We start from the raw sequence: 57,671 nt of genomic DNA, 5'->3' as shown, positions 1-57,671 counted from the left end.
GGGCATTGTTATATACATGTACCTCATGAGAGAATGACTTCTCCAGCGGTACATCATCCATCACCTCGTAGTGGCCGCACGCAGCAATATCCGCATCATGGGACGTAATGAGCGAATACAGGGATTCATACATATCCGGTTCAATCCAGTCATCACTGTCCACAAACCCGATGTATCTGCCCCTGGCAACCTCAATTCCGTAGTTCCGGGCATCGGACAATCCGCCGTTCTGCTTGTGGATGACGACGACGCGCGGGTCCAGCTCCTTGTAATACTCACAGATTTCACCGCATTTGTCAGGTGATCCGTCATTTACCAGGATCACTTCGAAGTTGCTGAAGCTCTGTGCCAGTATCGAATCCACACACTTGTTCAGGTACAATTCCACGTTGTAGATAGGCACAATAATACTTATCTCTGGCTTCACTTGAGCAGTCACTTCCTTTCCGGGTAAACGAGTCTACGCGTCACTTGATTTGTGAATATCTTACTATCCGGGTCAAAAGGTTGTATATACTACTTTAGTGTACTTATCAGCCGGAGGGCTGGCGGAAAGGCGGCGGGATAAGCCTGATTTGACACTATTGGGAGGTGTCTTCATTCACGGATTCAGGTACATATCCATGACAAAAAGGCCGCAGACACCTTGTCGGTGCTGCGGCTTTCCTGTTGCTTCGGGAACGGCTGGAGCGGCATTCTGTTAATTGAACGTGATCGTAAGGGAGCTTGTAGATTGGCCGCCCGGCGGCAGGGAGATGACTCCTGCCTTGTCCTTCATTTCCCCGGTGAAGCCCTCGCTGTCAGCCACACCGTGCCAAGGCTCAATGCACAGGAACGGGGCATTCTTCGGCTGCCAGATTCCGAGATCGGGGAAGTTATGATAAGCCACGGCTACGCTTTTGTCAGACAGCTTGCTCTTCAGCGCAACAGACTGCGAGCTTACATTCTTGAAGACGAGGGCGTCATGCTCGAACAGCTCATGCTGGAGCGGCAGGGTGTTTCCGTCTCCCAGCATAGGGTCGCTTTTACCAGGAATCAGCTGCCCGGTCTTGTTCAGGAACAAGCGCTCCAGACGCTCCGGCTGTTCAAATTCAAGATAATAGTCCGCGAAGCTGCCCTCTCCATCCATCGGACAATTAAATGCGGGATGGGTGCCGAGCTGGAAGGAAATCTCCTGCTGGTCGGTATTCTCTACACGGTAGCTGATCTCCAGTGTGTTGCCGCTGAGGACATAGGTGAGGAACAGGTTGAAATGGTACGGGTAGCTGGCTAACGTGCTCTCATTCTGTGACAGACGGAAGACCGCCCGTGAATCGTCCGCTTCCACCAGCGTGAATTCACTGCGTCTGGCGAAGCCGTGATTGGCCAGCTTATAGGCCTGACCGTTAACCTTGATCTCGCCCCCGTTAGCTGCACCGATAATCGGGAAGAGCACCGGCGAACGGCCTGTCCAGTAAGCGGCATCCCCGCTCCACATATATTCAGTCCCGGTATCCGTTCTTCTGAAGCTGACCAGCTCTGCCCCGAGTGAACTGATTACAGCTTCAGCTGTACTGCTGCGCACAATTGTATTCATATTCCTAGCTCCTCTCAAATGGTGTTCCCAGTAGCTCATATTCTATCAGACTTCCCCGAAGGTGTTGCAACATAACGTGAACCAAACCATAAAAAATTATTACAGTATGTAAAATGACAAAAATAAGGAATGGGTTAACATAGATAGTAAGGAAGTAACGGAGTAGATACACCTAATAGGAGCAAACGAAACGGAGGGGGCAAGCCCATGCAGCTGCAGCAAATATTCGTGAACGGTGAGAGACTGAAAAATACGATCGAGGCCTTCGCCGACTTCGGGCGGACAGACAACAATGGGGTCACCCGGCTGTCACTGTCGGAGCAGGATGTAAGGGTACGCGGCTATTTCACCACCTGTGCAGAAGAGCTGGGCATGGCCGTGAAGGTGGATGATATGGGCAATATGTATGCCACTCTGGAGGGTAGCGGGGAAGGTCCGCCCATAGTGATTGGCTCGCATCTGGATACGGTCAAAAAAGGTGGCCGTTTCGATGGTGTGCTTGGTGTCATCGCCGGGCTGGAGGTAGCTAGAACCCTGGTGGACCACGGCATTAAGCCCCGCTTGCCCGTAATGGTGATGAACTTCACCAATGAGGAGGGCGCGCGCTTCGAGCCGTCGATGATGGCCTCCGGGGTCTTGGCAGGCAAGTTCGGGAAGGCGGAGATGCTGGAGAAGAGGGACCCGGAGGGGATTACTTTTGGTGAAGCGCTGGAGGCCAGCGGTTATGCCGGAGATGCCGCCAACCGGATCAAGGAAGCGACGGCTTATCTGGAGCTGCATATCGAGCAGGGTCCTGTACTGGAGAGAGAGAATCTCAAGATTGGCCTGGTGGACGGTGTGGTTGGAATGGCCTGCTATGAGATTGAAGTAACAGGCGAATCGGATCATGCCGGTACCACGCCGATGGATATGCGGAGGGATGCGCTTGTTGCCGCGACAGATCTAATGACGGAGCTGCGCCGGAAGCTGGCAGTGCTGGACCCTGAACTGGTCTATACGATGGGCAGAATGAACGTATTGCCTAATATTCACACCGTTATTCCGAATAAGGTGATCTTCACCGTGGAGGCCAGACATAAGGATATGGATATCGTCCGTGAAGTGGAGGCGATTATTAACGGCCTGCCGGAGGAGCTGCTGGAATGCAGCGTGTCCAAGACGAAGCTGTGGGGCCGCGACACGGTATGGTTCGATCCGGGAATCTGTACGCTGGTGGAGCAAGCTGCGCAGAAGCTTGGTTATAGCAGCCGGAAGCTGGCCAGCGGAGCGGGGCATGATGCCCAGTTCGTGGCCGGGTTTCTGCCTTCGGCGATGATTTTTGTTCCCAGCGTGAAGGGGAAAAGCCATTGCGAGGAAGAGCTCACTGCTTATGAGGATTGTGAGCTGGGCGTGAATGTGGTGCTGGAGACGGTGCTGTCGGTGTTGGCTGGTGGCTGATGAAGGCCTTGCTGTATGGGCAATGGGGCGTTGGGCGATACATGGGGCGGTATTGGAGACATTCGGGGCTTGGAGACGCTTTGAGATACTTGAAGATACTTGGGGGAAGCTTGAAGGTGCTTGGAGAGACTTGAAGATACTTAGAGATATTTGAAGATGCTTAGAGATATTTGAAGATACTTAGAGATAGTTAAGATACTGGGGAGCATTTAACACACTTTGAGGCCTTTGAGACACTTTAAGACTAATCAGACACTTACCCAGTGTCTTTTTTTATTTATATTTAGTTAGGAAATGTTGATATCCCTCTGTTGTGGATAATATGTGGATAAAGTTGGGGATAAGTCTCTTGAGTAATCAGGGATAGGGGTCAGGCCCCCTGCTGACCCTCCAGTATCCGCTGCTTAAAGGATCAAAGGGAAAAATCCCTTTGAATCCGGCAAAAGTGGGCAGTATTGGAGTATCAGAGGGAGAAATCCCTTTGATTCAGCAGAAAGTAGGGAATAGTGGAAAATGAAAGGGATAATTCCCTCTGAACCAGTTGGAGGTGGGCGGCAGGTAGGCGGCAGGCGGGAATGAAGAGCATAAGTGCACCTCAATCCGATAAAAGTGGGTAGCAGGCGGGAAAGAGGAGCACTAGTGCACCTTAATCCGGCGGAAGTGGGCGGCAGGCGGGAATGAAGAGCATAAGTGCACCTGAATTCGGCGGAAGTGGGCGGCAAGCGGGAATGAGGAGCATAAGTGCACCTCAATCCGCCGAAGGTGGGCGTCAGGCGGGCGTCCATTCTGGGAAAAGTGTGTTCAATGCCGCGACAACGCATCAGTCTGATATAATATGGAAGCGCATCCACCGCGCGCGACATTTTAATAAATCCCGTTAAACCGGGATTTCAATGTGCAATCCGAAATCAATCCTGATTTCTTGGCTTATATATACAATTCCTGTGATGGACAGGCCGTAAGCAATATATCGATATCGCGGCAAGAATGGGAGATAGTCAGCATTGCTGTATAGCGTTAAGTTGGAGGAGCGGGAGGCAGCACCACAGCAAGACAGCAGAACAGCACCATAAGACAGCACCAACAAGACAGCAAGACAGCAAGACAGCAACTCCGCAAGACAGCACCAACAAGCGAGCAACTCAGCAAGCCAGCAGCACAGCACCACTAAGCCAGCAACTCATTAACACAGCAAGACAAGGAACTACTGGACCTCCGGCACCGCATGACGACTATTAATTAAGAACACATGGGGGAGATGTGAAGGATGAAGAGAACTTGGAGAAGGCGGATGATGCTCGGGACCAGCCTGCTGCTGGCGATAAGCGGACTGGCAGGCTGCTCGGGCGGCGCGGACGGGAACAAGAACGCGAAGGGAGCAGCGGCGGATAAGCCGACCCCGATCTCGATCTGGGCGTCGCTGAATACGAATGTGTCGATTACGCTGAAGAATATGAGTGAGATTACGGCAATCCAGGAGTGGGAGAAGAAAACCAATATTAAGACGGAGTTCCAGCACCCTGCCGTAGGCGCGGAGACGGAGCAGTTCAATGTCATGCTGGCGTCCAATAAGCTGCCGGATGTAATGTTCGTCTACGGGGATTACTCCAAGCTGTACAACGACGGCTCCATTATTAAGCTGAATGACCTGATTGACCAGTATGCGCCTAACCTGAAGAAGATTCTGGACGAGAACCCCGAGGTAGCCAAGCAATTGAAAGCGGATAACGGAGATATCTATGCGATTCCCCATCTGCGGCTCGGCAAGTACAAAACCTTCGGCGGCACGTTCATCCGTCAGGATTGGCTGGACGAGTTGAACCTGCAGCAGCCGGAGACGCTGGAGGAGTGGGAGACGGTGCTGAAGGCTTTTAAGGAGAAAAAAGGCGTAACCGCACCTCTCCTGTTCGGCGCACCGCCTAAGATGACAACCATGGGCCCGGCGGCCCCGACCTTCCTGGAAGCTTACGGCATTACCAATACTATCTTCCTGAAAGACGGCAAGGTGGCGTTCGGGCCGATAGAGCCGGAATTCAAGGAGTTCCTGACCACGTTCCACCGCTGGTATCAGGAAGGGCTGATTGATCCTGATTTCGCGACGAATGATCAGAAGACCTATGATGCCAAGATTCTGGGCGGTCAGGCCGGGGCCTTCTTCACCTTCATCGGCGGCGGTATCGGGCGTTATCTGCCTGCACTGCAGGAGAAGGAGCCGAAGGCCAATCTTACCGCCGCCCAGTACCCTGTGCTGAACAAAGGGGATGAACCGATGTTCACCGGACGGTCCTGGGAGTGGAGCGGTGCCGGAGCAACGATTACCAAGAGCAATAAGCACCCGGAAGAGACCGTGAAGGCGCTGGATTACTTCTTCAGTGAAGAAGGGCATATGCTGAAGAACTTCGGCGTAGAAGGGGTTACGTATACAATGAAGGACGGCTATCCGACCTATACGGATGAGATTCTGAAGAATCCGGAGGGGTTGTCGGTGGTTCAGGCGATGGCGAAGCATTTCATTGCCAATTATCCGTTTGTCGGCGAGGATGACGACCGCTATAACGAGCAGTATTACCAGTTCCAGCAGCAGAAGGATGCGGTGGCGCTCTTTTCCAAATACAGCGACAACACGCTCAAGGTGGGTATTCCTCCGGTCAGCCTGACCACTGAGGAGTCCAGTGAATACAGCAAAATCATGAGCGACATCACCACCTACCGCGATGAAATGTTCATCAAATTCGTGATCGGCGCGGAGCCGCTGGAGAACTTCAGCAAGTTCACGGCCCAGATTGACAAATTCAATGTGAAACGGGCGATTGAAATTCAGCAGGCGGCGATAGACCGCTACAACGCAAGATAATTCAGAAGTTGAGGACGCCCGCGGCGCGGCGGAACTTAAAGCTAGTGTCAGTATAGTGCCCCCGCGGAGCTTGTCCTGAAGAAGAAAGGAGGGAGATTATGCCGCAGAGGCTCTCCCTGGTCTGGCTGAACTACAAGAAGAACAAAGCGATCTACTGGATGGCCCTCCCCGTGGTTGTGTATTTCCTGGTATTCAAGTACCTGCCGATGTATGGTGCGGTGATTGCTTTTAAGGAATATACCGTCGGCAAAGGCATCTGGGGCAGCGATTGGGTGGGACTGCAGCATTTCCGAGATTTTTTCCAAAGCTATTATTTCTGGCGGATTCTCAAAAACACCCTGGTCCTAAGCTTCTACCAGCTGCTGTTCGGCTTCCCGGCCCCGATTCTGCTCGCGCTGCTGCTCAATGAGCTGAGACATGAGCTGTTCAAGCGTACGGTGCAGACCATCTCCTATATCCCCCACTTCATTTCGATTGTGGTCATTTGCGGAATGGTGGTAGATTTCTCGTCCCGTGACGGGCTGTTTAATTCTATTATTGTGTTCTTTGGCGGGGAGAGCAGCGCTCTGCTGAGTGAGCCGGGCAATTTCCGTACGATTTATACCGCTTCCTCCATCTGGCAGGAGCTTGGATTCTCGACAATTATCTACCTGGCCGCGCTTAGCGGAATTAATCCTGAGCTCTATGACGCCTCCAAGGTGGACGGGGCCAGCCGGATACGCCAGGTGTGGCATATTACCCTGCCGGGGATTATCCCGATGATCGTGATTCTCCTGATTCTGCGGGTGGGCGGACTGATGGAGATTGGCTTCGAGAAGGTCATTCTGCTCTATAATCCGAATATCTACGATACCGCCGATGTCATCTCAACCTTTGTCTACCGCAAAGGGATCAGTGAAAGTGCCGAGTTCAGCTATACGACAGCCGTCGGCCTGTTCCAGTCGGTAGTCAATTTCATTCTGCTCATTGGCGCCAACAGGCTGTCCAAGGCGGTATCTGACAATAAGCTGTTCTAGTACGGCTTCACCAGGAAGACAAAGTGAGGGATTCCCATGATAATCAAAAGAACGATAGGAGAAAGAATCTTTGACAGTATCAATGTGCTGATCATGATTCTGCTGATCATTATCACCTTGTATCCGCTGTGGCATGTGCTGAATGCGTCACTTAGCGACTCCAACCGGCTGATGGCCCATAGCGGGCTGCTGCTCCTGCCGGAGGGGTTCAATCTCGACAGCTATAAGCTGGTGCTGAGCAATCCGAGCATTCTGTCCGGCTACAGGAATACCATGCTGATCGTAGTGCTGGGCACGGCACTGAATCTGCTGTTCACTATCCTGGGGGCGTATACCCTGTCCCGCAAAAGCTTCATGCTGCGTAATCCGATCATGCTGGCCATAGTGTTCACTATGTTTTTCAACGGCGGGATTATTCCCACCTATCTGCTGATCAACAATACGCTGCACCTCGGCAATAATCTGCTGGCCCTGATTGTGCCGGGGCTGGTCAGCAGCTATAATCTGATCATTATGCGGACGGCCTTCCAGGAGATCTCCGAGAGCCTGCTGGAATCCGCCAGGATGGACGGGGCGGGAGAGGTACGCATCCTATGGCGGATTGTGATCCCCTTATCCATGCCGGTGATTGCGGTGATGATTCTTTTCTACGGAGTGGCGCATTGGAATTCCTGGTTCAGTGCCATTCTGTATCTCCGCGACCGTAATTTGTATCCGCTTCAACTGGTGCTGCGGGAGATTCTGATCCAGAACAGCACGGATTCAATGACGACTTCAGCGGCAATGGGCGACAAAGAGGCGATCGGAGAAAGTGTGAAATACGCAACGGTGATGGTGGCTACGCTGCCGATCCTCTTTATCTATCCGTTTTTGCAGAAATATTTCGTAAAAGGTGTTATGATCGGCGCGATTAAGGAATAACACACACACGAGGAGGAGGAGAACCATGAAAAAGAAAAGCATCCTGTTATCCTGGAGCCTCTCTTATCTGGTCATCCTGCTCATCCCGGTCGCTATCGGCGCCGCCGTCTTTGCGGAGTCGCGCCATCTGCTGAAGGAGGAGGTTAACCGCTCCAACAGGGTGCTGCTGTCCCAGGTACAGGAGACGATTGACAGCCAGACCCAGGATATCAGCAGCATCAGCAGCCAGCTAATGGCCGATTCCCAGCTTAGCAGCTTCATCAATCACGCGTCCGAGCAGGATGCCAGGTGGCGGCTGATGGGGCTGGAGCTGATTAAGAACCTCAAGTCGATCCGGATCGGGAATGGATTAATCCGTGAATTATATATCTATGTGAAATCTGCGGATGTGGCGCTGTCCTCCTCCTCGCTCGTCTCCAAGAATCTGTTATACGATATTTATTATGAGGGAACCGGGGTAAGCGAGGAGGAGTGGACCCGGCTGATGCAGGATTCAAGCGAGAGCGTGTTCCGCAAAATGAAGGTCTTCAGCGAGGACCGCCGGATTGAGGAGACGCTCGTCTACCTTCAGCCGTTCCCGGTCCGGGTATCGGAGGATAGCCCGGCTACCTTTGTCGTTACCCTGGACCCGGAGCGGTTCCAGCAGGCGATCAATAATGTGCGTCTGGAGCCGGAGAGCATCGTATTCATTCTGGACCGGAACGGGCGGACGCTGTTCTCTACGGGAACGGCCGAGACCCCTTATTCAATACACCGCTATTTGCAGGAAAACAAAGATACGGGAAGACGGACGGGAACGGCAGACTGGAACGGGGAATCGGTGACGGTCTCCCAGATCTCTTCGGGCGTACAGGATTGGCAGTATGTCTCCATCGTACCTACGCGTATCTATGCCAAGAAGCTGATGGTAATCCGCAGCATTACATTCACCGGAGTGGCGGCCGTTCTGCTGCTGGGCGGTGTGACTGCCTGGTGGTTCACCCGGCGCAATTACCGTCCGCTCGGCCGGATCATGAATATCATTTCCGACAAAGTCAAAGGGAAGCTGGAGCAGCCGGATGATGAATTCGGCATCCTGCAGACCGTGCTGACCCGGGCCTGGGAAGAGCAGGATCAGTTCGCGACGAGGCTCAAGGAGCAGCAGACGGTGGTGCGCAGCGGCTTCCTGGCGAGGCTGCTGAAGGGACGGGTCCAGCCGGGGGCGGGGGTTGCTGCGGAGCAGGAGATGGAGCGCCTGGGGATCAGGTTCGAGAGCGATTCCTTTGCCGTATTGCTGGTACACATTGAGAATTATGAGGGACTGTTCCGCACCCGCGGACCGGAGGACAAGGAGGGCAAGCTCCAGTTCGTCCATCTGATTCTTACCAATGTGCTGGAGGAGCTGATGGGCCCGGCCGGCCCTGTCTATTCCGCTGAAATGGATGGCCGGATCGCCCTTCTGGCCAATATCCGGGAGAATGACGCGGATGCTGTCCCGCAGTTGATTCAGGCCGCCGGAGAGGCGCAGCACTTCATTCAGTCCCGCTTCCTGATCTATTTCTCGGTTGGAGTCAGCAGCGTCCGCCAGTCCATGGCCGAGATCTCGGCCTGCTACCAGGAGTCGGAGGAGGCGCTGGAGTACCGGCTGATTCTGGGCATCGGCCAGATTATTGACCAGCATAGAATCCGGCAGCCCAAGGAGGAGCTCTATTATCCGCTCGATCTGGAGCGTCAGCTGGTGAATTATATCGCTACAGGCAACTACGCCCGCTCTACAGAGGTCATGAATGAGATTCTGATGACCAATTTCGCCGGGGAGCCCTTGTCGGTAGAGCTGGCCCGCTGCCTGATGTTCGAGCTGATCGGTACCATGCTGAAGGCAACCGAGCAGATCAAGACCGATGACATGAAGGAGCTGGCCCGGCGTAATGAGCTGATCCGCCAGTTGTTCGCCTGTGAGACCTTCGAGGAGATCGAGGCTGAGCTGCTGCAGATTCTGGAGACGGTCTGCCAGATGGTGCATGAACGCAAGCGTTCCCACAATACGGAGCTGAAGGAGCAGTTACTGGAGTTCATTCATGAGAATTACGCCGATGTGAATCTGGGGCTGACCCCTATCTCCGAACGGTTCCGCTTCCACCCTACGTATGTCTCCAAGTACTTCAAGGAGCAGACCGGAACCAATGTGATCGACTATATTAACCAGTACCGGATCACAGAAGCCAAGAGGCTTCTGCAGCAGGATGAATTGAACGTGCAGGAGGTATCGGAGCGTGTAGGCTTCCTGAACAGCAATTCCTTCATCCGTGTCTTCAAAAAATATGAAGGGATCACACCCGGCCAGTATAGACAGAACAACCGGCTGATCCCGCACGATAATCTATAAGAAGGAGCAGTGTCTGATATGTGGCAGCAAGCAATTGAGGACGCGCTTGGCGTGACCAAGCGCAATATTACAAGATTCGGGGACCGGTTCCCCCACGTGAGCGCCGGTGATGAGCATTATACGCTGAATGACAATACCGAGTGGACGGCGGGCTTCTGGTCCGGCATTCTGTGGCTGTGCTCCGAGTACAGTGAAGACCCGGTCTACCGCGAACAGGCGCTTAGAACCGTCCAGAGCTTCCGGCACCGGATGGACCATAAGATCATCTTCGATCATCATGATATCGGCTTCCTCTACTCCCTCTCTTCCAAGGCCCAGTGGATCATTGAGCGGGATGCCGGGGCGGCGCAGCTGACGCTCGAGGCGGCAGATATGCTGATGAAGCGCTGGCGCGAAGAGGCGGGGCTGATTCAGGCCTGGGGGAAGGAGGGGGATTCCGTCAACGGCGGGCGGATTATTATTGACTGTCTGCTCAATCTGCCGCTGCTGCTCTGGGCGCATGAGCAGACCGGCAATGACGCCTACCGGCGGGTAGCGGAGCTGCATGCCCGCAAATCCCGCCGTTTCCTGGTGCGGGGGGATGATTCCAGCTATCACACCTTCTATTTCGATCCGGCGACAGGCGATGCGATCCGCGGCGGGACGCACCAGGGGTATGGTGACGGCTCCACCTGGACCCGGGGGCAGGCCTGGGGGATCTACGGCTTCGCACTAATCAGCCGTTATCTTCAGAGCCCGGAGATGCTGGAGACGGCGAAGCGGCTGGGCCGTTATTTCGTAGCCCATCTGCCGGAGGATGGCGTAGCGTACTGGGATTTCGATGTCCCCGTGGGGCCGGACACGAAGCGCGACAGCTCCGCATCGGCCATTGCCGCCTGCGGACTGCTGGAGATTGCTGCGCAGCTGGATTCGGCAGACCCGGAGCGCCGTTTCTTCCAGGAAGCGGGGGAAGCGTCGGTGAAGGCACTGGCTGAGCAGTATTCGACCCTGGGCAGCGAGCACGCAGAGGGTCTGCTGAAGCATGGCGCGTATTCGGCCAGAGCCGGGGATTCCCCGGATGATTACACCATCTGGGGCGATTATTATTATCTGGAGGCGCTGATGCGGCTGGAACGGGGGATTCCGGGCTATTGGTATGAGCGGCCTGCTCTATAAATCCCAGCGGTATGGGATGACCGGGCGGCTGAACAGCGGTGTGCCGCAGCGGGCCTATCTCCCGATATGTTGCAGCTTATCGGGATTGCGGACAATATACAGCTTCTGGATCAGATGATCCCGGAGATGCAGAAGTCCTACGGTATGAATACCATCCTCCGAGCGAAGGAGTAAGCCGGGTTGCCCGTTAATCCGGCTGACCTCAATCGTCACCTCGCCGTTCATTGTAGCTGCCCCGCGGAAGGGGCCCAGCAGGAACCCGGCTACAAGCCCGGCGCTGACTACCGGCTTGGCGGCAGCGTGTACTTTGCCTCCCCCGTCGGAGATTAACTCAACTGCCGGATCAAGCAGTGACAGCAGCTCATTCAGGTTGCCCTGCTTCAGGGCGGCGAGGAACCCGTGTACCCATTCCTCTGTAACCGCCTCAGGCTGGACGGGCTGCTCGGGAACGAGGCCCAGCTTGGCGCTGGCCCGGCTGAAGAGCTTGCGGCAGTTCGGCCCGCTTTTGCCGACCAGCTCTGCAATCTCCTGATATTCAAAGCCCAGCGCCTCGCGCAGCACGAACACCGTCCGCTCCGCCGGAGTCAGCCGCTCGAGCAGGACAAGCATGGCGTAGGATAAGAGATCATCCTGAACAACGGATTCCATCGCATCCGGGGCTGTACCGGCAAGCGGCTCCGGCAGCCATTCGCCGAAATATTCCTCTCGCTGCTTACGCGCGGATTTATGCAGATCCCGGCAGCGGTTGGTGACCATTTTGCACAGATAGGCTTTGGGTTCGGTAAGACGCTCGGGCGGCACATCATAGATTCTCAGGAATACGTCCTGAACCACATCCTCGGCATCGGCAGCCGATCCGGTTAGCTGGTAGGCAAGCTTAAACAACAGATTCTTATACTGGTCATACCACTCCTGCATAACGCCACTTCCCATCCTAATATAGTCAATCTAATTCTGCTACTCTGCTATGATGTAGACAAAATAGACGGAGGATCTGTGACAGGATGGGGCAGCACTATGCTCGGGGGAGCATTGTCACAAAAAGAATAGCTGTCTCGTTATATGTCCGAAGGGCGAAGAAAGTCCGAAACCGGACCTTCCACTAAAACCAGCCCCAAGGAGGAATATAGTTATGGCACAACGTGTGAATTATATGCAGCAGTCCCCGGAGCTTTTCAAGAAATTTCTCGATTTCAGCATGGCTCTGAAGCACAGCTCCATTGAGGAGAAGATCGAAGATCTGGTATCTATCCGGGCTTCACAGATGAACGGCTGCGGCTTCTGCCTGGATATGCATGTGAAGCAGGCCAAGATGAACGGTGAGAGTGAGCTGCGTATCTATCACCTCTCTATCTGGCGGGAATCGAACCTGTTCTCCCCGCGTGAACGGGCGGCGCTTGCCTGGACGGAGGTGCTGACCAGACTGCCGGAGCACGGCGTACCTGATGAGCTGTATAACCGTGTCCGTGAACAGCTGTCCGAGCAGGAGATTTCCGATCTGTCCTTCTCGATCATGGCGATTAACGCCTGGAACCGGGTGAACGTAGGCTTTACCACCGTACCGGGTTCATCCGATGCGGCCTACGGCCTGACTAAGGCAGGGCTGTCGTAACATCCTGTTATCCAATAGTGCGATCCATGTGAACTACAAAGGAGCTATGCCACTGTATGATCTGTGGCATAGCTCCTTCGCTTATAAGCAGGGTCAGCCCTTCACCGCCGAGCTGGCCACCCCTTCAATAATGTATTTCTGGCCGAGCAGGAAGACGAGGATCATGGGAATAATCCCGGCTGTCGCGGCGGCCATCATGCCGTTGTAATCGACATTGTTCTCCAGGATGAAATTCTGCAGCCCGAGCGGAACGGTGAACAGATCATGGTCGATCAGGAAGACGAGCGCATTCTCATAATCGTTCCAGTGCCAGGAGAAGTCGATAATGGCGAGGGTCGCCAGCGACGGCTTAGCCATCGGCAGGATAATCCGCGAGAAGATGCGGAAGTGGCCTGCGCCGTCGATGAAGGCGGCCTCTGAGATTTCATGGGGCACCGAGAGGAAGAACTGCCGCATCATGAACACGCCGAAGATCGTGAACATTCCGGGCAGGATCAGCGCCCAGTGGGTATTGTAGATGCCCGCCCAGTCGAACATGATGAATTTGGGCACGAACAGCACCTGCGGGGGTACCATCATCATGGACAGATAGATCATGAACATGGTGTTGCGTCCCTTGAATTCAATCCGGGCGAAGCCATAGGCTGCGAGGGCGGACAAGGAGACAGCCCCTATGGTGCTCAGAATAGCCACCTTAAGGGAATTGAGATAGTAAGGCACGAAGCTGCCCGTACCGGACCAGACCTTAACATGATGACTCCAGTTGAAGTGCTCAGGAATCCACTGGATCGGATATTGGAATACCTCCGCCGGGGTTTTGAATGAGGTGCTGATCATCCAGATGAAGGGCACAATCATTACGATGCTGAAGAATAACATGATCAGAGTGGCGATGCTTTTGGTAACTGCGGCTTTATTCATTTTCTCAGCTCCTTAGTAGTGAACCCAGCGTTTCTGGCCCAGCCATTGAACCACGGTGAATATCAGAATGATCAGGAACAGGGCCCAGGAGACCGCTGAAGCATAGCCCATTTCGTAATAGCGGAAGGCATTCTGATAGATGAACAGGGATAATACGGTGGTACTGTTGCCGGGTCCGCCCTGTGTGATCGCCTGGATGATGCCGAACTGCTTGATCGACATGATCAGTCCGGTAATCAGCAGCAGGAAGGTGGTCGGACTGACCAGCGGCCAGAGGATACTGCGGACCGTCTGCCAGGTGCGGGCACCGTCGATTTTGGCGGCTTCCAGCAGCTCACCGGACACCTCCTGCAAGGCGGCGAGATAGATAATCATGTTATAGCCGAGCATGAACCAGATCCAGATGATGTCGATCGCATACATGGACGTCTCCATTGTGGACAGCCAGCCGGGAGGATTCTCAATGCCGATGGAGCGCAGAATGCCGTTAATCGGCCCGTTGTTCGGATGGAACAGCAGCATCCAGACAAAGGCTACCGCAACGCCGCTTGTGATATAAGGCATGAAGTATAAGGCGCGGAGCAGCTTTTTGAGATACACAGACCGGTTCAGCACCACAGCAACGATGAAGGCCAGCCCAATGGATACCGGAACGGAGACCAGGAAGAGCAGCGTGTTCTTGATGGCGATATAGAAGACCTCATCCCCCAGCATCCGCTTAATGTTGGCCAGCCCGATGAACTTGGTATGGGGACTCATAAACTTGTAGTCTGTAAACATGAGATAGAAAGAATAGACGGCTGGTATGATGAAAAATAGAATCACGCCAATCATATTTGGCCCGATAAACAGATAGCCCAGGTACTGCTGCCGTTTCATCCAGGATGCCTTCACATAACCCCACTCCTTTAGGTCTTTTGAGTACACTACAAGCATACCAAGCGGCTTCAGGAGGGTTAAGGAACAAAACCAACGACTTCATGCTACAGAAATATACATTTACGGAGCAGCGGCGGACAGGAGGATCGTAGTTATGTTCTATCCCTGTCCGCGCAAAAAACAGCCTTCCCGCTGGGAAGGCCGCTATTCTATACACTTCTATACACTGTACTATAGACTCATGGAGTCCGGCTTATGCCGCTGAGTATGCCTGTACTGGCTTGGCGTCTGCGTCGTGAGGCGTTTGAAGATCTTGATGAAATAGTTATCGTTCACGAAGCCGACCCGGTTGCCAATCTCATACACCGGCAGGTCGGAGGTGGTCAGCAGCAGGATCGCCTGATTCACCCGTACCTGATGCAGGTAGTGGATCAGGGTCTGGCCGGTTTTCTTTTTGAACAGGGTGCTGACATAATTCTCGGCCATCATGACATATTGTGACATGGACTTCACGGTAATATCTTCAGCGTAGTGATTGTGCAGATAATGGAGGATCTTCTGGATCTCCGGGTGGCTGGTGATCTCCTCATGGGCCGGCAGCTGCGGGGGAGTATCCGGGCCGGGCAGGCCTTGGCTTCGGGTGCGGTTCTCCAGGCTTTTCTCCAGCTCGCCGCTGATCTTGCGCAGGGTATCCCGGAGAGAGTTCACGCTCATGGACAGCTTCAGGATATAGCTCGAAGCCCCGTACTCCATGGCCAGCCGCACATTCTCGAAATCATTCATGCAGGTCAGCATGACGAAGCGGGAATCCACTCCCTCTTCACGCGTGCGCCGCAGCAGCTCGACCCCGTCCATCTCCGGCATGACAATATCCGAGATCACCAGATCGGGGACATCCTGCAGGATCATCTCCAGCGCCTCTGCCCCATTGCCCGCTTCTCCGCTGACAGTGAATCCAAGCTCCTCCCAGGCAATAATCTCGCGGACACTCTCCCGTACAAAAACCTCATCCTCAACCAGCAGTACCTTCCACATGTGTATTCCCTCCCTTATAAATGTGCTCTAAGCCGGATGTTCATTGCCGTAAGGTGTGGACAACAGAAGCGGTATGGTGAAGCGGACGGTGACCCCTTCCCCGGTGGATAACACCTCCAGAGTACCCTCTTCCCTGTACAGCAGCCTCAGCCGCTCCTGAATATTACTCAGCCCGATACCGGGACGCTTGCGCGGGGCCTTGTTCATTCTGGCCTGCTCCATACCTGCGCCGTTGTCCCGTATCTCTACGATCAGCCGATGCTCTTCGCGGTGCACGATCAGCTCAATCAGTCCCTTGCCGGGCAGTCTGCTGATCCCGTGAATAATGGCGTTCTCGACCAGCGGCTGAAGGCTGAGCTTGGGCACCAGCGCATAGAGGATATCCTCGTCATAGCGGGTGGTTAGCTCGAACTTGTGCGCGTACCGGACCTGCTGAATATGGACATAGGCCTCGACAAGCTCAATCTCATCTTTGAGATGGATCAGATCCTTATCGGTATTGAGACTGGCCTCCAGCAGCTTGCCGAGCGACAGGGTCATGTTCGTAATATCCTCGTTATGCTCACGGATGGCAATCCATTTGATCGTATTCAGTGTGTTCAGCAGGAAATGGGGATTCGTCTGGGCCAGCAGCATCTGGAAATGCACAGCCTCCTTCTGCCGCTCCTCCGCCTTCAGCTTCTGGATCAGCAGGTGGGTATCGTCCAGCATGGTATTGAAGGTCCGGGTCAGATCGAGGATCTCCCCGCTGAATTTATGCTCGGGCAGGCGGATTTTGAGGCTTTTCTGCACGGCAGCCTTCATCTTGTTCTGCAAATGGGACAACGGGCGCGTGATGGTCGTAGCAATGACGAAGGTCATCATCAGGAAGATGGCCGTCAGCACAAAGAACGTAATAAAGTACTGCTGCTTCAGCCCTTCGATCTCCACGAACAGCACCGACAGCGGAATCCGGTTCACGATATACCAGTCGAGCGACTCCACATAGATATAATTAATCAGGGAATTCGAGTCCTTGTCGATAAAATACTGCTGTCCGGGCTGCCCGGCGAAACCCGCCTTGACCTTCGCAGATAAAAGGCTGCCCGGAACCGACTGGGAGATATCTTCTCCCGAACGGGTAATCAGGAAATACTGCTGCTCCAGATCGGATTGCTTATGGATGGAGCGCAGCCAGTAGGTGTAATCAATACTGATGCGGGCCATTCCATACGGCTTGTTCCGGGTATCCTCCAGATAGGCGTATAAGGAGAGAAGATAGGCGCTGGTGGAGACATCGCGCAGCACGTAGTTGGTATCATTGGGCACCCAGTGATAAGAGCCGGTATTCATCTGGCCCCGGTCGAACCCGGGATTTCCCCGCAGATCCGAGTAGATCAGCGAATCCTTGGGCGGATAAGAGGTGTATGCGCTTTCAGTTAAGTCCAGAATCATGAAATACACCGAAGGATTGTACAGGAAAAAGCTGTTGTTCAGGTTCTTGAAAATATTCTCCATCAGCCGCTTATTCTCCAGCTCATTGCGCTGTTCGGGATGGAGCAGCACGGACTTCACCGTATCATCCTGCTTCAGGAACAGCAGTGTCTTGAAGGCAATGCTGATCTGATCCTCGAGCGTGCGGTACATCTGCTCCAGCTGGTAGTGGCTCTGCTGGCTTATTTTTTTCTGGACCAGGGTCTCAATGCGCTGATAATTATATATATTCAATGCGCTGAAGGGCAGCAGAATCAGACATACGAAGGCAGTGAACAGGCGGTATTTCAATTTCTGGGGAATCAGAATACGCAACAGCTTTGACATACGGAAGCACCTCCAAGCCTGACTGAACCTGCCCGGTCCGGGACGGTTGATATGGCTAGATTATAGCATAATCAAAATGCCGGATAGACGATATTTTAAATTGCATGGTTTTGTTACAGCAGGCATGGGGTGGATGCCGGAATTACATAGTTTTGTTCTATGGCGGAGGCTTGACAAAAGAAAAGACGGGCGGATGCTGATCCGTCCCGTCTTGCAAAGTGGCTTCCTGGAGTATGCAGTGGCATAGTACATCAGTTCAAACGAATGATATTGTACTTCAGAGCCAAGAGAAAAAGAATCCCGGCCAAAATAATGATTCCTGCCGTTACTATTCCTCCTATAAGGATTGTTCTGTCAAAGAGTTTAGAGTTCTTGAGCATTCTATCACTCCTTTGCAAAGATAGTAGAAAGAAGATATCGAAGCCTAGCAACCGAGCAGGACGGGCAATACCAGCTCCATTATAGACTAAAATATTGTATATTGGTAAATGGAATGTTATAAAGGGAATAGTATCCAGCAGACTGCAATTGCTCAAACGTTTCTTAGTCGTGTGATGCCGCTCCAGTTCCTCCAGGGATATGTCGTTATTAGAATCAGAAATGGCCTTACTAGGTGCTGCAGCGAAAGGAATGGGTGTGAATTATGAACAATTCTATCGTGAAATTTCAAAAAAATTATATTTTAATAATAGTATTTATAGATATAATTTGGTTATTTTCTTCCACCTTCAATTATGATATTACTATATTTAAAAAAAGTAACTTTATAGTTCCTATCGTACTGCACATCATTTTATTTTTTTGGCTAGGCTACAAAAGTAAAGGAAGAAAGCTAATTCTGTTTGTTATTTTAATTATTCTTTCTTTTCTTTTTCTGATTAAGCAGTCATTTGCCCCAGTGTTTAATCCATACAGTTATGAGCATCTAGATGTTCCTGGAAACTATGGTGAGGTTATAGTAGAACATCGAGCGAACCTAATAGACCAAGGCATTACAGAGTATCGTGTCTACCAAACGAAATTATTGGGTTTGTTCTTAACTGAGTTAACGACTAGGGAAGTTTTTATAGAAGAACCACACGACTTATATCTTTCCCAGAAAGATATTTTTAATTACTCTGCTCCAGAATGGACGAGAGAGACAGTTAGTTTTGAAACCTATAAAGGAAAACTTACTCTCAACCTCAAATAAAAAAACGGGAGTATCAGTAATTAAAATATACGAGAAAGAGAGGCTTGCCACGATTTCAATGGCAAGCCTCTCTTATCATGCACGCTACTTCTCTATTTCCATTTCTGTCTGTATCGCAGCCGCTACTTCTTCTGCTTCAGGTACTCATTATGCCGGGTGACCATGGCCTGGACCGTCTGATCCAGTGACTGGGAGTCAAGGAAGTACTTCTCGTACTCCTGGGAGCGCAGGTCCATTACTTCCTGAGGCAGGCTGCGGACATAGGTCGGCGTCTTGTTGTCGAACATGACGTACATCAGGGAATCCAGATCATAGGAATCACTTTTATCGCCAATGAGGCTTTTGAGCGCGTCGTCCTGGTTGGCATCCTTGGAGGCCGGCAGTCTTCCGCCTGCTGCCATCGGGGACATGCCGCCATCGGAATACCACTTCAGGAACTCCCACGCGGCGTCCTGCTTCTTGGACTTGGCGTTAATGGAGATATAATCGCCGAGGCCTCCGCGGGTTACATAATCACCGGCAGCTTCAGCGAGTCTCGGTACAGGAGCGAAGGCGATTTTGAAGTCACGCGGGAAATCGGTGAAGTTATTCGAGCTGCGCAGCAGCCATGCCCCGATATTGAGCATCGGCACCTCTCCGCTGAGGAAGACCTGCTCGACCGGCATTTTGGAAGTCAATTGCTCGCCCAGCGGCGGCGTAGTCTTATCTTCCTTCATCATCCCGTTCAGCGTCTCCAGCCATTGCCGGACGAGAGGATGGTCCAGATTGGAGCTGCCATCAGCCTTGGTGTAGCCCTCCTGGGACAGCACGGAGTCGATGGGGTCCACGAACGGCTCCATATTTTGAATGAATCCATAAGAGTTGCTGCCCTTCAGCTTCTTCGCATAGTCGCGCAGTTCATTCCAGGTCCATTCCTTCGGAACCGGCAGGTTCGCAGCGTCAAGCGCGTCCTTGTTCAAGGCGATGAAGAACGGGCTTTTGGTAGTGGGAACGCCGTAGAACTTGCCGTCAATCTTCCAGCTTGCAGTGTCCGCGCCCATCTTCTCTTCAATGTTGTAATCGGTGAACCGGCTGAGATCCAGGGCCAGACCTGATTCTACCCGTTTGGCAGCATGGGAGATGGTGTAGTTCACGAATAGATCCACATCCTGGCCGGTAATCATAGCGGTGTCCAGCTTGAGATTCCCGTCATCATCATTAACATAACGTACATACTCCACCTGAATATCCGGGTGATCCTTGTTCCAGTTATCCACGACCTGCTGCGGACCGGATTCCGGGGGAACACCGCCCCACATTTTGAGGGTGACCGGGCCTGCAGACTTCGTGCCGTTGCCTGCGGCAGGGCTCGCATTATTGGCTGAAGATGAATTGTTGCTGTTACCGCAGCCTGTCGCCAGGCCCATTATAAGAACGAGTGAAGTAATTCCGGCGATGAAACGGTTCTTTTTCAAAAGCGACAACCTCCCTGTGTATACTGTATAGGCTTGCAAATCAAGAATAGCAGATTGCCGGAAGTCTCAGAAGGAACAAAAAACATGAGAATATGGAACATAACTTTACATTTCACCGCCCGGACTCCGGGCAGGTTGCAGGGAAACGTTCTATCCCAGGAGGGGGCATTCCCTTGTGTAAAAACACAATCATGGCAGATAATGTTTTTCTTTTTACCCAAAAGGCAGCGGGAATTCGTATGTTATGATTCTTCACATAAGAGGATTATATCAGACGGGAGCGATTGAAGATGATTATTGGCGTACCTAAAGAAATCAAAAACAATGAAAACCGCGTAGCGATTACCCCTGCGGGTGTGGTAAGTCTGGCGGCAGAAGGACACAAGGTGCTGGTCGAGGCCGGAGCGGGTGTTGGCAGCGGATTCCTGGATGAAGAGTATGCCGCAGCCGGTGCGGAACTGGTTGCAGAAGCTACTGCGGTGTGGGCGGACGCCGAAATGGTGATGAAGGTCAAAGAGCCGCTATCAAGCGAATATGGTTACTTCCGTCCGGGGCTCATCCTTTTCACGTATCTGCATCTGGCACCAGAGCCGGCTCTTGCCGCAGCCCTTAAGGACAAAGGCGTATTCGCCATCGGCTATGAGACGGTTGTAGATGGACGGACCCTGCCGCTGCTCACCCCGATGAGCGAGGTTGCCGGGCGTATGGCCGTGCAGCTTGGTGCACAGTTCCTGCAGAAGAACTACGGCGGGCAGGGCATTCTGCTCTCTGGTGTTCCAGGTGTAAGCCGCGGCAAGGTGAGTATTATCGGCGGCGGGGTAGTGGGGACTAATGCAGCGAAGATGGCGATCGGCCTTGGCGCCGAGGTGACCATTATCGACTTGAGCGCAGACCGGCTGCGCCAGCTGGATGATATTTTCGGTTCACAGATCAGCACCCTGATCTCGAATCCGTATAACATTGCCAAAGCGGTAGCTGAAGCAGACCTGCTGGTAGGCGCGGTGCTGATCCCGGGCGCTAAAGCTCCAAAGCTGGTGACTGAAGAAATGGTCAAAACCATGAAGCCGGGCTCCGTCATTGTAGATGTGGCGATTGACCAGGGCGGTATCGTTGAGACGATTGACCGGGTGACCACACATGATCAGCCTGTATTCGAGAAGCACGGTGTTCTACACTATTCGGTCGCTAATATGCCGGGTGCGGTCGCCAAAACCTCGACCATTGCCTTAACGAACGTTACGGTTCCTTATGCACTGCAAATTGCCAATAAAGGCGTATTCCAGGCGATCGAAGACAATGCGGGCCTGAAGAGCGGTGTCAATGTAGCTAACGGCAAAATCACCTGCCAGGCCGTGGCAGAAGCTCTTGGGGAAGAATACTTCACAGTTGAGGCTGCTGTAGAGCAGGAGTTCACGCTGATCTAATCTGGCGGGAGGCGTCAGGTGAGTAGAGGGATATCGGAATAGACAGAGCAGGGGTAGAGAAGTATGTTAGGTTTCCTTCACTTTCCTTGCATCTGCCTATAGGCAACTGCTGGGCGCTGTAATATAATGTAATCACTTATTCTGCTATTCTTCGGGTTGAGGTGGGAACATTGACAGAATCAGAGCCGGCATTTGACCGTTTTTTTGACAGTATGGAATCCCTGGCCGATACCCTCAGCGAATCGCTTCAGTCTCAGGTTACCATTGAGGACAGCAACCATCACGTGATCGGCTACAGCTCCCATCAGGCTGAGAGTGATCCGGCACGGATCTCGACCATTATCGGCAAAAAAGTTCCGAATACGGTGATTATTGGTCTCCGCAAAAAGGGAGTCATGCACGATCTGGAGAATACCAGCCACCCTATCCGTATCCCCGCAGTGATGGAGGTCGGCCTTGGCCCCAGACTTGCCATGTGTATCAAGCACCAGCAGGAGATACTCGGTTATATCTGGGTGGTAGACCGGGGGAATCTGGCCGAGGGACAGGCGGAGCGGGTTGTGGAGAAGGCTGCCGGGATCGCGGGGCGGTATCTGCTGAAGCAGCGCGGCTGGAAGACGAAGCAGGAGAAGACGTTCGAGGATTTCTTCTGGAAGCTGCTGACCTCCCATTATGAGAGTGAGCTGCGTATCCGCCAGGAAGCGGAGGCCGGGGACATTCTGCTGCCGGAGAGCTACTATATTGCGGTGCTGGAGAGCGGCAAGCCGGTGGATGAGCATTTCCTGCTGAGCTTCCGCCGGATGATGGATGCCTATGCCGGGCAGCGGCTGCTCTTCCAGACCGCCGAGCAGAACCGGCTGATCATTCTATTCTCATTCCTATCTCCGGTAGACCAGGCAGAGCGGCTGTCCTCGTTTCTGCACAAGCTGCTCCGGGATTTGGGCCGCAGTGAAGACTGTAGGCTTACGGCAGGCTGCAGCCCGGGATACCGCGAATATACTTCAGCGGCTGACGCGTACCGTGAAGCGTTGCAGATTCTGGAGATTAAGCACCTGCTGCCATATCACGCTCGTGAGCTGCTGCTTTATGAAGAAATCGGGTTCTGGGCCTACCTTCCGGCCATTCTGGAGCAGAAGCGGAGCCGGACACGCCGCAGCCCGCTGCTCTCTCCCCTGAAGGAGCATGACCGCGAGCATAAGAGCGATTTCCTCAAGACTCTCGCCGTGTATCTGTCGCTGAACGGGAATCTGAAGGAATCCGCCGCCTTTCTGCATATTCATACCAATACCTTGATGTACCGCCTGAATCGGATCGCCGAGATCACAGGCAAGAGCCTCAAGGAGATTGATTACCGGACCTCCATCTACCTTGACCTGCTGACGGAGGAGACGGCACAGGTGAATCTCTGGTTCCAGGAGGCGGCTCCCGGTATCCGCGGCTGATTTTATTCCAAAGAGACTAATTCAAGAAAATTCACAATAATTTCTGAGCGTGCCTCTTCAGTTGGTAGACGGGCACATTGGCTCGACTTCTGTATATCGGTTGAGAATAGTTCAAGGAGCTGCAGCATCGCTGCGGCTTCTTTGTTCCGGGCTGAGTGGATCAGTCGTGTGATTTCGTAGTCTGAGATAGCTGGTTGATGATTTTCTTTTTCCATTTATTCACCGCCTGTTGGCTGATATTGAATTGCTTCGCGACCTCGGCCTCGCTGTACCCCTCCAGATAGAGCTTATACAAGATGGATTTCTCAAAAGCAGGCAGACTGTCCGTGAGCTGCTCAAGCATTATTTTGTTCTCGGAGTCCTGAATAAAATTCGCTTCAGCCTGTATATTGTCAAAAAGTGAACACTCCGTCCGGCTAACCTTTCTGGCCCGGTACTCTATTTTCCAGCCTATTCGATAGATTTCATTCCTATAACGTTCATAGAGAGTCTGTGACCCGTTCAATTCAGATTTCCCCTTTCTGGAGATAGAAATAGTGATATGTATATGGATGGAAATAATGGTTTATTTCATGAACAACAGGAACCTGTGTTCTTATTTATTGTATCATAGTTTAATCGTTTGAGGCCACAAGAGGCTATAAAAATATTTTTTATTGTTAGGTTGTATTCTATCTGTCTAAATTACCTTATAAGTGAAGGCATCTGAGCCTATCTGCTAACCAGAGGGAGCTGGATACAAATGAAGAATGTGCTATACGTACCATTGGATGATAGACCCGTCAATCTGGACGATGTGATTACTCAAGGGAAATCGGCAGGAATTCATGTCATCACCCCGGATGCAGCCGATCTTAGAAACCGCCTGGATTCGCACAAGACATCATCGGGAACCACCTTGTTAACGACATCTTGTCCGGCATACGGCGACAGTGCCAAGATCCGGCAATTTATTCTTGATCATGCAGCATCTGCAGACGGATTCATTCTCTCGGCGGATATGCTTGCCTACGGGGGATTGATCGGAAGCCGCCGTCTCCGGGGTGATGCAGGGGGAGCTTACCCGGCCTATGATTCTACGGTAACGGACTTGCTGGATGTAATCTGTCTGGTGAAGCAAGCTTATCCGGACAAGCCGGTGTATGTGCTGGATACGATTATGAGACTGGCGACAACCTCTTTTGCAGAAGGGCTGGATCTGGCTGCCTATACCGAATCACGGAATTTCATGCTTCAGCCACGAAGAGTCTTCTCGCAGTTTGCCGATATCCTCAGCGGGTATAACCTGTCTCCGGATGGTTCCTACGGCAGCACTGCTACGTTCGACAAGGAACAGTATTACAACACCAGACAGCATAAGTTCAAGACAAACCGTTACATTCTGGAGTATCTGGCGCAGGAGGGGGCTATTGATTTTCTTGCAGTAGGTGTGGATGATGCCAATACTCAAGGGGTGCAAATTAACGAGATTCATTACGTGGAAGAGTGCATCAACGGATGGCTTGGCGGTATAAACGGACAGAATCCGGACCGGGCAATCATTCTTCCGGATGCAGACGGACTGGGGCAGGCGTTAATGGCACGTATGGCGGATCAGTTCTATCGAAACGGGGCCAAGACCGGGTATGCTGTGCAATACTTCGGACCCCATGGCTCCACCCTTACAAGTCCCTATGAATATATGGATGTGCATCAGAACATTGTGCATCATGTGGAGATTGTCGGTGCGGAATTTGTGAGCAGTTCACCTGCGGTAGAAATTGTTGCGGTTACCGCCAAGGATCAGGCACCGGCTGCGGTTGACCGTATTGAAGCTAACCGCGCCAATGGAACTCCGACTGTAGTAATTGATTTTGTCGGCGCCGGTGCAGCGGACGCTATGGTCACTGAGGCCTTGCTGGGCAGCAGGCATACGGGCAGTCTATTGGGATACAGCGGCTGGAATACACCGGGTAATAAAATCGGCATCGCGCTGGGCATGAGTCAGGCGCGTTATGCATTTGTGACTACGGAGAACGATGCGGCGGCGCTTAGCCTCGCTGTCAATGCTCACGGATCGCTTTTATTTAAACGCTTCTTGAAGGATTACTATTACAAAAGGCTGGCGATTGCCGAGATTCGGGAATACGCAAGAGCCCATTCCTTATATGAGAACGTTGCGGCAATTGCCGATCAGAATATGTTGTTGTTCAATAGTCCGGAAGACTATGCTCATTTGCAGGCCATGCTGAGAGAACGGATGCAGATACACACAGCCACCCTGGCCGGAGCATGTGCCTTCCTGATCGGCAGTGATGAACCGGCGTGCAGTATCCGGCAGATTAGTGGAGACGGCTGGTCTTTCTCCGAATACGCCAGCGTGGTACTTCCATACAATGATCCCGATTATATTTGGGGCCGTGCGTTTGAGATTACTTTGAATCCTAACCTGACTTTGCAATAATAACCTGATCTTCATGGTTGGATTTTATATATTTGGAGGGGGGGGGGAGCGAAGCTTCCCCCTCTTTGGGTTTGTAAAAAGAAAAATAGATGAACCTTAATGAGGGAAGAATATATATGGTATAATAAGTAAAAAATAGGAAAGGAGTAGCTATGAGGGGAAGGATAATAACGTAAGGGTATGTGAGAGGGATACATTTAGGTGTAGTGTAGTGTACTTCCTATGGAATGGATTGGATAAAAAAATTTAACTTAAATATTAAATAATGTTAATTATATGTCATTCATGGATTCATTTGCTCTGATATAATTTCTGCTAGGTAGCCGAAGGGAGATTATTGTGTTAAAAAAAGAGCTTGGTATAGTGATGTTGTTGAGTGTCGTTTTACTTTCAGGATGTGGTGGATCAGGTACGCCCGCAACGGTTACGCAAGTGCCGGGTCAGTCTCCCAGTAAACAAGCAGCAACACAGCCGGAACAAAATACTGATGAATATTGTACTGTAGAACGTATAAATTTGGATAGTGAAACTGAAAAATATTTCTTTGGAACCTGGAAGGTTGAGAAGCTTTTAGGATTTGCAAATTCATATAATGATGCTTCTGAATATCCAACAGGGCAAAAATTTATTGGAGATGAAATTATCATCAAAAAAGACTTTTTTTCATCAAAAGGACTTAAAAACTATAGTAAGTATCAATATGAATTAAAAAATCCATTATATCAAATTACAGAGACATGTTATAACTCTGACGCTTTTTATAGATCATATAAAATAGATATCCCAGATTTAAAGATAAATGATGTATTAAAAGTAATGGATATAAGTGACCCTTCTACAAAACTTAGAATACCTGTAAGTGTAACTTTTTTTGTTGTTAATAACGATAGGCTTATCTTGTTATCAGAGGCAACTATTTTTGAGCTTAAAAAAATTACAAATTAAATGAATTATGGTTACGTAATAAGCCAAGAAAGGTCAGCCTCTTAGGCTGACCTTTCTTGTTTATGCTGTAAAACGAATAAACTACACTGTATATACTGGATATTTGTGAGTATATCCACTGCCCTTACAGAATAAAGTTGCTTCTTCATTTCTTCGTCTTTGTAAATTTCGATCATATGAAAATGCCTTGCTGACCAATCTTGAACAAGTATCAAGTTCATTTGTAGTACGTGGGCCAATAAAAGATGGATATATCTGCTCATATTTAAGCATAGCTTGTACATCAGCGGTTGCTAGCACCCCAGAACCTCCGTTAAAAGTGAGCGAAACAAGTGCATCAAACTGAGATTGTGAAAATGTATGACCGTTAGGAGGTGCTAATTTATTTACTGCTGCTACAGCCTTTGCAGTATCATTTGTAAAAAAATTATTTGCTTGAGTCTGAGAAATTGGTGAAGTGTAACCTAGATTCAAAGAGCTAGATAGAGCATTAGCTTGTGCTTGGGTTAGAAGAGAATCATTTGGATTACCTGTTGTATTTTTAGTATATGTTTTAGTCTTTGTTATCAGATGTCCCCATCCAACTGTTGGATACCCAACAGGATCTCCATAAAATTTCAAGGAAAATCCCTCATGCGATTTGATAAGGTTTGCTCCACCAGTGCCTAGATTTGCCATAATTATCACTCCTGAAATTATTTTTAGTAGAAGAACAATAGGGAGGAATCAAAGCCAGAGCACCATTCCCGAGTTTTCTGCAATGCCGTATTGCCTTCACATTATATAAAGAGAAATGATTCTCTTTATTTACAACCAATCTCCAAATTTTATTTCAAATCACTAATATTAAAGGTCTGTATAACCTCAATCATTTTGACATAGAGTTCCTGTTTCAAATCTTCCCGGTGATCGGCGGGGACTTGTCGCAAGGAGGCTTTGATCTTTGGTGTAAAAGATTCTAGGATATGTAATGTTGCCCCCTGATCATGGTGTTGCTGTGCTTGTACTAAAAGTTCGGCCAACATAAAATCACCGCTTTACGTTTTTTTGTATTTCATTTTTTAAAGCATTAATAGCCTCGCTTAAATCAGATATTTTCTTTTCAAAACGAATAAGCAGATACAAAGTAATTGCAATCGGGAAGCCTAAATTAGCAATGAAAGTAGCGATATCACCCTCCGTCATCATTCATCCCCCTTCCGTTATTAAGCTGCGCAATTTAGTTAGGGCTTTTAAGCGGTGTTTCGAAACGTTTTGTTGGGACACTCCCAATATTCCGGCTATTTCCTTGTCATTTAGTGCTTGTACATAAGCAAAAGATAGAATTTTTTGTTGCTGCACTGATAAGGATTCATAAGCTTGATAAAGGGAGTGATCCGTAATGTGATCTCTTAAAATTGGTGGTACAGATTCAGCATCATAAGTGGTAAGTAAGATGGACTCCAGGTTTTCATCGTTGTCTAAAGTCAGAGGAAACCGGCTGTCCTTCATTCGTCTTTTTTTGTCATAATTGATAGAGTTGTAGTATATGAGATTGGCCATATACGTGATAAAACGACGATTCAAGTCATCATCTGTCAATATAAGCCCCCCGTCCTTTTTAAAAAGAGAGTACTCCTACCCTATAAAGAGAAATGAAATGTATTTTTTACAACCATTTTCCAAAATAAAGAACGTATGTTCCTATATTTTAACATTGTTAATATTGCAGTCAATGAAACTAAATCTATGGTGCTGAGGACCGGGCAGCGGCACAGGAAGGAGAGCACCGGCAAAAGCCGGTTCTTTTGGCACAGTAAGCAAACTCCTCCGCACCAATTGCGGCCCGATACGTACAATAACCTATATTTCATGACAAGAAGATGAAAGGGGGAAGCAGAATGGGGTATGGATACACGCCTCCGGCAAATCCGGCATTTGAGATGAGGATGCGGGGGGAGATTATTGCGGCGGCCCGGGCGATGAATGCAGGGGGGACGGATTTCTCAACGTTCAAGAACTCCCGCTGCAATCCGAGATTTTGGACCCGTACAGCCAATGGGGGCTTCGAGCTGAACGCTAATGTAACACCTTCGGCAGCGATCAATGATATTTTTGTGAATGGACAGCTGTATGCCTTTGAATGCGCTATGGCGATGGTGATGATTCTATATAGAGCGACCATCAGTATGATCGGGGAGGCTGCCTTCAACCGTTATTTCACTGGTCTGTTCCTGTGGGACTGGAGCTATGACAGCAATCTGAAGATGATTACCACGTTCAACCTGGCCGAGCTGCAGCCGGGCGATGTTGTCTATTTCAAGAATCCCGACCATGATCCGAATAAACCGGAATGGCAGGGGGAGAATGCGATTATGTTATCGGCTGACCGTTACTATGGGCATGGACTGGGGATTAAGAGCGCCTCCGAGATGATTACTTCGCTGAATAGGCAACGGGTGCCGGGCAGCCGGACCTCGGCGTACCTGGCGGATGAGGGGCTTCACCCGGACTTCGCCTATATCGCTTCACTGGGCAACGCACGCTTCGGTCCTCCGGTATCCGGCAAGGATGAAGCAGGAGAAGCCATCTATTCCAGAATAGGCGTGAAATCCTATATTATCCGCTAACGCCGGGGAGGCTTAGCCTTTGGCCGAACGGAATTTAAGCGGGTGCAGGCCGACGTTTTTTTTGAACACAGTGCTGAAGTAATGGGGATTCTCATAGCCGACCCGCTCCGAGATCTCCATTACCTTCAGATCCGTATTCAGCAGCAGCTCCTTCGCCTTGCCTATGCGGATCTGCGTGATGTAGTCGGTGATGGTCCCGCCGGTCTCCTTCTTAAAAAGCAGGCTGATATAGTTTGGTGTCAGGTAGACCTCCTCGGCGATCCTTGAAACCGAAAGCTCAGAGGCGTAGCCCTCCTGGACAATGGAACGGATTCTGCTGATGATCCGGCTGTTTTTGGAGGTGTTTTTGCCTGCTACATACGCGCTTAAGTCATGCAGCAGGGACAGCATATACGCCTTGAGGTCAGTGATGTTCTTCTGCTGATACAGCTTATCCATGATGGTGATGCGGTCACTCAGGACCTGCCGGATATCCTCATCTATCTCATATAAGGCTCTGGCGGAGGTGAAAATCATCTCTGCACAGATACTCTGTACATATTCAATCTTCAGCTTGGGGCCGGCCAGCTTGGTGAACAACTGCTCCATCAGCACGATGACGGTGTCCGTATGTCCTGCCTTCAATTCATTCATCAGCCGGGCCTGGAATTTATAGAAAAAAGTGCTCTGCAGCGTCTCCGTGTCCGGCTGGATATCCTTAATGTAGAGGACGGAGGCATGGCCGGTATAGAATTTGTACACCAGCGCAGTCAGAGCATCCTTGTAGGAATCCTCCAGCTGGCCTGCAAGCAGACAAGCCCTGCCGATGCCGACCGAGGCATCCAGCCGAAGATACTTCTGGAGGTTGCCGATAATCTGTTCGCAGGTTGCTGAGATGGAATGGGCCGAAGGCGTCTGCGGCGTGCAGAGCACCAGAATGAACTCATTCTCGCTGGCCACGAAGCTGATGGAGCAGGGGTGGCCGGTCAGGCACTCGGTGATGACATTCTGGATGGAGAAATAGAGCAGCTGCTTATACTCCTCCGAGTATTTGTCAACCGCGCTCCGGTATTCATCAAGCTGGAGTACACAGACGGTCAGTGTCATCCCCCGCTTGAACGGCAGGGCGAAATAGTCGATTTTCTGCCAGATGTCCTCCTCCTTGCGGTACAGGCCGGCAATCAGATTCTGCAGGAATTTCTCCCGGAGCAGCGGCATATTGTCATGGAGCTGCTGCTTCAGCTGCCTCACATCCATCTGCTGCGCACGTTCCTCTGTTAGCCTGGCAACGGTCTGGCGGAAAACACTGCGGATCTCGGGCAGCTTGACAGGCTTCAGAATATATCCCTCGGCGCTCACCTTCAGCGCATCTCTGGCATAGGAGAAGTCCTGGGCGCCGCTGATAATAATGATTCGGGTAGGGCAGCCTGCTTCCCGCAGCTTCTCTGCCACCTCGAGCCCACCCATCAGCGGCATCATAATATCGGTGAACAGAATATCCGGCGTAAGCTTCAGACATAACTCATAAGCTTCCAGACCGTCCGAGGCTTCGCCGATAATCTCAATGCCGAATTCCTCCTGCCAATCGAACACGCGGATCAGGCTGCTGCGGATAAACGGCTCATCATCCGCTACGATCATCGTTAACATCTTCACTCACCTCATCCCATGTAGTAACCACCGGAAACCGGATGACCGCCAGCAGACCGCAGCCATCCTCGGTATTGGTGTAATAACGGATTCCGTAGGACTCTCCGAAAAACTGCCGGATTCTCATATGCACATTGCGGATACCGTAAGACTGGTTGCCCGGCTGGTGGGGATCTGTCAGCAGCAGGTTCAGCCGCGCGGGGTCAGCGCCTATTCCGTCATCAAACACGGAGATACTAAGGACGTCCTGCGCCCTCTCAACCCGGATGCGGATGGTGCCCGTACCCCGCCGCTGCTGTATCCCGTGAATCAGGGCGTTCTCCACGAGCGGCTGTAGACTCAGCTTAACCACTAAACATTCCTCTATCAGCGCCTGGTCTGTCTCTTCCAATTCATATTTAAGCCGGTCCTGGAACCGGAACTGCTGGATTTGCAGATAGCTCTCCACTTGCCGCAGCTCATCGCGGAGCGGAATAATGTTGCGTCCCTTGCTTAAGCTGTATCTGAAGAAATCCGACAGCGAGGTTACCATGCTGCTGATCTCGGGAATCTCGTGGTTGATGGCAATCCAGTTAATGGAGTCCAGCGTGTTGTATAGAAAATGCGGATTGATCTGGGCCTGGAGCATTTGAAGCTCGGCTTCTTTTTTGCGGAGTTCGGTGACGTAGAGCTTATCAATCAGCGCCTTAATCTGCTGTAGCAGCTTGTTATAGCGGTTGAACAAATAGGAGAATTCATCCTTGCGCCGGTAGCGGATGGGAATATTGAAATTCCCGTTCTCGGCATGTGACATCGACTGGATGAACTTGCGGATGGGCGCCGAGATATTCTCTGACAGCAAGAGGGCCATAAGGAATGAGACCAGCATACAAATACTTATAACGATATACATGACCCGGCGGAAGGAGATCAGCTCCCCGTTAAGCTCACGGACAGGCGAGAAGGATAGAATCGTCCAGCCGGTGTTCTCCAGGGTTTTGAACGAGACGAGCATATCCTCGCTGCCCATGGGATGGTGGAAGGAATGAAGAGTGGAGGGATTGCCTGAGCTGCCTGGAGTCGTGTTCAGCTTGCTGTAGTAATCTTGTGAGACGATGTTCTGGCCGATGAGCGCCGGTTCGGCGCTAATGGCAATCGTTCCGGTTCTGTCTACGATATAGACCTTGCTGCCGGGCGTTGGTTTGTAATGCTCCAGCAGCGTGCCGAATTCGGCAACGGGAATATCAATGGTTAACAGTCCGACATAGGGCAGCTGTGCATGGCGGATACCGAACAGTCGCCTCGCAAATTTGAGGGTGAACCTGGAATCCAGCGAGCTAAGGCCCACGACTGCGAAATCAGATTTGGCCGGAATGCTTAAATACCAGGGCTTCAGGGTGATAAGGTCGATATTGAATACACGCCTTGAGAAATTATATTGGGTATATTCCGGCCGGTTCAGCATATAGAGCATAGGAACGAAGCTGCTGCCGGATGTACCGTTCGAAGGGAAATTCTCAAGGATTTTGCTCAGGGCAGCCAGCTCGTTAATAATTCCGGTGCTGTCTGTGGGCCGGTTGGAGGAGATGAGGTCTGCGAATTCCGAATTCAGGTACAGCGCAATCATGGATTTATTAGCCGCTTCGAACCGCCGGGCCAGATTATCCTGCACCAGATTGAAGTTATTCTCAATGGATGTATTCATATTTCGGGTGATGATATCCGCAGATTTGTTATAGATCGTGACCGATATAATTGTGGTCGGTAGAAGGACGAGGAAGAGGAAATAGAGGATCAGGCGGCTGCGGATGCTGAAATGGTACAGGAAGAGAGTCTTCGACAATGAATCAAACCATGTCTTCATCGGAGTCCTCCTTCAGCTAAGCTGATGTTCGGGCCTTTCCATTTACCGGAGAATCCTGGATAATACCCATCAATAGCTGGTATTCATTGTAAAACGCAAGAAGTCTTGATGTCAACGCAGGAGGTGTAGCATGAAAAGATTCCTGTTCTATCTCATCGCTCTGTTAGGCTGCGGGCTTGCTATCTATACTATGGTCTATGACCGCCCGCTGCTGCCGGACTTCACCCCGGAACAGCCTGCCGGTGTGCCGGTGCAGACAACCCGGGTGAAGATCGCCCTCTATGACTGGACGGAGAACCTGGAGGTGAAGAATGCGATCAGTCAATTTAATCGAACCAATCCTGATCAGATTGAGATTGAAGTGATGGATATCGCTGCCGATGTCTACGATGACACCTTGAACATGCTCATGACCTCCGGCCGGGGACCGGATGTGTTCAGCGTAGACAATGCCTGGCTGGCTACCTATGTGAACAAGGGATATCTGGCTAACCTGGCTGCGGAGCTGGAGCCTGGCTATCTGGAGCGATTCCCTTCATGGGCCAGGGACTATGCGTCCGGTTCGTTGTTCAAGGGCGGAATCTATTTCCTGCCTTCCAGCATTGATACCGTGCGCCTGGTATACAACAAGCAACTGTTCCGTAGTGCCGGACTGGACCCGGAGCAGCCTCCGCTTACCTTCGGAGCGGTGAAGAAAGCCGCCCTGCAGATCAGCAAGGCCGGAGTAGGGGTGAACAAATATGGATTCGTGTTGCCCGCAGGGGATACCCAGGACAGTCTGCAGACCGGACTTGAAATGTCGAATACCTACAGCGGTTATTATTTCTATGATTACCGGACGGGCCGTTATGACCTGAGCGTGTATGCCCCCTGGCTTCAGATGGTGATAGAGATGAAGCAGCAGGGCAGTCTCTATCCGGGAGAGGCTCTGCTTAAGCGGAACAGCGCCCTCCGGCAGTTCGCCGATGGCAATATCGGCATGATGTATGTCACCAGCAAAGATTATGTGAAGCTGCAGGAGTATATGCCTAAGGATGACTGGGGAGTGGTTCTGCCGCCGGTTGCGGATCTGTCGAAGTATAAGGCAGGCGCCCTGATGATGGTCCCCCACTCTCCGCTTGGTGTGAACAGCGCGTCTGGCGGACGGGAGGCGGCGGTTAAGGTATGGAGATTCCTTCAATCGAAGGAGTTCCTGACGATTCTCTATCAGCAGGCGCTGGCCCTGCCGGTTGTAGATGGGATTCTCAACCTGCCCAGTACAGCCCCCGGACTGGGGCATTTCAAGGAATTCTACCCCACGGCGGCAGAATCCATCTATCCGCCTGCTCCGCAGATTATGGACCAGTATGATCCTAACACGGTATCTACGGAGCCGCGCGATTCGGGTGACCGTCCGAGAATGCAGCTGTATCTGCGGATCATCGAAGGGGAAATTGGACTTCGCCAGGGGCTGCGCAGCGAGACAGAGCGGCTGAATCAGATGCTCGACATTGCAGATACGGGGTATTCTTTTGAGCGTGATGAGTATATCTATCCGGACTTCGATCCCCGGGAGCCCTTGAAGGGAGAGAGCCAACAGAGCCGGTTGAGTAAGGAGTAAGAAGAGCAGGCTCGGTAAGGACAGGAATACAATAATAGCAGGGCTATATTCAGGGCTCTTTCCTGGTCACAGCGGCCGCGGGAGGGGTCCTTTGTGTTGTCTCCTATTTATATAGGATGAGTGCCGCAATGAAGCTGTAATGTCCATACCATAAGGGAATTAATGGAATACTACTATATTAATCGCCTCTTTGTGCTGCTAGTTTCCGTGCTGGCTTCTATTAAGAGAAGAGATAGATTCAGCAGTGAAAGGAAGTATGTAGCAGGAAAATTAAAAAAAGATATTCATAAAGGAGACGGGGAGATGACCTTTCTATCAACAGGACCACTGGAAAATAACCAGGTTGGAGGAGTTAGACCGACTACGCAGGTTACAGTCAGAATTGATAACCGCAGTTCTCTGGAAGCTTCCACATTATTGGTACAAGGCTATTACATGCTCGGAGGAGTAAGAACCGTGTATGTCAGTGAAACTATTAACGTAGCTGCGAACGAATCTATTTCTAACACTTACTATGCGGATCTGGACGCTTTTGAATTTCTGTTTGTTACATCAGCGACAACGGATGATCCGATCCGGATATCGGTATGGGGCAAGAGCAGCACCGGCCAACTGGTAACCGCCCACCGCCTGGTCTCGGGTGAATTAACGGGCGAATTAGGCATAACGGGGGCAACGGGTGCAACAGGAGCGACGGGAGCCAATGGGGCGACCGGAGCGACAGGGGCCGGAGTGACCGGGGCGACGGGTGCTACTGGAGTGGCGGGAGTGACGGGTGCGACAGGACCTGGAGCGGGAGTAACCGGGGCGACCGGAGCAGCGGGAGTGACGGGTGCGACCGGAGCATCGGGAGTGACGGGTGCGACTGGAGCAGCAGGAGTAACGGGTGCGACCGGAGTAGCGGGAGTGACGGGTGCGACTGGAGCAGCGGGAGTGACTGGGGCGACCGGAGTAGCGGGAGTAACCGGGGCGACCGGAGCGGTGGGAGTGACGGGTGCGACTGGAGCGGCGGGAGTGACCGGGGCGACTGGAGCGTCAGGAGTGACCGGGGCGACCGGAGCGGTGGGAGTGACGGGTGCGACTGGAGCGGCGGGAGTGACCGGGGCGACTGGAGCGTCAGGAGTGACCGGGGCGACCGGAGCATCGGGAGTGACAGGTGCGACTGGAGTAGCGGGAGTGACGGGTGCGACCGGGGCATCGGGAGTGACGGGTGCGACCGGAGCATCGGGAGTGACGGGTGCGACTGGAGCAGCAGGAGTAACGGGTGCGACCGGAGTAGCGGGAGTGACGGGTGCGACTGGAGCGGCGGGAGTGACTGGGGCGACTGGAGCAGCGGGAGTGACCGGGGCGACCGGAGTAGCGGGAGTGACCGGGGCGACTGGAGCAGCAGGAGTGACGGGTGCGGCTGGAGTGACGGGTGCGACCGGTGCGACTGGAGTAGCGGGAGTGACCGGGGCGACCGGAGCGGCTGGAGTGACCGGTGCGACCGGAGTAGCGGGAGTGACCGGGGCGACCGGAGCAGCGGGAGTGACCGGGGCGACCGGAGCAGCGGGAGTGACCGGGGCGACCGGAGCGGCGGGAGTGACTGGGGCGACCGGAGTAGCGGGAGTGACGGGTGCGACTGGAGCGGCGGGAGTGACTGGGGCGACCGGAGTAGCGGGAGTAACCGGGGCGACTGGAGCGTCAGGAGTGACCGGGGCGACCGGAGCGGCGGGAGTGACCGGGGCGACCGGAGTAGCGGGAGTGACGGGTGCGACCGGAGCGGTGGGAGTGACCGGGGCGACCGGAGTAGCGGGAGTGACCGGGGCGACTGGAGCATCGGGAGTGACAGGTGCGACTGGAGTAGCGGGAGTGACGGGTGCGACTGGAGCAGCGGGAGTGACTGGGGCGACTGGAGCGGCAGGAGTAACCGGAGCGGCGGGAGTGACGGGTGCGACTGGAGCATTGGGAGTGACGGGTGCGACCGGGGCGACCGGAGTAGCAGGAGTGACGGGTGCGACTGGAGTAGCGGGAGTGACCGGGGCAACCGGGGCGGCTGGAGTGACAGGTGCGACTGGAGCAGCAGGAGTAACCGGGGCGACCGGAGCAGCAGGAGTAACCGGGGCGACCGGAGCAGCAGGAGTGACTGGGGCGACTGGAGCGTCGGGAGTAACCGGGGCGACTGGAGCAGCAGGAGTGACCGGGGCAACCGGAGCGGCGGGAGCGACTGGAGTAGCGGGAGTGACGGGTGCGACTGGAGTGGCGGGAGTGACCGGGGCGACTGGAGCGGCGGGAGTGACCGGCCCCAATATCGCAATTGAAGGGTTCTCCGCGTTTTTGCCTACATTCTCGGCAGCGACCAGTACGCAGCTCACAGGCTGGACGGTGACAACTCCTTATTACGACAGTACGACTTTTAACGAAGCAACGGGTAACTATACGATCCCGGCAACCGGCAGATACTCATTTGAGGCGACTATTAACTACAGCACTACGGCTGCAATCTCGGTGGCGTTAGGTGCAGGAGTTAATCCGGCTTTTGTAGTGCGGAGAAGCTCTCCAACGGTAACAGATCTGGTAACAGGATTGTTCCCGCTGCTGAATGTTAACATTGCACTTCTGCTGACCCTCCGGACGATTCTTGGCAACGGCACGGTAACCTTGACAGGTGAATTCGAATTGACGGCAGGCGACGTAATCGGACTGTTCTATGTAGCAGATGGATTAACACTGCCGCTAGATCTTGGCGGTGCCTCCTCAGGTGTTGTATGGTCGGTGCATAGACTGACCTAGTCACATCAAATCAGACCGGCAAGATAAGTTTCAGCTAAACACAAAGGGTGTTCCACAGCTATCAATCGTGGAGCACCCTTTGTGTTGCTTGGATGTGCCCGCTTACGCTTAATTCAACTTTCGGGGGGATTCATGTTGATTACGACAGGAGTGCTAACTCATCTTAAGCCGGAAGCGGGCGATGTGCGGGAATGAAAGGGATAAATCCCTCTGAATTCGCCGGAAGCGGGCGATGTGCGGGAATGAGAGGGATAAATCCCTCTGATGCGGCCGGAAGCCGGCGATGTGCGGAAATGAGAGGGATAAATCCCTCCGATGCGGCCGGAAGCGGGCGATGTGCGGGAATGAGAGGGATAAATCCCTCTGATGCGTCCGGAAGGGGGCGATGTGCGGAAATGAGAGGGATAAATCCCTCTGATGCGGCCGGAAGCAGGCGATGTGCGGAAATGAGAGGGATAAATCCCTCTGATGCGTCTGGAAGCGGGCGATGTGCGGGAATGAGAGGGATAAATCCCTCTGATGCGTCCGAAAACGGACGGCAGCCGCTCCGGAAGAGCAAAAGTGCACCCCAATCCGCCGGAAACGGGCGGTAGTCGCCCAAGGAGGAGCAAAAGTGCACCTCAATCCGCCGGAAACGGGCGGCAGTCGCCCCGGAGGAACAAAAGTGCACCCCAATCCGCCTAAAGCGGGCGGCAGTCGCCCAAGGAGGAGCAAAAGTGCACCCCATTCCGCCGGAAGCGGGCGGCAGTCGCCCCGGAAGAGCAAAAGTGCACTCCAATCCGCCGGAAGCGGACGGTAGCCGCCCGATCGAAACTCCGTAGGATTTTGAACTTTTATTATAGATGGCCTTATTTAGCATCGGTCCTTCTGCGGCTACACTTAAGACATGGAAGAGAGGAACTGCTGAAGGAATCAGGAGGCGGAAGGCATGATTACAGAGGATAAGAAAAGTATGGCTAATCCGGGCAGCGGCAGCCTGCCGGTAGGCCGGAACAAGAGAAAGAAGCCCATGCTGAAGCATCTGCGCAAGCACAAGGTTCTGCTGCTGATGCTGCTGCCGGGTGTGGTGTTTTTGCTGGTCAATAATTATCTGCCGATGTTCGGGATCATCATTGCCTTCAAGAATATCAACTATGTGGACGGGATTCTCGGCAGTCCGTGGGTGGGGCTGGATAACTTCAAATTCCTGTTCGCCACCTCGGATGCCTGGATTATTACCCGCAATACGGTGCTCTACAACTTCGTGTTTATCATTCTCAATCTGGTCATCGCCGTGTCCATTGCGGTTGCCCTGAATGAGCTGAGGAACAAGCTGGCCGCCAAATTTTATCAGAGTATCATGTTCTTCCCGTACTTTCTGTCGATGGTGGTAGTAAGCTATCTTGTGTTCGCCTTCTTGAATGTTGAATACGGTTTCATTAACAAAGGAATCTTCGCCCTGTTCGGGCTGGATGAGCTGAACTGGTATTCCGAGCCGAAGTACTGGCCGTTCATTCTGCCGCTGGTTAACCTCTGGAAAGGGGTGGGCTATGGCTGTGTCATCTACCTCGCGGCCATCATCGGTATTGACAACGAGTATTATGAAGCGGCCCTGATTGACGGAGCCACCAAGTGGAAGCAGATTCTGCATATCACCATTCCGCTGATCCGGCCGGTCATTATTATCACCACGATTCTGGCAATCGGCGGGATCTTCCGCTCCGACTTCGGGCTGTTCTACCAGACCACATTGAATTCCGGGGCACTGTACCCGACAACGCTGGTCATCGACACCTACGTCTATAACGCGCTGATTAATATGGGCAATCTGGGGATGTCCGCAGCGGCCGGATTATACCAATCGGTGGTCGGTTTCTTCCTGGTCCTCGGCTCGAACTGGATCGTGCGCAAGGTCGATAGGGATCAGGCTGTATTTTAGCAAAATATCCAGGCGGCGTATGTATCCTAAGAAGGAGTGTAAATCCGTGGCGAATAACGAAATATCCAGATTCACCAACATCCTCCTCCATGTTATTTTTATCATCCTGTCTCTGGCCTGCCTGCTGCCGATTGTCCTCGTCTTCATGATCTCCATTACGGATTACGATTACATTGTGCGTAACGGATATCAGTTCATCCCGGAGAAGCTTAGCCTGGAGGCTTACGCTTATATCTTCAAGGATTACAGCGTGGTGCTGCGAGCCTACGGCATCTCGTTCTTCGTCACTATTACCGGAACGCTGGTCAGTGTGTTCATCTCTTCCCTGTATGCGTATCCGATCTCGCGGGCCGACTTCCGCTACCGGGGGCTCTTCGCCTTCCTGATCTTCTTCACCATGCTGTTCGGCGGCGGGCTGGTGCCGTGGTATATGGTCTACACCCAGGTGCTGGATCTCAAGAACTCCATCTGGGCGCTCATTGTGCCGATGCTGCTGTCTCCGTTCAATGTGCTGATTATGAAGACCTACTTCCAGATGAGTGTTCCGCCCGCGCTGATTGAAGCCTCCACCATCGACGGGGCCGGGGAGCTGCGGACCTTCTTCAAGATTGTATTTCCGCTGTCCCTGCCGGTCTTCGCCACGATTGGGCTGTTCAATACCCTGCATTACTGGAACGACTGGTTCAACAGCATGATCTTCATCACCGATACAGACCTCTACTCCCTGCAATACCTCATGTACAAAATGATCTCCCAGGCCGACTACCTGAGCCGCAACGGGGCACTGATTCAAGGCTCGGCCACAGAGCTGGCCAAATTGCCGGGGGAAACTATCCGCATGGCGATGGCGCTGATCGGCATTGGCCCGATTGTGCTGGCCTACCCGTTCTTCCAGCGGTATTTCATCAAAGGATTGACGCTTGGCTCCATTAAAGGCTAACCTCGGCATCCACCGATTAGCATATATTGTTCCATCAAGGGGAGGAAAAAGTATGGCAGGTAAAAAAGTCACAGGTCTGCTGCTGTCATTGGTGCTAATGGCGGGGTTCACCCTGGCCGGATGCTCCGGCAATAACAACAATCCGGCTGCGCCTACAGAGAAAACAGGAGAGAGCACCACAGCTCCGGCAGCCACGAAGGAAGCCACAGCAACGGAAGCGGCCGGGACAGAAGCGCCGGATGGGCTGGAACCGGTAGAGCTGTCACTGTATCTGCCAGGCGGGCCGGATAAGGATGTAGCTGCTGTTGAGCAGGAGATCAATGCTTACCTGAAGGATAAAATCAATGCCACCCTCAAGATTAACCAGCTAAGCTGGGATAAACCCGCCGACAAGGTCAACCTGATGATCCAGTCCGGCGAAGTGTTCGATATGGTCTATACCTGGAACTTCATGACCAATGCCGCCAAGGGAGCGTACCTGCCGCTGGAGGAGCTGATCGACACCTATGCCAAGGAGACGAAGGCACAGATTAATCCGGCCTATCTCCAGGCCGCTACGGTGAACGGACATTTGTACGCGATTCCAACCGAGAAGGAGCTGGGGCAGTCGGTCGGGTTTGCTTTTGACAAGGCGATTGTGGATAAATACGGCTTCGATGTCAACAGCATCAAGAAGCTGGAGGATATTGAACCGATGCTGAAGACGATTAAGGAGAAGGAACCGGCTCTCTCGCCGCTGTTCATGAACCATACCGACAGCCTGCACTGGTTCACCGCCTATCCGGACAGTGAGGATCTCGACGGCAGCAATGAAATACCGACCCTGCTCGACTACAAGACGATGAAGGTATTCAACGAATACGATACGCCGGAGATTGTGGAACGGCTGAAGCTGATCCGCAGCTGGTATGAAGCAGGTTATATTAACAAGAACGGGGCCACAGACAAGACGGAGCTGAAGGATGCGGTCAAAAGCGGCAAGGCCTGGTTCGTCTACGGCAACATGAATCCGACCTCCACCAATGACTGGACCCGGCTTGCCGAGAAGCCGATGATCATCAAGACGCTGCTGCCGGTGGGGGTCAGCACCAAGAGTCTGCAAGGCTCAATGCTCGCCATCTCCAGAACCTCCAAAAACCCTGAACGGGCCATGATGTTCATGAATCTGATTCATACCGATCCGGTGCTCTACAACCTGCTGACCTTCGGCATTGAAGGCAAGCATTACAAGAAGCTGGAGAATAACACGGTGGAATTCATTCCCGAGAGCGGCTACAATTCCGTATCCTCCTGGATGATCGGCAACGTGCTGCTGAACTACCTCAACAAGGACGAAGATCCTAAGCGCGTGCAGCTGTACACGGACTGGAACAAGAACGCCGCCGTATCGCCGGTGATCGGATTTGTCTTCGATTCGACCAAGGTGCAGTCACAGATCGGTGCCCTGATCAATATCACGAAGCAGTATAAGAACACCCTGTACTCCGGGGAAAAGGACCCTGAACCGGTCCTGAAGGAAATGAACAGCAAGCTGAAGGCCGCCGGCCTGGACGCTGTGATTACCGAAATTCAGAGTCAGCTCGATGCTTTTCTGGCCGCCAAATAAGCAGCTATGGCCATAGCACGCCCGGTATTCAGAGCAGCAGTCCCAGCGGCCGCCTGCCGCGGATACCGGGTATTCTCTTTCGCTGATCCAGCCCTTGGGGAGCCCCTATCTGATCATAAGAGAGGGTGTTAATATGCGAATTCAGAGAATTACAGGCAAATTGCTCATTACTGTTCTGGTGCTGATGTCCGCTCTGATGCCGGCCGGTTGGATTCATTCTGCCGGACCACCGTCAGGTGCGATTGTGATGGAAAACAACGAATCCACGGCGGAGCTCCCGCCGCCTGCGCCTAATGCTGATTCGATGCTTAATAGTACAGTCACAGAGGATACCTATCTGCCGTTCGGGCTGCTCTGGCAGGTGGGCGAGCAGGATAACAGCTCCTCTGAATTCACGGTATTTCAAGATGTGTACAGTGAGAATATTCCCCTCCCCGTAAGCTCCGAGAACTGGAATACCATCTCCCGCGGAATGAAGCTGGACCGCAACGGGACGATGAGTCTCACCTTCAATCTAACAGAAGTTCCGCTCTATGGCGTGGAGTTCAGCTTCAGGGTACTGGATGCAAGCACCGCCATTCCACAGCTGGCAGTGTTCACCAACGGCAGCTTCAGCGGGCTGATCCAGATTACCGGGCTGAATGACGGCGAGACCCCCCTTTCGCGCACCTGGAAAGAAACCTACAGACTCTACATTCCCCGGGAAATGCTGCAGGCCGGAGGGAATGAGCTTAAGCTGGTTCTGGACCGCGGGTTATATGCCGATCCGCAGTCTCCCGGTTATGACGGAGACCGGTACCTGTGGTTCGAGTGGGATTATCTCAGGCTGGATGCACTGGCTGAGCAGCCCGCTGAGCCTATTCATGGAAGGTATGTGCATCTGGGAAGCACCATTGCCGCGTCGACCTTCAGGTATGACGAGCATGCGATCCGGCATCTGGCGCCGATGACCAAGTGGCTGGGCATCGCCTACAGCGGCAACTGGATGCGCACCTCCTTCTGGTCGGATACCAGCGCAGGCTGGGACCCGCAGGGACGGACCTATCTGGAGACGCTGCGTGACCTCAACCTTGCGCCGATGGTCAATATTATAGGTGGCAACTGGAAGAGTAACAGTGAGCTGGCCGCAGGCACTATCAGCCCGGCGCTGCGGAGCTATTACAGCGGATTTGTCAGCAAATTCGGCGATCTGTATCAGTATGCCGAGACAGGCAATGAGCCCGGATTGTTCGGCTGGGCACAGAAGGCGGTGCTGGCGCTTCACGAGCTGATGGATGAGGAGAGGCAGAGTAACAGCCAGCCGTATCTGAAGATTGTCGCCCCCGGCTGGGCGTACTGGCCGTATAACGGGACACCTGACGGCTGGGAACGGGATGCCGCCCAGCGGGCCGCGATTGAAGCACTGTCGGATGTGACCAACGGCCACAGCTACGGAGGCACCGGGGTTCAGCCGTTGCCGGGCGGAAGCCTGTATGAGAATCTGCGGGTCTATGGCGATTCAGACGAAGGCTTCGGCAAGGAAATGGCGATGAGTGAGACCGGCAGCAATGACAACCATTCCGACAATACGAAATACGGGACGTTTGCTTACAGGTTTGCTTCTGCTTTTGACCGGGAGCTGCGCGGGAATATCGGTTATGTGGACCATATTATGCAGCATGCGGCTTTCTTCAACGACGGGACGGAATTTGGCCTGTTCGATTCCGCGATCAACTGGAATTCGCACCGCTATGAGGACACGGCAGCAGTGCCCGCCAATATCAACGAATCGGGGGAGACCCGGCTGAAGACATTCCGCAGACTGGCCGCCGCCTATGCTACCCATGGAAGTCCGCTCCCCTACGAGGTTCTCAATGCATCTTCATTAACCGGGCAAAAAGCGTATGTCCGCGCAGTCGATACCTCGGCGCTGGGGACTACGGCTATAGGTGCTTCTTCCGATAAAATTCTGCTGAATTTCGTCAACTTTGAGACATCGCCGGTAACCATGGAGGTCCGGGTTGCGATGCCGTCCAGCGGAACGTATACCGGTGAACGGTTCGGTCCAGGCGATACCTATGCTGCCGCCTATTCCCGGGTTCAGCTTACAGCATCGCCGTATATTACACTTACAGTGTCACTCGGTGCCGGGGAGACCGTCCAGTATATTCTGGATGAACAGGAGAACACCGCACCCTCTGCGCCAGCCAGTCTGTCGGCAGCGGCAGTAAGCCATGAGCAAATCAGGCTGACCTGGAATGCCTCAACGGATAATGATGCGGTTGTAAGCTACAATGTGTACCGTGACGGCGGAACCGTTCCGGTAATGAATATTCCCGGACGCCTGACCTTCTGGAGTGACTACACGGTGGCTCCGCAGACCACTTACAGCTACACGGTTCAGGCTGTGGATGACTCCGGCAATGAATCGCCCCTCAGCGCAGCCGTGTCTGCAACTACAGCGGTCATGCCGGTTACGCCTCATGCCGCGGGAGATCCGTCCAAATTCGAGGCTGAAGCTACCGCTTTTGCACTTCCGCTAAGGACCGGCAACAACAGCAGCGCCTCGGGCGGCAAGGTCGTCGAGCAGACGCATAGCGGGGGCCTGGCGATCCAAGGCTTCGATTCTGCGAACGGCGGAAGCTATACCTTAACTATTGTATACGCTTCCAATGAGGATTCTAAGAAAAATATCCTCGTGAACGGAGTGAAGCAGTCCACGGTTACCCTGCCCTCCACGGGAAGCTGGACAGCCAATATAACTGCAAGGCAGTATGGGATTACACTCCAGCCGGGCTATAACACGATCAGCTTCACTTCAGCCGGGAAAGGTGCCAATCTTGATTACTTCAAGCTGGAGGAGGGTCTGTATGTTCCGCTCTCCCACTGGTATCCGGTCGCCCATGATCACGCTTATATAGACTATACCGGGTTCGAGACCGCACCGAACGGCGTGTCCCATGTGACGTATGGGCCGGATGCTTCGGCCGGGTTCAGCTTCAACGGCATCGGCGTCCGCTGGCGTTCGGATATCAAGAGCGATATGGGCAGTGCGGATGTTTATGTGGACGGTGAATACAAGGAGACCGTAGTGATTCCGCAGGCCGGTCTGGAGGGCGACCACAAAATTGTCTATGAGCTGACGGGTCTTGCGTACGGGCTGCACCGGATTGAAATTGCAGGCAATGGCGGGAAAGTCATGGTCAGCGGGCTGGAGTTCGAGAGCTATGAATCCGTGCTGCCGGCGCCGGGGCCGGATCTGACGGTGACCGGTATCGGCTGGAATATCGTGAACAGCAATGGCAGCCCGTCCACGCACAGCACACCGCAGCTTGGGGATTCCCTGATCTTCTGGGCCAAAGTGAAGAACATCGGCGTCCGTCCTACGCCGCTGAATGCTTCGACCGGTCTGGGCCAGATCACCGGCGGAGCCTTCTCGGTGAACGGCGGGGTAGTATCCTGGACGGATACGAATACCAGTGTGATTCAGCCGGGCGAAGAGATCACTTTAACGGCCAACAGCAGCGCCCAAGGCACGCCCCGCTGGACAGTGCCGACCATCGGGGACTTTACAGTCAGCTTTTTTGTGAATGATATTTGGCGTTATGCGGAGATGAACAAGGAGAATAACAAGCTCAGTGAGACCCTCCATATTGCTCTGCCCTGACGGAGGGAGGAACGGGGGATAATAGAAATTTGAACTTATATTATAGCTGGCTGTATTCAGGGCAGCCCGGATTATCGTTACACTGGAGACAAGAAACTGCCGGGAGGAGTCGGGACTATGCAGAGGCCGTTAAGCAACGAAGAGCAGGACTGGGTGGAGCGCACGCTGGAAGGGTTGAGCTTGCGTGAGCTGATCGGGCAGACGATGCAGGACCATGCAGGAAGACTGCCGTTCAAGGGAGATGATGAGGCAGCGCTGCGCAGGTATCTGGAGCAATATCCGGTCGGCAGCTTCTTCATCGGCGGAGAAGTCATCCAGAAGGCTGCGGGTAAGGCCGGGGATTACCGGAGCTGGGCCGGAATGCTGCAGAGCATCAGCAGGCTGCCGCTGCTGTTCTCCGGTGATCTGGAATTCGGGGCCGGCTCCGCAGTCAGGAGCCTGACCGCTTTTCCGCCCCTGCTTGCCCTGGCTGCTGCCGACGATGAAGATATGGCCTACGAATACGGTAAATATACCGCGATGGAAGGCCGGGCGGCCGGATTCACCTGGGCGCTGGCACCGGGAACCGATCTGCTGCTGAACTGGATGAATCCCGTCATTACGACCCGTTGTCTCGGGGATGATGCCAGGCGGGCGGCGCGCCTGTCTGCGGCACTCATGCGGGGGATGCAGGACTATGGTATGGCTGCTTGCGCCAAGCATTTTCCCGGCGACGGGGTAGATTACAGGGATCAGCATATCATTACTACGATTAATAGCCTGTCTGAGGAGGAGTGGTTCTCCACTTACGGGGAGGTATCCCGGACCATCATAGATCAGGGCGTTATGTCTTATATGACCGGCCACATTGCGCTTCCCTGGATCGAGGGCGGTGCTGGCAGCACGAAGCCTGTCCCTGCAACCGTGTCGGAGCGCATCACGACGGAGCTGCTGCGTGAACGCATGGGCTTCGACGGGGTGGTGCTGTCGGATGCGCTGGATATGGGCGGATTCCTGGCCTGGGGAGACTATGAGAAGCGCATCATAGACTGCTTCAATTGCGGCACGGATGTGCTGCTCTGGCCGGGCGTGAGATATTTCGCGGTGATGGAGCAGGCGGTGGCGGACGGGCGGGTAAGCCGGGAGCGGCTGAGCGCCAGTGTCCGGCGGATTCTGGAGATGAAGGCGCGGCTTGGAGTGCATTCGGCCGGCGCTGCGGGAGAAGACGGGGCAGCGCTGCCGCTGCTGGACGACAAGCTGCGGCCGGAGCTGGACCGGGAGGTCAGGCAATTCAGCCGGGCGCTGGCCGGGCGCTGCCTTACACTGGTCCGCAACCGGACCGGCCAGCTGCCCCTGAATCCGCAGACGGTCCGCCGGGTGCTGGTGATCATGCTGAATAAGGTGACGGAAGGGCGCAGATATGAACGGATGAATCTTTTTGTTGAACAGCTTAAGGCTAGAGGGCTGCAAGTGGATATTCTGGATGAATTCGAGCCGCTGACTACACTGAGGCAATGGGAGCTGTCCGGGGTACACTGGGATGCTGCCTTTGCGCCCTATTTCCTGCCGCTGCACGGGATGATGAATACGGCCCGTCCGGTGGGCGAAGCGGCCAAGGCAATCTGGGCCATGCAGCATGCGGAGACCGTCACGCCGATCGGCGTTTCCTTTGCCTCGCCGTATCTGCTTCAGGATATACCCTTCCTCGACACCCTGGTGAATGCTTATTCGCTGCATGAGGATACGGTAGAGCTTACGGTTCAGGCGCTGTTCGGGGAGATTCAGTTTCAGGGAAGCTCTCCGGTCCATGCAGATACGCAAGGGGAGGATTACGGTTCAAGGGGGATCAGGATGTCTTGAGTACGAAGCGGGCGTTAGGAGAACGACGGGAATTCGAGGAGAAGCTGGACCTTATCTTTGAATATATGCGGTCCGAACAGCACAAGGGCAATTGGGCAATGGATATGGAGCACTGGGACTGGGTGCCGGGCGTGGGTGCGATCTCTTTATTGGAATACGGCACAGCCGCCGGTGCGGAGAAGGTGACCGGTTACCTGCTGCTCTGGGTGAAGCGCAATCAGGCGAAGGCGGAGGGGGCTCTGGTCATCAACTCCCTGGCTCCCTATGCGCTGTTCCCTGAGCTGTACCGGCTGACCGGGGACCCCTGGTTCCTCAGCAAGGCTCAGGACGTTGCCGGATGGATACTGGGGTCTGCGCCGCGAACCCGGGAAGGGGCGCTGGAGCATACCGTGACCGAGGCGGCGGAATTCCCGGAACAGATGTGGGCGGATACGGTGTATATGGCCGTGCTGTTCCTGGCCCGGCTTGCCGGGCTGAGCGGAGACCGGAGACTGGCGGAGGCCGCCTTGCACGAGACGCTCCTGCATCTGCGGCTGCTGCAGGACCCGGAGACGGGGCTGCTGTTCCATGGCTGGAACAGCCGGGCGGGCGACCATATGTCGGCCGCCCGCTGGGCCCGGGCCAATGCCTGGGTTGTCCTCTCTGTCCCGGAGATTGTGGCCTTAACCGGGCGGATAGCTGCCGTCCCGGAGGAGCTGTACAGCCGTTACCGTAAGCTTGTCTCAGCCCTGCGGCTGGTTCAGGGAGCGGGCGGCTTGTGGCATACCGTGCTGGACCGGCCGGATTATTACCTGGAGACCTCGGCCAGCGCCGGTATCGCCTGCGGCTTCTTCAAGGCGGTGAGGGTCGGTCTGCTGGAGGATTCTTTTCTGGGGAGCGCCGTGAAAGCACTGGAAGGAATTCTTCCGCTCATTCGTGCAGACGGGGAGGTAGAGGGGGTGTCAGGAGGCACTCCGGTTATGCCCTCGGTCGAAGCCTATAACGCTGTTCAACGATATCCGGCGCTGTATGGCCAGGGGCTGGTGATGCAGCTGCTGACAGAGGCAATGACTCAACAGCAGCTGGACAGCATAGACAGTATCTAGAGCATCTAGATAAGAAGTGCTAAAGAACTAAACAAAAAGCAAAAGAAGCGGAGGGGAAATTTGGAACTGTAGGAGCGGTAGCGACCGCCTTTGTCACCGGATTTCACCCGCTAACAGTGGTTCAAATTAAGAAATCTGGGGACAACAGCGGCCGGAAGTCCAAATGTTCACCGCAGTGACGACAAAGCTTCAAGTTCAAGACTTAGGTGTGTTTTATATACACTATCCAAAGCATCCGAGGGTGGACGGTACCTTTGAAGGTTGAAGGAGAGGCAGGAGGATCAAGTGAAGGAAACCGCAGAGCCTGTGAACGAAGAGATTGATCAGCTGCCGCTGCTGATTCGCACGATGGCCGGGCAGGAAGCCCGTTATGATCCGGACCTCCGCATGCTGCGCTCCCCGTTCAGCAGTCCAGGGTATCATACGACGCTGAAGCAGGCGGAATTCATCCATTCCACCAGAGATTCGCTCACCTATGCGCTCGGGCTGCTCGATACGGAGCTGGCCGGTTATGAACAGCGCGCATTCGATATCATCCGGCAGGTGATCTCGCTGCAGGATAGCGACCGCAGCCATGATACCTTCGGAATCTGGTCCTGGTTCTATGAGGAGCCGCTGGATCAGATGGCCCCTCCAGACTGGAACTGGGCCGACTTCTGCGGCAGCCGGCTGGTGCAGGCCATCGCACGCCACGGCTGCCGCTTCCCGGACGATCTGCTGGAAGCGGTGACCCGTTCCATTGAGTACGCCTGCGAAGCCATTATCCGGCGGAATGTCGGCCCCGATTATACCAATATTGCGATCATTGGAGCTTTTGTCACGAGAATTGCCGGGGAGGTGCTGGGGCGTGAGGAGTATGCCGAATATGGGCTGGAGCGGCTTAGGGAGCTGCATGTTCATACCCTGAAGCATGGGGCCTTTCAGGAATATAACAGCCCGGTCTACACCTATATCGCCCTTCTGGAGCTGTCGAAGCTTCGGTCTGAGACTACGGACGACAGGGTGAAGGCATTGACCGGGGAGCTGCTTGACCTGACCTGGAAGACAGTCGCAGGTTATTATCACCCTGCCACCGCCCAGTGGTCGGGGCCGCATTCCCGGAACTACGGGGCGCTGCTGGATGAGCAGAGCCAGGCTTGTCTGCAGCTGGCGACGGGAGGAGCCGTGATGTTCTTCCCCTGGGAGGAGCTGCCTTACCAGGAAGAATGGTATAAGAGCGGCCTGCACTGTCCGACCGCCTACCTGAATGGCTTCACGATCCCTGAGACGAAGGAAGTCAGACAACGGCTGGAAGGGGAGGAGCCAGGGGGCGGCGGCAAATGGGCGGTCACTTATATGACTCCGCAGTGGAGCATGGGTTCCTTCACCCATAGCGACCTGTGGAACCAAAGACGGCCGCTGCTGGTCTATGCGGACAATCACGGCCAGCCCGCCTATATCCGTCTCCGCTGCCTGCATGACGGCTATGACTACTGCTCTGCACGTTTTCAGGCGCTGCAGGAAGCGGGATATATGCTGTTTGGCATCGACTTCCTTACGGACGGCGGCGATACCCATCCCAATCTGGATCGGATCTCCGGCGTCATTGAGGCTGCGGACCTGCGGCTGCGGCTGGAGATTGGCGGCTGTCTGGATGGAGTCACCGCCGTAACTACGAATGACGGAGCAAGCATCATCATTGGAGGGACTGAGTTTGATCTGAGAACCTGGTTTGCCGCATTCTGCGGACCGGAAGAAGCAGTGCACGGCCGCTCGTGGGAAATACACAGGACGGGCGGCCGGATAAATATCGACAGGATACTCTATTCCGGTCCGCGCAGAAGCATTGATTTCACCTCTCTGGAGCAGGCGGCGCTTGTGTCCTCCCTGGAGGTACGGGGAGACGGCGCGAAGGGTACGGCCCCGGTTCTGGAGATGGCAGACGGGGGCAGGCTGCGGGTGAGCGGCGGACAGAACGGGAGGAACAGGCAGAATGAAGAAGACGGAGAGAATAGTGAGAACAGAGAGAAGGGAGTGAATGGAAAGACTAGAGAGAGGGGGGTTAATGGAGAAACGGTAGAGAAAGTAGAGAAAGTAGAGAAAGTAGAGACAGTAGGGACAGCAGAGATAGCAGAGACATCAGCTAAAGGAGAGTTTGTGCTTAACCTGCGTCCCGGCCCGGCAGGCTAAGCATGACAAGTGCGCAGCCTACGGTCTTTCAAGCGTTACATGGGCGGAGGCATTCCCGCCTGCACTACCTGAATAGACAACACAAAGAGCGGGTACCAGTGTTCTTACTGGGACCCGCTCCTTTACATACTATATATAAGACGCACTGAAGAAAATAACAAAAAGCAAAAGAAGCGGAGGGAAAAGATTTTATTGAGAAATCTCTACAAACTCATCTCTGAACCGCTCCACATCTGCGGCCCGGCATTCCAGCTTCAGGCGCGTGCCCTGTTCTTCATAGCTGACGGACTGCACATCGGCATGTTCATTGAAGTAGGAGACAATATGGCCCCGGTCGAACGGGACCAGAATCTCACATTGGATATAGTCGGTGAAGATGCGGCCGCGGATCAGCGTGACCAGCTCGGCAATTCCGCGGTTTTTCTTAGCCGAGAGGGTTACCGAATCCTCCCCTACCTGCGGATAAGGCTCATCCCTCAGATCGGCTTTGTTATAGGCATACAAGGTGGGGATTCCGTCAGCGCCCAGCGCCTTCAGGGTCTCCTCTGTTACAGCCATATGCTGCTCATGCTGCGGGTCGGCAATATCTACGACATGAATCAGCAGATCCGCTTCGGTTACCTCCTCCAGTGTCGAGCGGAAGGCCTTAACCAGATGATGGGGCAGCTGGCTTACGAAGCCTACGGTATCGGTTAACAGGAAGGTTTTGTGATCGGGCAGCGCAATGCTGCGCACCGAGGTCTCAAGCGTCGCGAACAGCATATCCTTGGCGAGCACCCCTTTGCCTGAGCCGGGATGATAGGTCTCCACCAGTGTGTTCATTAAGCTGGACTTGCCGGTATTGGTATAGCCGACCAGACAGACGACGGGCACCTCATTCTTATGCCGCTGCTTGCGCTGGATCTGGCGCCGGGAGACCTGGGTCTGGAGCTCTTGCTGCAGCACAGAGATCCGTTCCTCGATCCGTCTGCGGTCCAGCTCCAGCTTGGTTTCCCCGGCCCCTCTATTCTTCAGACCGGCTCCGCCCCCTTGTCTGCCGAGCGACTCCCGCAGCCCCGTCAGGCGGGGAAGCATATACTGAAGCTGGGCGACCTCTACCTGGAGCTGGGCTTCCTTGGTCTTGGCCCGCTGCGCGAAGATATTCAGAATCAGAATGGTCCGGTCAATCACCTGGCGGTCCAGCGCGGACTCCAGATTGCGGATCTGGGACGGTGACAGCTCATCGTTGAAAATGACGATAGGCGCTTCGTATTGCTCCATGAGCAGCGCCAGCTCCTGGATTTTGCCGGTCCCGAGATAATGAGAAGGGTTCACCCGGCTGGACTTCTGGCTCAGCTCAGCCACTACCTCAATCTCGCAGGCGGCTGCGAGGTTACGAAGCTCCTCCATCGAATAAGCGAAGTTCGTGTCATGCTGTAGCTGTACACCGACGATGACTGCTTTTTGTAGTACGGATTCCATATATAGATCAACCTCCAAAGTGTAATTTGAGCATAAAAAAGCACAGGCAGTCTGCCTGTGCTACCAGTAAATTGAGGAACAACAGAATAAGGTCCAAGTATAGCCCGCTATACGGGAGCAGCTATACAGCCCGGCATATCCATAGACACCATGAAGTACAGAACCGCAGCCGGAGGGTGGAAATTCCGGCGGCCAAGAGGCATACCTGCATATCCTGCCGGTACCCCGGTTCCTTGATGCCGGTACAAATTATCCTGAATAGGAGGAGAAACCCTCATATAAGGACAGTGTAACGGTTTTGGTTACCGGCTGCACGGCAGCGGATTAGCAGGTATTATCTATGGAATGCAATGCTTATGGGTTGCTATTTATGGACAGACCTATCCTGAGTCCTCTGCACAAGGCAGAGCTTTCGCGCTATGAGAATGTAATTAGCCGCGTAAAGTACGAATCCGGATATAGTCTATCACACGCAACCCTCCGTTCTAAAAAAGTTAAGTTGATTTTAGCACACCGGTCCTGATCTGGCAACAACCCCCAGTTCTGAATGGGCCAGAAGCTTCTGATCCCATCCTATCCTACCCATTCCCGGCGCAGCGTGAACAGATCCTTCAGGGCATCTGTAGACAGCTCGGTGATCCAGCCTTCGGAGCCGGAGATTACATCGTCGCTGAGCTGCTGCTTGCTCTCCAGCATCTCGTCAATCTTCTCCTCCAGCGTACCGAGCGAGATGAACTTGTGCACCTGCACATCCCGGGTCTGGCCCATGCGGTAGGCCCGGTCGGTGGCCTGGTTCTCCACTGCCGGATTCCACCAGCGGTCGAAGTGGAACACATGATTGGCAGCCGTCAGGTTGAGTCCGACCCCGCCTGCTTTGAGCGAGAGAATGAATACATTCGGCTGATCGGACGGCTGATATCGGGCGGCATTGGCCGCGGCTTCGCCTGCGGGCGGCGCGGGCGCCTGGAACCGCTCAATCATGCGGTCACGTGTGCTCTTCGGGGTGCTGCCGTTCAGGTACAGCACCGGTTCCTGCAGCTCCTGCTGGAGTACGGCCTGGAGCATCTTGCCCATGCCGACATACTGGGTGAAGATCAGGCAGCGCTCATTCTCTTCGCGCAGCTCACGGACCATCGCCAGCAGCCGTTCCAGCTTGGCGGAGCGTTCGATCAAGGCGCTGGTATCCAGAACATGGCCCGCCTCCGGCTCAGGCAGCGCCTCCTTGGTCAGCAGCATCGGGTGGTCGCAGAGCTGCTTCAGGCTGGTCAAGGCGGCGAGAATGGCCCCCTTGCGTTCAATGCCCTCCAGCTTCTGCATCCGTTCGAGCAGGCTGTTCACATTCTGGTCGTAGAGAGCGGCTTGCTCGGCAGTCAGGTTAATATAGGTCTTCATCTCATTCTTATCCGGCAGGTCGAGCTGAATCGCCGGGTCCTTCTTCTTGCGGCGCAGCATGAACGGCTTGACCAGCCGCTGCAAATCTGCGGTCCGCTCGGCATTCCGTTCCTTCTCAATGGCATTTGCGAACCGGTCCTGGAACCCCTTGGGACTGCCCAGGTATCCCGGCGTGATGAAATCGTAGATTGACCACAGCTCAGACAGCCTGTTCTCAATCGGGGTCCCGGTCAGGGCAATCCGGTGCAGGGCCGGGAAGCTGCGTACCGCAGCGGACTGCTTCGTTCCGGCATTCTTGATATTCTGCGCTTCATCCAGGCATACGGTAGCCCAGGTGAACTGCTTCAGCAGTTCCTGGTCCAGCGCTGCGGTCGCGTAGGAGGTGAGGATCACATCCGCCTGCGAAGCAGCGCCGTAGAAATATCCGGCATCCAGCCGTCTGCTTCCGTAGTGAAGCATCACGTTCAGGGAAGGCGCGAAGCGCTGCAGCTCCTTCTGCCAGTTGCCGAGCACCGAGGTCGGGCAGATGATCAGCGAAGGCCATCCGGCCGGCTCGGTCTGCCGCCGGGCTACGGGTGCGCCGGAAGCAGCCGCTTCCGCCTCCTGCTCCTTCAAGTGGAGCAGGTAAGCAATCAGCTGCACTGTCTTGCCGAGCCCCATATCATCGGCCAGGCAAGCGCCAAGGCCGAAGCGGCGCAGGAACACCAGCCAGGCGAAGCCTTCATGCTGGTAGCTGCGAAGCTCGGCATGCAGACCGGCCGGAATCTCCGGCTTCGGCCACTGGCTGCGCTGCCCGAGCTGGCCGATCAGCGTCACCAGATGCTCGTTCAGCTCGACCTCCAGCCGGACGCGTTCAGCTTCTTCCTCCGCACGCAGCGCGTCCGCTTCCTCCGAATCGCCGTCTGCCCCGCTGTTCAGCAGGTGCAGCTGCAGCACATCCTGGAAGGATAAGCCGCGTGATTTGTCCATCCCGGCCATGGCCCGCTGAATCTGCGCCAGCAGCGCAGGGTCCAGCGGAATCCATCTGCCGCGGAACTGGACGAGGCGTTCCCCGCGCGCCACGAGGTCGGCGAACTCCGCCTCCGACAGGTCGGCGTCGCCGATGGAGATGCGCCAGTCGAAATCGACGAGCGCATCAAGACCGAACAGCGACTGCCCGCGGCTGCCCTCGGCGGTGCCGGAGCTGATCTTCGCGCGCAGGCGCGGCTTCCTGCGGCTGGCGGCTTCCCACCACGCCGGCAGCAGCACCTGCCAGCCGGCCTCCAGCAGGAGCCGGCTGTCGGCCGTGAGGAACCGCCACGCGACCGCGTCGCTCAGCGGCTCTGCCAGCACATCGGCCCCGCGCCCGATGTGCTCCGGCAGGCTGTCACGCAACCGTGACAGCCACCCGCCCGCCCGCTCGTGGACATGCTCTGTCCACGCATCGGGCCAATCGCCGTGCGGCTCGCCGTCCCCGGTGAGCCGCAGCGGCACAAGCGCGGACTCGTCGCGCTTGTCCTGCAAGAGAAGCTGGAGCCGCCAGTGCGGCAGCTCATCGTCAGGCTCGAGCAGCTGCACCACCGGCCGGAACGGCGCGGTGTCTGCCTTCCAGCCGATGGACATCAGCCAGCTGTCTTCGTCCATCCCGGCCGCTGCGGCCGGGTTCCCGCTGAACAGCAGCGGGAATTCACTGCGCAGGTCACCGGCCTGCGCCTCGATGCTGTAATACCGCTGGAAGACCGCCGCAGAGAAGGCGGCCTGCAGCCCTTCGGTGAACCCGCTGCGCTCCTGGAGACTGTGCAGCGCCGCTGCATCGTCCCAGTTCGCTTCGGCGGCTTCCGCCAGCGCCTGCTCCCCCCAGGTCCAGCGGAGCTGGCCTTCACGGTAGGCCGGGAGGCTGGGGGCATACTGTTTAGACTCCAGTACGCCCGCCAGCAGCGGGGCCAGCCGGGTTAACAGCTTCGCATCGCCCTGCCAGCTCCAGCCGACATGCCGGAGCAGCCGGAGGCCGGCGAAGAACGGAAGGACCTGCTCCGCAGGAAGCACGATCAGCTCCACTTCATCGGCCTTCGAGAGACTAAGCTCCGTGCCGTAGAAGGATTCTTCATGCCAGGCGAACAGCAGCTGCTTGAGCTGGACACCGGGAACATAATCATCCCGGTCATCCACGCCATAGATCAGCGCGTCCCCATACTGGCTCAAAGCGAGCTGGACCGTAATATTGCGCATCATTGTATTCATGGAATCAGTTTTCCTTTCCGCAGCTCCTCCTGAAGGGCGCGCAGCCGGCTGTGCCTGTCCAGAAAACCGTCCAGGAACTCGTTCCAGCGCGCTTCGCGTTTTGTTTTTTTATACAGCTTGGCAAGACGCTTCAGCAGCTTCACGGCCGCTTTGTAGCTATGCCGGTTCTTCTCCAGCACGAATCGTTCCACCGCCTGATGATAGAACGGCAGAAGCAGCTCCGGTGCATTCTTCTCTACCGGCTGCAGATCGCTTACCCGGAAGTCGGCAGGCCGGTGTCCGGAGGATAGCTGTATATCCATCCATTCCTGCCATTTGCCGTAGGCCAGGAGCTGTTCCTCATAGATCTCGCGCGACAGCGGCAGCATACCGGATAGCGTCTCCCACATCCGGGGCTCCGCTTCGGGCAGATAATGGATGGCATCGTCCCAGTATTCGGCATAATCCTGCAGATTGTACAGCCTGCTGCTTAGCAGCGGTCCGGTCACAGCCAGCCAGTCTGTAAGCCGCTCCCACTGCCGGGCCCCAGCCAGTGGAGAGAGGAAGTCCATCACCTCTTGCGGGTGCAGCCCGGGATGCTCGGCTGCGGTGCGCAGCTTCTCCATAGCGGCGGCATCCTCGTGAAGGAACACATGCATCCGGCTCTCCGCCAGCAGCAGGGCATGGCGGGAAGCAGAGGTGCTTAACGCTTCCCCTGCCTGCTTCAGCTCCACAAGCTCCTTGGCATACAGCTCCGGTCCGCTTAGATTTGGTGTAATCCAATGGTTCCACAGCAGGGAATAACAGTTAGCGAGATAAGGCTGTTCCCTTGAACGGTCACGGACCTCAGCCAGCATCTCGCCCCGCAGATAGGCAATCGTATCGTAGACTCTGGGCCATTCTTCGGGGGCTTCGGCCAGCGGCAGACTTTGCTTCATCATCTGGAGGATTTGCTTTTGCAGATCGGATACGGCAATGGAGGTGTAGTAGCCGACCGAATAGCTGAGGGTGGAGAGGCCTGCTGCCAGCGGCTGTCCTCCCGGCTTAATCAGGCTCTCCAGTACACAGAGATGGGCATGAAGCTTGAACAGCTTGCCGGCAGCGGGAGACAGCTTGGGCGCAGCCCCGGTGATGGCGGCCAGCCCCCGGTCGGCATATTGCGGGTTACGCACTGTATGGATCAACGGCTCCAGAATAAGTGCCATGTACTCACGCCACTGCTGCACGGTAGCCCCGGGAATCAGCGCGGCCAGCTTCTTCAGTTGTTCGCCGCGCCGTCCCGGAACGGCGGGAGCCTTGGCAGGGATCTTAGGCCGGTCTACAAGCGCCTTGGCATTGGCAATGGAATGCACAGGCCGCTCCTGATCCTCCGCATACTGCATCAGCACAGCGGCCATATGCTTACACATCCCGGATACGGGACAACCGCAGCGGCTCTCCGGCAGATGGTCCAGCTTAACCGCTGTGACATAATCTTCCCGGCCCTCTACAATGCACATGATTTCCCGGTCTGTCATCATCTTGAAGGCGTGCAGGCGTTTTTGTTTATAATATTGAAATCCCCGTTTCAGGGTCAGATCATCGAAAGATTGGGCTACCTCCGAGATGAGCTTGTCCCACCCGGCATCGTCCATGTAAGTTGGCTGCATCGCTATCGTTCTCCTGTAGCAGATTGGTATTCAGAGTTCAATTATATCATTTTTGCGTAGGCTTACCCTGAAAAGTCTAAAATCATAAAGGGTATGACATGCTCCATATTGAAGTATAGGTGAACATGCTACTCTAAGGTCTACGACCTAGAGAGAATCTGGAAGGATGAAGCTACAGGAATGCTGCGATTTAAATTGAAATATCTGCTAAACAACAAACAGAGCCGGCTCATTCTGATGCTGACCGCCGGGGTTTCGCTGCTGATTACTATGATTGGTTCCTTCTCCTACAGAGAGTACCGCAATGCACTGGATACCGAGCTGAATACGCCGAATATTGAGCTTTTGCAGATTAACGTGGATGTGACAAACCGGGCCTTCCGGGAATCCGATAACAAGGCGGTCGAGTTAGCCTTTCATCCCGCCGTGCTGAATTATATAGCTGCCGTAGCAGCGGATAATACCGGGAAAGCTTCCGCGGCGCAGGAATATCTTAAGGCACTGGCGACAGAGCCGGATATCCATGCGATCAGCGTGATTAAATTTAAGGATCAGTCTGTACTCTCCAGCAGCTATGGCTATTCCCCGTCCTGGCGGGAGGCGGCGGATCATGAGTGGGAGTCCTGGATCGGTGAGATTAAGGAGAAGCCGCTTCTGATCAAAAGAAGACTGTATACCGGCACCGATTCCCGCCCCGGTGAGACAGAGCTGCTGTCGCTGGCCCGGCCGGTGGTGGAGAACGGTGAAGTGACCGGTGCCGTGCTGATTGATCTTGATTACGATACGCTTTTCTCCAAAATGTATACCCATCTGTCCAACTACCAGCTGGTATACAACCTGGAG

At 54.0% G+C, this 57,671-nt stretch carries 41 protein-coding genes (2 of these 41 running past the window's edge); 23 read left to right on the top strand and 18 right to left on the bottom strand.

Annotation, left to right across the window (positions count from 1 at the left end):
- Both HQN87_RS16190 and HQN87_RS16185 read right to left on the bottom strand, forming a co-directional pair.
- On the bottom strand, positions 1 to 427 hold the start of the coding sequence (locus HQN87_RS16190) for a glycosyltransferase (RefSeq protein WP_173135393.1). 563 nt of this gene lie to the left of the window's left edge; the window shows 427 of its 990 coding nt (coding positions 1-427); its start codon is at positions 425 to 427; its stop codon lies beyond the left edge, outside the window.
- 273 nt (positions 428 to 700) lie between these two features.
- Entirely contained in the window at positions 701 to 1,576 is an 876-nt protein-coding gene (locus HQN87_RS16185) for an aldose 1-epimerase family protein (protein WP_173135390.1), read from the bottom strand.
- A gap of 207 nt (positions 1,577 to 1,783) precedes the next feature.
- Here HQN87_RS16185 and HQN87_RS16180 point away from each other — a divergent pair, with 207 nt between their 5' ends.
- From HQN87_RS16180 to HQN87_RS16155, 6 genes are all read left to right on the top strand, one after another.
- Positions 1,784 to 3,013, top strand: coding sequence for a Zn-dependent hydrolase (locus HQN87_RS16180; RefSeq protein WP_173135387.1), 1,230 nt, complete (start codon positions 1,784 to 1,786; stop codon positions 3,011 to 3,013).
- A 1,267-nt stretch (positions 3,014 to 4,280) separates the two neighbouring features.
- Positions 4,281 to 5,867, top strand: a complete 1,587-nt coding sequence (locus HQN87_RS16175; RefSeq protein ID WP_173135384.1) for an extracellular solute-binding protein — start codon at positions 4,281 to 4,283, stop codon at positions 5,865 to 5,867.
- A 98-nt stretch (positions 5,868 to 5,965) separates the two neighbouring features.
- A complete protein-coding gene (locus HQN87_RS16170) occupies positions 5,966 to 6,883 on the top strand; it encodes an ABC transporter permease (RefSeq protein ID WP_173135381.1) in 918 nt (305 codons plus the stop codon).
- 36 nt (positions 6,884 to 6,919) lie between these two features.
- Positions 6,920 to 7,804: a carbohydrate ABC transporter permease gene (locus HQN87_RS16165; RefSeq protein WP_173135378.1), complete on the top strand. Its 885-nt coding sequence runs from the start codon at positions 6,920 to 6,922 to the stop codon at positions 7,802 to 7,804.
- 25 nt (positions 7,805 to 7,829) lie between these two features.
- Positions 7,830 to 10,169, top strand: coding sequence for a helix-turn-helix domain-containing protein (locus HQN87_RS16160; protein WP_173135375.1), 2,340 nt, complete (start codon positions 7,830 to 7,832; stop codon positions 10,167 to 10,169).
- 18 nt (positions 10,170 to 10,187) lie between these two features.
- A complete protein-coding gene (locus HQN87_RS16155; RefSeq protein WP_173135372.1) occupies positions 10,188 to 11,324 on the top strand; it encodes a glycoside hydrolase family 88 protein in 1,137 nt (378 codons plus the stop codon).
- Between the two features lie 54 nt (positions 11,325 to 11,378).
- Here HQN87_RS16155 and sigJ read toward each other — a convergent pair whose 3' ends face one another.
- Complete coding sequence (sigJ, locus tag HQN87_RS16150; protein WP_173135814.1) at positions 11,379 to 12,242, bottom strand: RNA polymerase sigma factor SigJ; 864 nt, start codon at positions 12,240 to 12,242, stop codon at positions 11,379 to 11,381.
- 214 nt (positions 12,243 to 12,456) lie between these two features.
- Here sigJ and HQN87_RS16145 point away from each other — a divergent pair, with 214 nt between their 5' ends.
- The gene (locus HQN87_RS16145) at positions 12,457 to 12,936 is read left to right on the top strand and encodes a carboxymuconolactone decarboxylase family protein (protein WP_173135368.1); all 480 of its coding nucleotides are present in this window, start codon (positions 12,457 to 12,459) and stop codon (positions 12,934 to 12,936) included.
- Positions 12,937 to 13,029: 93 nt separating this feature from the next.
- Here the strand turns inward: HQN87_RS16145 and HQN87_RS16140 are convergent, their stop codons facing one another.
- The 4 genes from HQN87_RS16140 to HQN87_RS16125 all read right to left on the bottom strand — a co-directional run bounded on the left by HQN87_RS16140 (position 13,030) and on the right by HQN87_RS16125 (position 17,571).
- The gene (locus tag HQN87_RS16140) at positions 13,030 to 13,857 is read right to left on the bottom strand and encodes a carbohydrate ABC transporter permease (RefSeq protein WP_173135365.1); all 828 of its coding nucleotides are present in this window, start codon (positions 13,855 to 13,857) and stop codon (positions 13,030 to 13,032) included.
- Between the two features lie 12 nt (positions 13,858 to 13,869).
- Complete coding sequence (locus tag HQN87_RS16135) at positions 13,870 to 14,751, bottom strand: carbohydrate ABC transporter permease (protein ID WP_173135362.1); 882 nt, start codon at positions 14,749 to 14,751, stop codon at positions 13,870 to 13,872.
- Positions 14,752 to 14,967: 216 nt separating this feature from the next.
- The gene (locus HQN87_RS16130) at positions 14,968 to 15,771 is read right to left on the bottom strand and encodes a response regulator (protein ID WP_173135359.1); all 804 of its coding nucleotides are present in this window, start codon (positions 15,769 to 15,771) and stop codon (positions 14,968 to 14,970) included.
- Between the two features lie 27 nt (positions 15,772 to 15,798).
- Positions 15,799 to 17,571, bottom strand: a complete 1,773-nt coding sequence (locus HQN87_RS16125) for a sensor histidine kinase (RefSeq protein WP_173135356.1) — start codon at positions 17,569 to 17,571, stop codon at positions 15,799 to 15,801.
- A gap of 658 nt (positions 17,572 to 18,229) precedes the next feature.
- Here HQN87_RS16125 and HQN87_RS16120 point away from each other — a divergent pair.
- Positions 18,230 to 18,763 carry a hypothetical protein gene (locus tag HQN87_RS16120; protein WP_173135353.1) on the top strand — a complete coding sequence of 178 codons (534 nt, stop codon included), beginning with the start codon at positions 18,230 to 18,232 and terminating at the stop codon, positions 18,761 to 18,763.
- A gap of 122 nt (positions 18,764 to 18,885) precedes the next feature.
- On the opposite strand, the gene HQN87_RS16115 is transcribed toward HQN87_RS16120, so the two are convergent.
- Entirely contained in the window at positions 18,886 to 20,217 is a 1,332-nt protein-coding gene (locus HQN87_RS16115) for an ABC transporter substrate-binding protein (protein ID WP_246553221.1), read from the bottom strand.
- Between the two features lie 290 nt (positions 20,218 to 20,507).
- On the opposite strand from HQN87_RS16115, the gene ald reads away from it, so the two are divergent.
- Together ald and HQN87_RS16105 are read left to right on the top strand one after the other, a co-directional pair.
- Positions 20,508 to 21,641 carry an alanine dehydrogenase gene (gene ald / locus HQN87_RS16110; protein ID WP_173135350.1) on the top strand — a complete coding sequence of 378 codons (1,134 nt, stop codon included), beginning with the start codon at positions 20,508 to 20,510 and terminating at the stop codon, positions 21,639 to 21,641.
- A gap of 170 nt (positions 21,642 to 21,811) precedes the next feature.
- The gene (locus tag HQN87_RS16105; protein ID WP_173135347.1) at positions 21,812 to 23,083 is read left to right on the top strand and encodes a PucR family transcriptional regulator; all 1,272 of its coding nucleotides are present in this window, start codon (positions 21,812 to 21,814) and stop codon (positions 23,081 to 23,083) included.
- 160 nt (positions 23,084 to 23,243) lie between these two features.
- On the opposite strand, the gene HQN87_RS16100 is transcribed toward HQN87_RS16105, so the two are convergent.
- Positions 23,244 to 23,588, bottom strand: coding sequence for a sigma-70 family RNA polymerase sigma factor (locus HQN87_RS16100; protein WP_173135344.1), 345 nt, complete (start codon positions 23,586 to 23,588; stop codon positions 23,244 to 23,246).
- Between the two features lie 237 nt (positions 23,589 to 23,825).
- Between HQN87_RS16100 and HQN87_RS16095 the strand changes: the two genes are divergently transcribed.
- Complete coding sequence (locus HQN87_RS16095; protein ID WP_173135341.1) at positions 23,826 to 25,526, top strand: DUF4127 family protein; 1,701 nt, start codon at positions 23,826 to 23,828, stop codon at positions 25,524 to 25,526.
- A gap of 339 nt (positions 25,527 to 25,865) precedes the next feature.
- A complete protein-coding gene (locus HQN87_RS16090; RefSeq protein ID WP_367272731.1) occupies positions 25,866 to 26,471 on the top strand; it encodes a hypothetical protein in 606 nt (201 codons plus the stop codon).
- A gap of 81 nt (positions 26,472 to 26,552) precedes the next feature.
- On the opposite strand, the gene HQN87_RS16085 is transcribed toward HQN87_RS16090, so the two are convergent.
- The 4 genes from HQN87_RS16085 to HQN87_RS16070 form a co-directional block, all read right to left on the bottom strand.
- Entirely contained in the window at positions 26,553 to 27,149 is a 597-nt protein-coding gene (locus HQN87_RS16085; RefSeq protein ID WP_173135338.1) for a lysozyme, read from the bottom strand.
- 149 nt (positions 27,150 to 27,298) lie between these two features.
- Positions 27,299 to 27,496, bottom strand: coding sequence for a helix-turn-helix domain-containing protein (locus HQN87_RS16080; RefSeq protein WP_173135335.1), 198 nt, complete (start codon positions 27,494 to 27,496; stop codon positions 27,299 to 27,301).
- Positions 27,497 to 27,500: 4 nt separating this feature from the next.
- The gene (locus tag HQN87_RS16075; RefSeq protein ID WP_173135332.1) at positions 27,501 to 27,656 is read right to left on the bottom strand and encodes a YvrJ family protein; all 156 of its coding nucleotides are present in this window, start codon (positions 27,654 to 27,656) and stop codon (positions 27,501 to 27,503) included.
- Between the two features lie 3 nt (positions 27,657 to 27,659).
- Positions 27,660 to 28,052, bottom strand: coding sequence for a sigma-70 family RNA polymerase sigma factor (locus HQN87_RS16070; RefSeq protein WP_173135329.1), 393 nt, complete (start codon positions 28,050 to 28,052; stop codon positions 27,660 to 27,662).
- A 299-nt stretch (positions 28,053 to 28,351) separates the two neighbouring features.
- Between HQN87_RS16070 and tgl the strand changes: the two genes are divergently transcribed.
- Entirely contained in the window at positions 28,352 to 29,080 is a 729-nt protein-coding gene (gene tgl / locus HQN87_RS16065) for a spore coat transglutaminase TGL (RefSeq protein WP_173135326.1), read from the top strand.
- Between the two features lie 12 nt (positions 29,081 to 29,092).
- Here the strand turns inward: tgl and HQN87_RS16060 are convergent, their stop codons facing one another.
- Both HQN87_RS16060 and HQN87_RS16055 read right to left on the bottom strand, forming a co-directional pair.
- The gene (locus HQN87_RS16060) at positions 29,093 to 30,709 is read right to left on the bottom strand and encodes a response regulator (RefSeq protein ID WP_173135322.1); all 1,617 of its coding nucleotides are present in this window, start codon (positions 30,707 to 30,709) and stop codon (positions 29,093 to 29,095) included.
- Entirely contained in the window at positions 30,684 to 32,552 is a 1,869-nt protein-coding gene (locus HQN87_RS16055; RefSeq protein WP_173135319.1) for a sensor histidine kinase, read from the bottom strand. The genes HQN87_RS16060 and HQN87_RS16055 overlap by 26 nt, the downstream gene beginning before the upstream one ends.
- A 130-nt stretch (positions 32,553 to 32,682) precedes the next feature.
- Between HQN87_RS16055 and HQN87_RS16050 the strand changes: the two genes are divergently transcribed.
- From HQN87_RS16050 to HQN87_RS16010, 9 genes are all read left to right on the top strand, one after another.
- Positions 32,683 to 34,152, top strand: a complete 1,470-nt coding sequence (locus tag HQN87_RS16050) for an ABC transporter substrate-binding protein (RefSeq protein ID WP_173135316.1) — start codon at positions 32,683 to 32,685, stop codon at positions 34,150 to 34,152.
- A gap of 303 nt (positions 34,153 to 34,455) precedes the next feature.
- Positions 34,456 to 36,924 (top strand): collagen-like protein, encoded by a 2,469-nt coding sequence (locus HQN87_RS16045; protein ID WP_173135313.1) that lies wholly within the window; start codon positions 34,456 to 34,458, stop codon positions 36,922 to 36,924.
- A 952-nt stretch (positions 36,925 to 37,876) separates the two neighbouring features.
- A complete protein-coding gene (locus tag HQN87_RS16040) occupies positions 37,877 to 38,842 on the top strand; it encodes an ABC transporter permease (protein WP_436836473.1) in 966 nt (321 codons plus the stop codon).
- Positions 38,843 to 38,888: 46 nt separating this feature from the next.
- Positions 38,889 to 39,782, top strand: coding sequence for a carbohydrate ABC transporter permease (locus tag HQN87_RS16035; RefSeq protein WP_173135306.1), 894 nt, complete (start codon positions 38,889 to 38,891; stop codon positions 39,780 to 39,782).
- Between the two features lie 52 nt (positions 39,783 to 39,834).
- A complete protein-coding gene (locus HQN87_RS16030; protein ID WP_173135302.1) occupies positions 39,835 to 41,388 on the top strand; it encodes an ABC transporter substrate-binding protein in 1,554 nt (517 codons plus the stop codon).
- Between the two features lie 133 nt (positions 41,389 to 41,521).
- Positions 41,522 to 45,034 carry a carbohydrate-binding domain-containing protein gene (locus tag HQN87_RS16025; protein ID WP_173135299.1) on the top strand — a complete coding sequence of 1,171 codons (3,513 nt, stop codon included), beginning with the start codon at positions 41,522 to 41,524 and terminating at the stop codon, positions 45,032 to 45,034.
- Positions 45,035 to 45,151: 117 nt separating this feature from the next.
- Positions 45,152 to 46,873, top strand: coding sequence for a glycoside hydrolase family 3 protein (locus HQN87_RS16020; protein ID WP_173135296.1), 1,722 nt, complete (start codon positions 45,152 to 45,154; stop codon positions 46,871 to 46,873).
- Entirely contained in the window at positions 46,870 to 47,958 is a 1,089-nt protein-coding gene (locus HQN87_RS16015; protein ID WP_254075517.1) for a glycoside hydrolase family 88 protein, read from the top strand. The genes HQN87_RS16020 and HQN87_RS16015 overlap by 4 nt, the downstream gene beginning before the upstream one ends.
- A 285-nt stretch (positions 47,959 to 48,243) precedes the next feature.
- The gene (locus HQN87_RS16010; RefSeq protein ID WP_173135292.1) at positions 48,244 to 50,127 is read left to right on the top strand and encodes a DUF8769 domain-containing protein; all 1,884 of its coding nucleotides are present in this window, start codon (positions 48,244 to 48,246) and stop codon (positions 50,125 to 50,127) included.
- A gap of 189 nt (positions 50,128 to 50,316) precedes the next feature.
- Here the strand turns inward: HQN87_RS16010 and hflX are convergent, their stop codons facing one another.
- From hflX to HQN87_RS15995, 3 genes are all read right to left on the bottom strand, one after another.
- Entirely contained in the window at positions 50,317 to 51,588 is a 1,272-nt protein-coding gene (hflX, locus tag HQN87_RS16005) for a GTPase HflX (RefSeq protein ID WP_173135288.1), read from the bottom strand.
- A 573-nt stretch (positions 51,589 to 52,161) separates the two neighbouring features.
- Entirely contained in the window at positions 52,162 to 55,200 is a 3,039-nt protein-coding gene (locus tag HQN87_RS16000; protein ID WP_173135285.1) for a DEAD/DEAH box helicase, read from the bottom strand.
- Positions 55,197 to 56,828, bottom strand: coding sequence for an SWIM zinc finger family protein (locus HQN87_RS15995; RefSeq protein ID WP_173135282.1), 1,632 nt, complete (start codon positions 56,826 to 56,828; stop codon positions 55,197 to 55,199). The genes HQN87_RS16000 and HQN87_RS15995 overlap by 4 nt, the downstream gene beginning before the upstream one ends.
- 180 nt (positions 56,829 to 57,008) lie before the next feature.
- Between HQN87_RS15995 and HQN87_RS15990 the strand changes: the two genes are divergently transcribed.
- On the top strand, positions 57,009 to 57,671 hold the 5' portion of the coding sequence (locus HQN87_RS15990) for a helix-turn-helix domain-containing protein (protein ID WP_173135279.1). It continues 1,656 nt past the right edge of the window; the window shows 663 of its 2,319 coding nt (coding positions 1-663); it begins with the start codon at positions 57,009 to 57,011; its stop codon lies off the right edge, out of view.

It is taken from the genome of Paenibacillus tritici (genome assembly GCF_013204885.1).
In the GTDB taxonomy this organism is placed as follows: domain Bacteria; phylum Bacillota; class Bacilli; order Paenibacillales; family Paenibacillaceae; genus Paenibacillus_AQ; species Paenibacillus_AQ tritici.
Note: the sequence above shows the minus strand (reverse complement) of the source record. Positions and strands in the feature narration are given on the sequence as shown.

Bases quoted from the DNA above. Each gene is read 5' to 3' on its own strand.
- HQN87_RS16185 (WP_173135390.1), bottom strand. From the start codon at position 1,576: ATGAATACAATTGTGCGCAGCAGTACAGCTGAAGCTGTAATCAGTTCA.
- HQN87_RS16180 (WP_173135387.1), top strand. From the start codon at position 1,784: ATGCAGCTGCAGCAAATATTCGTGAACGGTGAGAGACTGAAAAATACG.
- HQN87_RS16175 (WP_173135384.1), top strand. From the start codon at position 4,281: ATGAAGAGAACTTGGAGAAGGCGGATGATGCTCGGGACCAGCCTGCTG.
- HQN87_RS16170 (WP_173135381.1), top strand. From the start codon at position 5,966: ATGCCGCAGAGGCTCTCCCTGGTCTGGCTGAACTACAAGAAGAACAAA.
- HQN87_RS16165 (WP_173135378.1), top strand. From the start codon at position 6,920: ATGATAATCAAAAGAACGATAGGAGAAAGAATCTTTGACAGTATCAAT.
- HQN87_RS16160 (WP_173135375.1), top strand. From the start codon at position 7,830: ATGAAAAAGAAAAGCATCCTGTTATCCTGGAGCCTCTCTTATCTGGTC.
- HQN87_RS16155 (WP_173135372.1), top strand. From the start codon at position 10,188: ATGTGGCAGCAAGCAATTGAGGACGCGCTTGGCGTGACCAAGCGCAAT.
- sigJ (WP_173135814.1), bottom strand. From the start codon at position 12,242: ATGCAGGAGTGGTATGACCAGTATAAGAATCTGTTGTTTAAGCTTGCC.
- HQN87_RS16145 (WP_173135368.1), top strand. From the start codon at position 12,457: ATGGCACAACGTGTGAATTATATGCAGCAGTCCCCGGAGCTTTTCAAG.
- HQN87_RS16140 (WP_173135365.1), bottom strand. From the start codon at position 13,857: ATGAATAAAGCCGCAGTTACCAAAAGCATCGCCACTCTGATCATGTTA.
- HQN87_RS16130 (WP_173135359.1), bottom strand. From the start codon at position 15,771: ATGTGGAAGGTACTGCTGGTTGAGGATGAGGTTTTTGTACGGGAGAGT.
- HQN87_RS16125 (WP_173135356.1), bottom strand. From the start codon at position 17,571: ATGTCAAAGCTGTTGCGTATTCTGATTCCCCAGAAATTGAAATACCGC.
- ald (WP_173135350.1), top strand. From the start codon at position 20,508: ATGATTATTGGCGTACCTAAAGAAATCAAAAACAATGAAAACCGCGTA.
- HQN87_RS16095 (WP_173135341.1), top strand. From the start codon at position 23,826: ATGAAGAATGTGCTATACGTACCATTGGATGATAGACCCGTCAATCTG.
- HQN87_RS16085 (WP_173135338.1), bottom strand. From the start codon at position 27,149: ATGGCAAATCTAGGCACTGGTGGAGCAAACCTTATCAAATCGCATGAG.
- HQN87_RS16080 (WP_173135335.1), bottom strand. From the start codon at position 27,496: ATGTTGGCCGAACTTTTAGTACAAGCACAGCAACACCATGATCAGGGG.
- HQN87_RS16075 (WP_173135332.1), bottom strand. From the start codon at position 27,656: ATGACGGAGGGTGATATCGCTACTTTCATTGCTAATTTAGGCTTCCCG.
- tgl (WP_173135326.1), top strand. From the start codon at position 28,352: ATGGGGTATGGATACACGCCTCCGGCAAATCCGGCATTTGAGATGAGG.
- HQN87_RS16060 (WP_173135322.1), bottom strand. From the start codon at position 30,709: ATGTTAACGATGATCGTAGCGGATGATGAGCCGTTTATCCGCAGCAGC.
- HQN87_RS16055 (WP_173135319.1), bottom strand. From the start codon at position 32,552: ATGAAGACATGGTTTGATTCATTGTCGAAGACTCTCTTCCTGTACCAT.
- HQN87_RS16050 (WP_173135316.1), top strand. From the start codon at position 32,683: ATGAAAAGATTCCTGTTCTATCTCATCGCTCTGTTAGGCTGCGGGCTT.
- HQN87_RS16045 (WP_173135313.1), top strand. From the start codon at position 34,456: ATGACCTTTCTATCAACAGGACCACTGGAAAATAACCAGGTTGGAGGA.
- HQN87_RS16040 (WP_436836473.1), top strand. From the start codon at position 37,877: ATGGCTAATCCGGGCAGCGGCAGCCTGCCGGTAGGCCGGAACAAGAGA.
- HQN87_RS16030 (WP_173135302.1), top strand. From the start codon at position 39,835: ATGGCAGGTAAAAAAGTCACAGGTCTGCTGCTGTCATTGGTGCTAATG.
- HQN87_RS16025 (WP_173135299.1), top strand. From the start codon at position 41,522: ATGCGAATTCAGAGAATTACAGGCAAATTGCTCATTACTGTTCTGGTG.
- HQN87_RS16020 (WP_173135296.1), top strand. From the start codon at position 45,152: ATGCAGAGGCCGTTAAGCAACGAAGAGCAGGACTGGGTGGAGCGCACG.
- hflX (WP_173135288.1), bottom strand. From the start codon at position 51,588: ATGGAATCCGTACTACAAAAAGCAGTCATCGTCGGTGTACAGCTACAG.
- HQN87_RS16000 (WP_173135285.1), bottom strand. From the start codon at position 55,200: ATGAATACAATGATGCGCAATATTACGGTCCAGCTCGCTTTGAGCCAG.
- HQN87_RS15995 (WP_173135282.1), bottom strand. From the start codon at position 56,828: ATGCAGCCAACTTACATGGACGATGCCGGGTGGGACAAGCTCATCTCG.